Below are 57671 nucleotides of genomic sequence, written 5' to 3'. Positions count from 1 at the left end.
TACTTGGAATATCAATAAATTCTGCAACTGCTGTTCCAACAACGCTTAAGTTTCTGTTCTCAACAAACTTTTTTAATTGCTTTTCACATCTATTATGATCAGATATATCGTCTGTATCCATACGTGCTATTAATTCATTTTTGCATTCCTTTAAACCAATACTTAATGCTATTCCAAGTCCAACATTATGTTTTAGAGTAATAGTCTTAAAGATTTCAATTTCACCAAACTCATCTAAAACCTTTTCAAGTTCAATAGTTAATTCCCCATCTTTAACCATAATAATCTCGTTAGGCAGCACACTCTGTTGTAATATACTTAATATACTTTCTCTTAAATAATTAGGATTTTCTTTATGATAAACGGACATTAAAACGGAATAATTTACACCATTCATATTGATACCTCTGACTACAAATTTTCTATTGATTTAAAATTTCAACTCTATAAACACTTCATTTTATCGCCTGATTTTTTAAATTCAGTTCTGAAAATCTAATTGATTCCTTCAAGTCAGAAAAACAATATTTGTGATCAAAATGGCTAGAGTCATCTAAATCAAACACTAAATTTCCATAAACCTTTTTTATCACACCTATTTTCACTCCAAATTTAGAGAAAACAAAACCTAGAAATTTAGAAAAAATAACTTTTTTATTATTTTCACTTGAAATTAATTTTATTAAGTTATTTGTATTTATGTACTCTTTGTTTTGAGGAAAGAAAGTTCCATAAGCCTGATTGTCTATAACGAGTCGGATAAACTCAGATAAGTAATCTATAAATATCATAGATCTTTGGTTTTTTATTAAAGGGAAAAATTTAATTTTTAGTGATAATCTTCTTAATCTTTCGTAGTTCCCTGGTGAATTTGGTCCATACACCATAGGTGCTCTTATAATAGCAATTTTAAAATTTTCACTTATAATTTCAGTCAAACCTTTTTCGGCCTCAAATTTACTTTTACCATAGTATGAATTTGGATTACATATTGTATTTTTGTTTAATACAACTTCACTTTTTATCCCTCCATTAAATCCATACACTGAGAAAGAGCTCATAAAGATAAAATGACCTACTCCTGATTTCTTTGCTTTAGTTGCTAATTCAATTGTTAAATCTCTATTTACTTTATAGTATTGATCTTCCGAAGTTTTTTTTTCTCTTTTATGAACAAGTGCTGCAACATGGAAAATGACTTCATACTTAGTTAAATCAACCCCCCTCCATTCTTCACCTTTTAATGATAAAAATTCAATATTGTATTGACTAGGCCACTGATCTAACCATTTCATGAGACTGGTACCTACATAACTCCCCTTACCTGTGATAAGAATTCTTTTTTTCTCCATTTATAACGAGGCTCCTTTGGTGTTGGGGGGTGCTTCTGTGCTCACTGCGCCTTCTCTAACCCCATCTGACTTCAGCACACTGAGGATCGTCATACAGAATACTTTAAGATCTAATCCTAGAGAGATTCTCTGTGTGTACTCTCCATCAAGCTTAGCCTTCACTTCATTCGGCAGTTCATCCCGCCCATTAACCTGCGCCCACCCAGTAAGCCCCGGCTTAATGTCGTTCGCCCCATACTTATCTCTCTCTGCAATCAGATCATATTGATTCCACAGCGCAGGGCGCGGGCCTACTATGCTCATGTCGCCTTTGAGAATATTTATAATCTGAGGAAGCTCATCAAGACTTGTCTTCCTAAGGAATTTGCCTACTTTGGTAATGAAGAAATCAGGATCTTGCAGCAGATGTGTAGGCATATCGCTTGGTGTATCTGTGCGCATAGTTCTGAACTTGAGAATATAGAACTCTTTCTTGTTCCTGCCTAACCGCTTTTGCCGGAATAGAACAGGTCCTTTAGATGTGGACTTGATCACCACGGCAATAATCAAGAAAAAAGGCCATAACAGGAGCATTCCAATTAGAGCCAATATGAAATCTAAAGTTTGTTTGACGATCATATAAGGCTTCATACGCTCACCTTGTCCTTGAGATACTATGGTTTACAGCTACGGTTGAATAGAATGCAACCTACAACTGTAAACCATGTTTGTTCTGATTTTGATACCTTTTCAATACTACTATTTCCCCATACCCTCTGCTATAGCTCTTCCCTTATCCAGGTCAGCCTCAAAGGCTGCTCTATACTGAGCAATAATAGCCGTGCTATATCCGTTAGTGTTTAGTTTTTGTTCAGCGTCAGCAATTATACTGTTAAATGAGGCTTTAAAAGAGGCTAGTTGCTCTAACCCTTTGGCCTTGATACTTTGCTTGGTTGCAGCATCTGTAGCGCTCATATATTCAAAAGCAATGCCTAACAATGTTGATGTACTCTGCGACTGTAGCGCGCTCAGCTTCGCTTCAGTCTCACTAGTGATACTCTCATAAGAAACTTTACCGGACCCTGTTCCTGCCGATCCTGAACCGCCTGCTGCTCCACCTGGTTCAGCCACAGGGGTTGCTGCTGGTACCGGTGTCGGGCTTGCAGATGGACTAATTCCCTTGTCGGTTGGTTTCGCCGAAGCCGTACTTTCTTCATAGCTCTTAGAATTTGCAGTAATGGTCTTTGTTTTTGGATTCCAGCTAATGGAATTTCCTACAGATTCCGATAAGAATCTTAGGGGGACATAGATCGAGCCGTTCAGCAGATAGCTGGACTGGCCTTGGGGCAACGCCTTCGTACTCCCGTTAAATACATAGCTTGCCTTAACGTTGTTCAGCGTAATATTCTTGGCTGTAAAAGAAGGACTGGAAGTCGCATTCATCAGGTATTCCTTAATGACTACCATCTCTGAGCTGCTTGGCTCCGCTACGGTTACCTTCAGGTTCTTGGCATCCCAGCTTACGCTCTTCTGCAGGGCATACGACATGAAGCGCAAAGGGACATAAGTAGTGTTATTGTACATGAACACATGTTGTCCGGCTGGCGGCTGTAGGGCTACACCATCGAATAGCATGGTTACATCCACATTCTGTACTTTGATAGCATTGGACGCCTTGAGATGCGCTGTTGTTGCAGTGGCTACAGGAGTAGCTGCCGCTACGGTGGTAACCGGAGCCGATGCTGTCAGGGGCTCACAGCCCATTAAGGCTACGCTCAGAAGTGCTGCTGCTGGAATCTTGATCTTGAACATGCCTATTCACTTCCTTTTTCTTGGGCTTTGAGTTGCTCTTCTTCAGCTAAGATCTGATCCCGGGTCTTGCCTTGGCTAACGCCGTACTTCTTGGCAATCTGAGCTAATTCGTTATATTGCTCCTCTGAGACCTTGCCGAGGATGATGCTGCGGGCTTCCCGCTTCTCTTCATTGGTAAGTCCGCCTTGGGCTAACTCTTGCAATCTCTTGATATCTGAGACACTGAGCTGCTTAGCTACGATCGCTGCTACATTCGCTTTATCTGTGATCGTTACGTTCTCTTGAACTTCCTTGGCCTTGTCCGTTGAGATATGGGCTAATCCATCCACACCCGCAGGTGTTGGAGCAGGAGTGCTTGCAGGCTTGTCATTACTTACCGGCTTGTCCGTGCTGGCAGCTGCCGGCTCACCGGCATTACTGGAAGCAGGCGCACTAGCTGGTGCAGCGGTTGAAGAAGGATCAACGGAAGCTGCTGGCTCCGCAGACGGGTCGCTATCTGCTACCACAGGCTCAATCACTTGTCCTTGAGGGACACTGGGTGTATTGCCGGCTTCCACATCGAAGCCGCCTGCCATTGAGTTCATCAGCTTGTCGACAGCATAATTGGCTGCGAATACTCCGCCAACCCCTAACACCACGATGACTGACAGCGTCCAGATCAATACTTTTTTCCATCTTTTCACTTCAGGTACCTCCACATCTCTAATTAGCTAATGGCTGCCTGGATCACTGGCTGCATCGGTACGATCTGGTTAATCACTTCGCGGATGGCTTCTGCATCTTCGGTGATCACCCGTTCTAACCGTTTGAATTCCAGCTCCATCTGGCTCCGGGTGATGACATTAGGTCTGCCGATGAAGATCCGGTCATGCTGAGTGGAACCCAGGTTCTCCTCATCAGTCAGCAGTTCTTCATACAGCTTCTCGCCTTCACGGATGCCTGAGAAGGTGATGTCGATGTCCTTATAAGGCTCGTAACCGGACAGTGTGATTAAGTCCTCGGCCAGAGCCAGAATCTTAACCGGTGCTCCCATATCCAGGACAAACACTTCTCCGCCATTCGCGAAGGAGCCGGACTGGATCACCAGTTGAACGGCCTCGGGAATAGTCATGAAGTAACGGACCATCTCGGGATGAGTTACGGTGACAGGCCCACCGGCTGCAATCTGCTGCTTGAAGGCGGGAATGACGCTGCCCCGGCTGCCTAATACGTTACCGAAGCGTACCGCAGAGAACTTGGTAGGGCTTGCTACATTGAGACTCTGTACATACATCTCGGCAATCCGCTTCGTGGCCCCCATGACGCTGGTAGGATTCACGGCTTTGTCGGACGAGATCATCACGAAGCGCTCTGCCCCATACATGTCTGCACAGTCGGCTACATTGCGGGTCCCGAAGACATTATTCTTGATGGCTTCGGAGGGGTTGCGCTCCATCAGAGGAACGTGCTTATGTGCTGCCGCATGAAAGACCACCTGCGGCTTATAGCTCTGGAATACATCCATCAGCCTTGACCGGTCCTGAATATCAGCAATTACGGTCACGATCTCCAGATAAGGGAAGCTCTTACGCAGCTCCATCTCAATGGTATAGATACTGTTCTCGCCGTGTCCCAGAATTAGCAGCTTGTCCGGTGCAAAAGGGGATATCTGGCGGCATAGCTCTGATCCGATCGAACCGCCCGCGCCCGTTACCAGTACGGTCTTGTTATGAACATAGCCTAGAATGCTGTTCATATCTGCAACAATCGGCTCACGGCCCAGAAGATCCTCTACACTGACATCGCGGAGCTTCTTGACAGAGATCTTGCCTGCGATCAGGTCATTCAGTGCCGGAATAATCTTCAGCTTCGCACCTGTAGCCTTGGCCAGATTAATAATCTCGGATATTTCTGTTCTGGAGACCGAGGGCATCGCGATAATAATCTCGTGAATCTCCTTCTCCTTCACAATCCGCGGAATATCATAACGGTTACCCAGTACAGGTACACCCAGGATGGACAGGTGATATTTATCTGCACTGTCATCAATGAATCCAACCAGCCGGGTGCTCGCGAAGGAAGGTCCCGTCAGTTCTTTGGCAATCAGGATTCCGCAATCTCCGGCCCCGACAATAAGTGTATGAAGCTCAGTATTTTTATTATTGCTCCGGTCACTTCGGAAGACTCTCCAGAAGAAGCGGACGCCTCCCACCAGCAGCAGAACCGTCTCCATAGACCGGACTTCTATGCTGAATGGCACGCGCTCGGGCAGTATCAGATATGCGGCAGCGTAAGATAACACCGCTCCTACTACAATAGCTTTGAGAACCGATATAATCTCGTTAATACTGGCATATTGCCACATTCTGCGGTAGAGTCCGAAATAGACCAGGCTTCCCCCGATGGCCACCGTGGAGATTACGCCGAACACGATCATCTGTACCACATATTCCGGCGGAATCTCATTGTAGAACCGGAACAGGTAGGACGTCACGATGCTGAACCATATGATCGCAATATCGATCATGAATAACACCAACACTCTGGTTTTCGCTGTCATTTTCAGTGCCTCCAAAAATAACATTTTATCTATTAAACAATTCAATTGCCGTAGTAGTAATAATAGTAGCCTTCACTGGCCTTGCGCTTCACATTGTTAAGGACCACGCCCAGCATCTTGGCCCCGACCCGGTCCAGATTGGCCTTCGCCTTAGCTGCAATATCGCGCTTCACCTTACCGTAGCTGACCACCATAATTACGCCATCACTCTTGGAGGCAACAATCTGTGCATCTGTAACGGCCAATAGCGGCGGTGTATCAATCAGAATCACATCATATAATTGACGCAGCTCCTGCAGCACCGCACTCATCCGGTTGGAGGCCATCATCTCAGCAGGATTCGGAGGAATCGGGCCGGATGTCATCAGATACAGGTTGTTCACACCGGATTCCTGAATCACATCGGACAGATTCGCCTGCTGCGAGAGCAAGGAAGACAACCCATACCGGTTACTCAGTGTAAAAGTCTTATGCGCTGTAGGCTTACGCAAGTCACCGTCGATCAGCAGCACCTTCTTATCCGCTTGCGCGTACGCAGCGGCCAGGTTAGCAGTAACGGTTGATTTCCCTTCCTCCGGTCCGGAAGAAGTGACCATAATAATCTGGATCTGTTCATCTACAGAGGAGAAATCTATGTTCGTGCGCAGTGCCCGAAAGGCCTCGGATACCGGCGAACGCGGGTTGGTCACGGTGATCAGATGACGTTGTTTATTTGGCTGCTGTGACATGCTCGAGTTCCCCCGCCTTTCTGCTCTGTGTCTGAGCCTGCTGCCCGGTGGTCTTGGTTTCTTCCTGCCCCAGCCGCGTAATCATAGCTATAGTCGGAAGTCCAAGGTATTTCTTAATGTCATCTTCTGTCTTCAGCGTATCATCGAGATACTCCAGCAGAAAGGCAATCCCCAGACCAATCATCAGGGATACGATAAAAGCAATGGCGAGGTTCATGACCACATTCGGCTCTACCGGTCCGGGTGCAACTGGCGGATTAAGCTTGGCTTCGTTGAGGATGGACACATTCTGTACGTTGAACAAGGACGGAATCTCCTGCTTGAATACAAGTGATATGGCATTCACGATCTCTGCGGCTCTCTGGTATGAATTATCTCGAACGACAAGTGTCATCACCTGCGTGTTATTTACAGAACTCACGTTAACCTTCTTCAGCATTTCCTCTGCCGTAATCCCGAACTGCGGGTAGTTCTTAGCCACAACATCGAGGATCGCCGGAGTCTTGATAATTTCCTTGTACGTATTGATCAGCTGAATGTTGGTATTGATCTGATTCAGATCCAGCTGTGCTGCCGTAGCTTGGGTAGGCGTCTGATTAACGATGATCTTCGTTGAAGCTTCATAGACCGGATTCTTGATATATAAGCTGTAGATCCCGGCAAGAACACAAGCCACGATAACAATGCTGATAATCATCCACAGTCTCTTCCTGACAATCTGGAAATAATCGCGCAAATCCAATTCTTGTGCTGACAAGTGCATTTCCCTCCAAGCTGTAAATTCTTATACCCTATATCCTAAAAAAGTGCCTCCTCTCTATACGACGAGAGGAGGCTCTCCACAATACTATTTACTTACTTGAAGTTGATTGTACGGTAGATAATCACTGCAGCTTCAGCACGTGTAGCTGTGTTGTTAGGGTTAAACTTGCCGGCGTTGCCGATCACCAGGTTGTTGCTGGCAGCGAAGGCTACTCCGTCTTTCAGGGAAGCAGCGATCTTGCCTGCATCGGAGAATTTGCTGAGGGAGCTGACATTCGTTGCAGCTTCCGGCTTCTGCGACTTCACGGCACGGGCAATCATCGTTGCCATCTCAGCACGGGTAATCGTTGCATTAGGATCGAACTGGGCTGCACTGCGTCCAGTAATGATACCCTTCTCAGCAGCAACAGCTACGTAAGGAGCATACCAGGCAGTCGAGCTTACATCGCCGAAGCTCTGCTTCGCGGAGTTGTTCTCCAGGTTCAGTGCGCGGATCAGCATCTTGGCGAATTCTGCACGGGTCACATTGTTCTTCGGAGCAAAGTTGCCATTGCCTACGCCTTCAATAGCGCCCTTGGCTGCTACGACTGAGATCTGTCTTCCAGCCCAAGCCTGAACACTTGCAACATCCTTGAAGCTGACTTTGTTCTCCAGTACAGCGTAAGAAGAGAAGCCGTCACGCGGTTCAGTGATGTGATCACCATCTACAACCCCGCCCTGGAATTGCAGTGCGCCGTATACTACCTTCGCTACGGACAGCAGTTCACGGTCAAGGCCTTCTGTATTCTTAAGCGGCAGCTTGATAATGATTGGCTGCTGGAAGGTTGTTGTTGCAACGCCGCCCACAGTCAGTTCGAAATCATATACGCTGGATGCCAGCTTCAGGCTGGACACAGAGGTTACGGTTGTATCTGCTACGGTGGAAGCAGTCAGGGTAATAGCTTCACTGAACTGTCCTACCGGAATCGTTACGGTCAAGCCGTTGAAGGTAATGGCGATGTTGGCAATGCCTTTCGCCTTGGCTGCTTCGATGATTGCTTTGGACAATGGCACTTCTACCGTTGCCGCATTTACTGTACCCAGGTCCAGGGTAAGGGTAAGACCTGTCTTACCGGCATTGGCAGCAACCAGTGCATCGAAGGCTTTCAGTACGTCAGCATCTACGAGCTTCAGGGTTGCTTTGTCGCCCACAATCGTTACCAGCTTGGATACATCGTATACACCTGGTGTAGCTGTAGGGTTCGTAACCGGAGCAGTTACTGTGCCGTTGCCGCCACCGCCATTGCCAGTTCCAGGAGGGTTAGTAGTACCGCCACCGCTGAAGCCGTAAGCTTTGATATAAGCTGTAGCAAGGGCTTTCACTGCTGGTTTCGTTGCTGGAACTGCAACACTCAGGTTATTCAGGCTCTCCTTAACATCAGCAGGAGAGATGTTAAGGTTGTATACTACTTGGCTTACTGTAAGAGCTCCAGTACCTGTCTTGTGGTTAAGTACTGTAGTAATGGCATCATTAATCAATTTGTCCTGGCTTGCAGGATTAGCAACGATGTCCAACAGTTCCGAGCTAGTTTTGCTGCTGAGTAATGCGCGGAGCTGGGCTTCAACACCATCAGCGCCGAACAGGAAATCAATGAAATCATCCGTTGTAAGATTCTTTACGCCTGCCTTGTCTGCAATCTTCTTCAGCAGGTCCACATTCTTCACATCATAACGGATATTCTTGATTGCAGTGTAATCCTTGTCATACACATCATAGACTACACTGGATACGCTCTTGAATGCTTCATGGGCAGTTACCACGTCAGCTTCTTCCAGGAAGGTAAGCTTCTCAAGTACTGGCTTGAAGATTTCTCTGAATGCTGCAAGATCCACAGCGTTTGCTTGATTTTTGTAATTCAGAAGCAATAATCTGTCGGCTTCTGTCAGTTGACCATAAATCTTCTCAACCTTCGCCTTCACATCTGCCTGCGATACTGCTGCTGCGGAAGCTGTACTCACTCCAAAATGTTCAGCCAGCCCCTTGCTGCTGAACGGGAATCCGGCAACGGATGCCGCTGCCATGCTTACTGCTAGTGTAGATACTGCTAATTTTTTCTTCAAAGTCACTTGTCATCCACCTCTTGGTATGTATTTGTATTAATAATAGTGCAAGAATCCAGTAATACCCATTCTACCATTAATGACACAGAAGGTCACCCTTTGCGAGAAAAAAATCCGAACAATCTATGAAGTTTGCTGTTAGATTGAATAGAATTCACTCGATTAATCTCGTTATTTGCAAGGATGTCGCGCGCATTTTGTAGAAAAAAGTCGAATGATTCTTCTCCCAATTCCCGCCGCACCACTCCGTAAGCCTCGCTTAATCCAAAGGGACGGTGCACAGAATCATGCGCATCTGATGCAATAATATGCACGGCATGCTGGCGGCATAATTCGAGCGACAGCTTCTGCAGCTTACTCCCGAATACGCCGGCCATACTCTGTGCGGTAACCTGCCCCAGGGCACCAAGCTCTATTAACCGCAGCAGCTTGGACGGATCGGCAGCAACCTCCGCATTGCGCTCCGGGTGGGCGATAACCGGCACCATGCCCTGGATGACCAGCTCATGGCAGGTCTCTTCCATCGTGCGGGGCACCCGCGAAGAGGGCATCTCCAGCAAAATATACCGGGAACCGGCAAGCGTCAGCAGTTGTCCGCGCTCCAGATCATCGAGCAGTTCTCCGTAGATCCGGATCTCCTGCCCCGGCAGCACGACCAGCGGATTGCCTGCCTCCTGCAGCTTCGCGTTCAGCACCCGCACCGCCGCCTCAATCTCCGGAGCCGGATTCATATAGACTCCGTTCGCATGGTGGGGGGTAGCCACTACAGTTGTAATACCATCGTTATGGGCGTCAAGCGCCATGGCGAGAGCGGCGTCGTAATCAGCGGCTCCGTCATCCATGAAGGGTAGAATGTGGCTATGGATATCTATCATATGTTGTTTATCGGTCCTTTCGTAGAGGATATGTATAGTTTTCGCAAAAAAATACAACCATTTCACTAGGAAATGATTGCCAAATTTTAAAACAATATCATTTATGCTTCCAGTCGGAACAGCCGGACGGCCGCCTCTGCAAGTCTCTCATCGACTTCCTTAATTACTGCCTCTTGCTGACTACGGTTGCGCATATCGAGCAGTCTATTAATCTCTTGACGGAGCTGCTCAATCTCACATTCTACGCTCTGACGCTTGTAGACAGCCAGCATCTCTGCTACTGAATATTTATGCTGATAGATCAGCTTGGTGCCGCCCGGTCTCACTTCCGAGATCCGGCGCACCGAGCCGCCTTCATAGTAGTACATCATTGTAAGATCCTTATAAATCCGGTTTACGGTCCCCGTGCCCTTATACATGAAGAATAGTTTGCGGACTGCATTAATCAGATGAGGATTCACCACCCTGCAGGACAAGGAACCCATATAGATGCCGCCTTTGCGTTCAAAAGACAGATGGACCTCCTCGCCTCCGGCCTCCTCCAGCACAATCTCCTGTTCGCCCGCGCCCAGTACCTTCACACGGTGACTGATATAGCTGGTATCAGCGGTCAGCAGAAACTGGTTCAGCTGAAATTCGGTCATTTGCATCGTTGCATTCACATATTCCATTGCCAGACGCTGAGCCATAAACATCCCTCAATTCTTAATGACAAACCCTTAAGTCTCGGAAGGCGCTTCGTGCTGCGGTTCATCCCCGGAATCCTGATCATCCGGTTCTGCCGGAAGCTCTTCTTCGGTGGGTAGAGTATGTCTATCTATAAGTTCCCATAATTCGTCTTTGCCAAGTCCAATCTCTGATGAATACGCAATGAAGCTGTCTCCCGGCAGCACACCGAGCTCCTGCTTCATTACCTTGATATGCTTCGGCCAGCGGGTCTTCGGAATTTTGTCCGCTTTGGTAGCCACTACGCAGAGCGGCAGATCGTAGTGCTTCAGCCAGTCAAACATCATCTTGTCATTGGCTGTCGGCGGATGGCGCAGATCCACGACAAGCAGGACCATCTTCAGCGTCTCGCGCTCCGCCATGTACTTCTCGACCATTTTGCCCCAGGAGGCGCGCTGTGTCTTCGAGACCTTGGCGTAGCCATACCCCGGAAAGTCAACGAAATACATGCTCTCATTCACAAGATAATAGTTCATATGCTGCGTCTTGCCCGGCGTAGAACTGGTGCGGGCCAGATTCTTGCGGTTAATCATCCGGTTGATCAGAGAGGACTTCCCTACATTGGAGCGCCCTGCCAGAGCAATCTCCGGCAAGGCATCCACTGGGTATTGGTCAGGGCCTACGGCACTGATAATAAATTCGGCGTTGTTAACTTTCATAAGACTTCCTTTCTAATGCACACTACTGGGCGCTTCAATGCTTATTTCTGTATCTGAATCTGAGCCGGTGTTAACGTCTTCTGCATGGTCTACGAGCGCGTGCTTCAGCACCTGGTCCATATGGGATACCGGCACGAACTCGACATCATTACGGACACTCTCAGGAATATCCTTGAGGTCGCGTTCATTGTCCTTCGGCATAAGAATCTTCTTGTAGCCTGCACGGTGGGCGGCCAGGGACTTCTCCTTCAGGCCTCCGATCGGCAATACGCGTCCGCGCAGCGTGATCTCGCCGGTCATGGCTACATGCTTGGAGACATAACGCTTGGTGAGCGCGGAGATCAGCGCCGTGGCGATTGTAATCCCTGCGGACGGACCGTCCTTGGGAATCGCACCTTCGGGAATATGGATGTGAATATCGTTCTTCTCGTGAAAATCAGGGGCAAGCCCCAGCTCCTCCGCCTTAGAGCGGGTATAGCTGAAGGCGGCCTGCGCCGACTCCTTCATTACATCGCCGAGCTGTCCGGTCAGCGTCAGCTTCCCGGTGCCCTGGACCACCGTGACTTCAATCAGCAGCGTATCGCCGCCAACCTCTGTCCAGGCCAGCCCGGTAACGGTACCGATCTGATCCTCCAGCTCAGCCATTCCATAACGGAACTTGGAGGCTCCCAAGTAATCCTTGATCTCCTCCGGAAGAATGCTGACGCGTTCCTTCTCTTCCGAGACAATCTGCTTCGCCGCCTTGCGGCAGAGGGCAGCAATCTGCTGCTCCAGATTCCGCACCCCGGATTCGCGGGTGTACTCGCGGACAATCTTCAGCAGCGTATCGTCTCCGATGGACAGCTGCTCTTCCGCAAGGCCATGGCTCTTGCGCTGCTTCGGCAGCAGATAACGGCTGGCAATCTGCAGCTTCTCCAGCTCCGTATAGCCGGGAATGAACAGCATCTCCATCCGGTCCAGCAGCGGACGCGGAATGTTGTGCACAGCATTCGCGGTAGTGACGAACATGACGTTCGACAGGTCGAACGGCAGCTCTACGAAGTGATCGCTGAACGTATTGTTCTGTTCCGGGTCCAGCACCTCCAGCAGGGCCGCCGACGGATCGCCGCGGAAGTCCGCTGCCATCTTGTCGATCTCATCCAGCAGGAAGACAGGGTTAATGCTGCCTGCCGTCTTCATCCCCTGGATGATCCGGCCCGGCATTGCGCCGACATACGTACGGCGGTGACCCCGGATCTCGGCTTCATCCCGCACGCCGCCCAGCGAGATGCGGACGAACTTGCGGTTCAGGGAGCGGGCGATAGAGCGGGCGAGCGAGGTTTTGCCGACGCCCGGAGGACCTACCAGACACAGAATCGGCCCCTTCAGACCCTTGACCAGCTTCTGCACGGCCAGGTATTCCAGTACCCGTTCCTTCGGCTTCTCCAGACCGTAGTGGTCTGCGTCCAGCACTTCTTCCGCCTTACGGATATCCAGATCATCTTCCGTTGCTTCACTCCAGGGCAGGCCAAGCAGCCAATCCACGTAGTTGCGGATGACGCTGCCTTCGGCCGAGCTTGCCGGCATTTTCTCCAGACGGTCGATCTCCTTCAGGATCTTCTCCTGCACCCGTTCCGGCAGATTCTTCTCTTCCATCTGGGTGCGCAGCTCATCGGCTTCACCGGCCCGGCCTTCCTTCTCGCCAAGCTCCTTCTGGATCGCTTTCATCTGTTCACGCAGGTAATATTCCTTCTGGGTCTTCTCCATCTGCTTCTTCACACGCTGGCTGATCTTGCGTTCGAGCTCCAGCACTTCACGCTCATTGTTAAGGATATCGAGCAGCTTCTCCAGACGCTTGCTGACGTCAATGGTCTCCAGAATCTCCTGTTTGTCCTTGATCTTCAGCGCCAGATGACTGGTGATGACATCCGCCAGCCGCCCAGGCTCCTCGATATCGGAGACCGCAGCGAGTGTCTCTGGCGTTACTTTTTTGGACAAAGTGATGTAGTGTTCGAACTGGCTCAGTACGCTGCGCATCAGGGCATCGCTCTCCTGGTCCACATCCTCCTGCTCCGGCAGCTCACGCGCCATCACCTCGTAGTACTCCTCGTTGTCCGTATAATGAATGATCTCAGCCCGCTCTACGCCTTCCACCAGCACACGGATCGTACCATTGGGAAGCTTCAGCATCTGCCGCACATTCGCCACTGTACCCACGCGGAATATATCCTCTTGCCCCGGCTCCTCAATATTAACTTCAGATTGGGAGCAGAGGAGAATAAGATTATCTTCAACCATAGCTTTCTCTAGTGCCCGGACGGACTTCTCACGGCCTACATCCAGATGCAGAACCATACTGGGATATACAAGAAGACCTCTAAGCGGTAATAAAGGAAAACGACGACCTTTGGATTTATTTTGTATCATCGCTTTCGCACCTCCCATGGTTCATAAGTAGTGTCATATGCATTCATTCTAACAAAAGCCGCATGAAAACACCAACAACCCGTGTCCGCAATTGGCGTTATTGGCACGCTCACCCATCGGTATGTAGTATTCGCCGAACATTCGTGTCCTATGCCGCTGCTGCTCCCCCTCCTAATGCGCCAAAAAAAATCCCCCGGCAGCTGCCCGCCAGGGGATTCTACTATGTGTCTGTCTTACCCGGGCAGACTCTCGCCCGAAGCATCCGCCTTCAGAAGTGAAGGCGCCGAAGAGAAGGTCTCGCCGGATACGGCGGGCATTCTGATGTCTGCCGTATCCGTGCCGAACAGGTGGCGGAAGACTTCCTCCACCGTGTCCACGGGGATCACCCGCAGAGCGCCGAGATCGGCGAACAGCGACTGCCAGTTCTCCTTCGGAATCAGCACAGTCGTTGCTCCCGCCTGGAAGGCAGCCTCCACCTTGGCGACTACGCCGCCGACCGGCTTCACCCGGCCATGGATGCCGACCTCGCCGGTAATCGCCACCGTGTTGTCCACCGGCAGCTGCCGGATGGCAGAGACGATGGCTACCGCCATGGCCACCCCGGCGGACGGGCCGTCAATTGGCGTCCCGCCGGGGAAGTTAATGTGCAGGTCATACTTGTCCGGCTCCAGCTTCATGGAGCGCAGGACGGTCAGCACATTCTCAATCGAGCCCCGGGCCATGCTCTTGCGCCGCACAGTCCGCGAGCCTCCGCGTGTCTCCTCTTCATCGACTACCCCGGTGATATTCAGCCTGCCCAGCCCGTTAAGGGCTGGCGCGGCTGAGACCTCAATCTCCAGCAGTGTGCCCATGCCGGGCCCGTAGACGGCAAGGCCGTTGACCAGTCCGACCTGCGGGGCGGATGGTATCTTGCGCTCCGTCCGCAGCGGCAGCTGGCTGCTGCTGGCGACCCATTCCACTTCCGCAGCGCTCAGCGTATCCCGGCCTTCGGTCAGCGCAAGGCCCGCAGCCAGCTGAATCATATTCACCGCCTCGCGGCCGTTCGTAGCGTACTGCTGCACGACCTCGACCGCTTCCGGGCTTGGCTTCAGCCCGATCTTCTGGACGGCATCCCGTCCGATCACGGCAATCTCCTCCGGCAGCAGCGGACGGAAATAGATCTCCATGCAGCGCGAACGCAGCGCCGGCGAGATCTCGTCCGGCGACCTTGTCGTGGCTCCGACCAGCCGGAAATCGGCAGGCAGTCCATTCTGAAAGATATCATGGATATACGCAGGCGTATTGTTATCCTCAGAGTTGTAATAGGCGCTCTCCAGCAGCACCTTGCGGTCCTCCAGCACCTTCAGAAGCTTATTCATCTGAATCGGATGCAGCTCGCCGATCTCATCGAGGAACAGAATGCCGCCATGCGCCTTGGTTACTGCGCCCGGCTTCGGCTGCGGGACTCCAGCCACTCCCATGGCCCCCGCTCCCTGATAGATCGGATCATGCACAGAGCCGATCAGCGGATCGGCAATGCCGCGCTCGTCGAAGCGCGCCGTAGTGGCGTCGATCTCGGTGAATTTGGCATCGCGTTTGAATGGCGATAACGCATTCTTCTTCGCTTCTTCCATAACTACCCGCGCCGCTGCCGTCTTGCCTACACCCGGCGGCCCGTAGATAATAACATGCTGCGGATTGGCACTGCATAACGCGGCCTTCAAGGCGCGCAGTCCGTCCTTCTGTCCGACGATATCGTCAATGGAGGCGGGGCGTGTCTTTTCCGAGAGCGGCTTGGTCAGTGAGATCATCCGCATCTTCCGCAGCTTGTCCAGCTCCTTGCGCGATTCCCTGTCCACCGCTGTCTTGTTCGTCTTCTGTCCCCGCAGCAGATTCCAAAAATAAACGCCGATGACCAGCGCGAAAAAGAGCTGCACGACCATCAGCAATATACTTAGTTCCATAGGTCACCCTCCTGTATCCTTCCGTCTGCCTATTCTGTATTCAGCTTCTACTAGGTAGTATAGCCGTTTCAAACATTCGTAAACTCCCGCAGCAAAAAAACCGCAGCCCCGTCTCCTTCCTTGCCGATAGATTGCATAGGATCACCTCATACGGAAAGACTATACGGGATGATGGGAGGCGAATGAACATGACACAGCTGGAGAACGCAGGCTCGCCGCAGGAGAAACTGCCGGACTCTCTGTCCGCTTTTATAGAGGGAATACAAGTCCGTCTAGGCACAAGTACAGATATCATCTACCGATTCATTACACTCGGACCCTCGTCTGTAGTGGTTGTATATATTGAAGGAATGGCTGATCCGCAGGCTCTGATGAAGGCCATTCATGAAGACGCGGGCCAGTTCAATGAGTTCAGTGAACCGCAGCCGGAGCGCTGCTTGAAGCTGCTGCAAGACAGAACACTCTCCCTCGGCAAGGTTGGAGGGATTACTAATTATACAGAGGTAGAGACGGAGCTGCTGGCCGGTAACTCGGTCATCTATATCGATGGAAGCACGCATGCGTTATCTGCCGGTACAGAAGCGCTGAAGCAGCGTTCAGTGGAAGACGCGGTATCCCAATCTGTAGTAAGAGGGCCGCGTGAAGGCTTCACCGAATCCCTGCGGGAGAACACGGCGCTGATCCGCCGGCGTATCCAGAACCCCAAGCTGCGTATTGAACAGCGGAAGCTTGGAGAGCAGACCCAGACCAATGTCGCAGTGATGTATATTGAAGGCAATGCCGATCCCGAAGTGCTGCAGGAGCTGCGCAGGCGGCTGGATGCCGCTAAGCTCGACAGTGTGCTGGAGAGTAACTATATCGAGGAGATGATTCAGGACCAGCGCTACAGCCCCTTTCCGACTGTCTATAATACGGAGCGGCCGGATTCGGCCGCATCCGCACTGCTGGAAGGCCGGATCGCCATTCTGGTGGAGGGCACCCCGTTTATCCTGGTGGTTCCAGCGCTATTAGTGCAGTTCTTCCAGTCCAGTGAGGATTATTACCAGCGGAGTGATTTTGCCACTCTGGTCCGGATGCTCCGCTTCTTTTGCTTTGCCATCGCACTGTTGACTCCCTCCTTCTATATAGCGATCACTACCTTCCACCAGGAGATGATTCCGACCACCCTGCTGATCAGTCTGATCGGGCAGCGCGAGGGGATTCCTTTTCCGGCCTTCCTTGAAGCCTTCATCATGGAGATTACCTTCGAGATTCTGCGCGAGGCCGGCATCCGTCTGCCCAAGTCGATCGGCCAGTCGGTGTCCATCGTCGGAACGCTGGTGATTGGTCAAGCGGCGGTCGATGCAGGACTTGTCTCGGCGGCCATGGTTATTGTCGTATCCATTACAGCCATCGCCAATTTCACCTTGCCTGCCTTCAATGTGGGAATTTCCGTGCGGATGCTGCGGTTTGTCCTGATGGTTATTGCCGCTTCCTTCGGTCTATTCGGAATCATCATTGCCTTGATTATTCTGGGATTGCATCTGTGCAGCCTTGAATCTATGGGCATCCCTTACATGACCTCTTTTGCCCCCATGCGCCGGCAGAGCCAGAAAGATACGTTCATCCGCTTATCCCGGCGCACCATGAAGAAGTATTTTGGGCAGAATTAGCAGGGCGACATGAACTCTCTTCAACGAAAGGACTGCTGGCCATGTGGAGAAAATTCCTGTGTATCCTTCTGATCATCAGCCTTACCTTGCTCACCGGATGCTGGAGCCGCAAAGAGCTGAATGATCTGGCGCTCGTCATGGCGCTCGGCATTGATCTCGATCCGGGCGGCTATGCCGTCACTGTTCAGGTGATGAATCCCGGGGAGGCGGGCAACCAGAAGGGCGGCAGCTCCGGGGGGGTGCCTGTGGTGACTTATCAGGCCATTGGCAGAACTGTTCCCGATGCGTTGCAGCGTATGTTGAGCATGACTCCGCGTATGCTCTATCTGGCCCACATCCGCGTGTTAGTCATCGGAGAGGCCTTGGCCCGCAGGGGAGTCAGCGATGTGCTGGACTTCATCTCTCGCAACCATGAGCTGCGTACGGATTTCTTCCTGCTGGTGGCGAAGGAATCCAGGGCCTCCAAGATACTGGAAATCATCACCCCATTCGAGCATATTCCGGCGAACTCCCTGTATTCTTCGATTCTGGTCTCGCATAAAAAATGGGCAGCCACAGGGAAAGTGACTCTCCAGCAGTTCATTACCGAGCTGGAGCGCGGCGGCTCCAACCCGGTGATGTCCGGTGTGCAACTGAATGGAGACAGGCAGAATGGAGGGTCCGTGAATAATGTGGATACGATCAGCCCGAAGACCATGATCGAGCATGCGGGAATCGCAGTGTTCAAAAAAGACAAGCTGGTTGGCTGGCTGGACGAACCTGGCAGCAAAACGGTCAATTATGTCCTGGATGAAGTAGACTCCACAGTTAGCAATGAACACAGTCCCGGAGGCGGGCTTGCAGGCTTCATAATAACCCGTTCAGACAGCAATCTGGATGTCCGGCTAGATGCACAGGGCAAGCCTGAATTTACGGTAAGGCTAAATATTGAAGCCAATCTCACCACGATTCAAGGCAAGCTTAATCTGAATAATCCGGCCAGCATCGAAGATATTCAGAGGAATCTGGAGCAGGATTATGACCTCAGCCTCACGCAAAATATCCGGGAGGTCCAGCAGAAATACGGCGCTGACATCTTCGGGTTCGGCGAAGCCCTGCACCGGAAGTATCCCCGTCTGTGGCGAACGTACCGCGAGAATTGGGAGGACAGCTTCAGAACCGTCAAGGTAAAAGTACGCTCCAAGATAGTGATTCAGCGCATCGGTTCGATCATCCAACCCTTGAAACAGGAGATAGAGGAAAAATGACTTGGAATCTGATTCTGCTGTTCTTTCTGTTACTGGTATTGATCCTGAAGACACCTGCCGTAATTAGGCTACGGTCACTGCGGGATGCAGCCGCCTTCTATAGTCTCTGGAGTCTTACGGTTGCGGCAACCTTACTGGACATGGCAGACTTGCCTCAGTTCAGGCCGCTCGACTGGGTACGCAGTATCATGCAGCTTCTGTCCTGAAATAACTTTCATGAGCGAGGGAGTGAACCACCTGTGAAGAATCGTTCGGGTATTTCCTTACGGCAGTTCTATATCATGACCTTCGGACTCACCATCGGAACCTCCATTCTGATCATCCCAAGCGGATTAGCACATACTGCAAGAGAAGATGCCTGGGTCGCTGCTCTTTGCAGCCTCCTGATTAATCTGATTATGGTCATCCTGTATCTCGCGGTTGCCCGCCTGTATCCCGGCAGAGATCTCTATGAAATACTCGAAGCGGGTTTCGGCAAATGGGTTGGCAAAATTGTCTCGCTACTGTATCTGTTCTATTTCATGATTCTCACCGGTACGCTGCTGGGCGACCTCGGCTTCTTCATCACCAGTGAGATTCTGCCCGAAACACCAATTGAAGCGGTCCAGATTATCTTCCTGATCGCTGCCATAGTGAGTGTCAGTTCAGGGGTTGTTGTATTTGCCAGAGTATGCGAATTATTATTCCCCTGGGTGCTGTTCCTGTTCCTGATTCTGGTGCTGGCCCTGATTCCCAAAATCGAATGGAATCATATCAAGCCGGTCCTGGAAGGGGGGTTACCTCCTATCCTCCTTGGCGGCTATCAATCCGCTGTATTTCAGGAACTCATCGTGCTGATGACCTTCCTGCCACTCGTCAGGAAGCCAAAAAGCGGGGAGCGGGCCTTTCTGCTGGGCACGTTCACAGGCGGCATGGTCCTTAGCATCATCGTGCTGCTCAGCTTGCTCATTCTTGGGATTGAACAGACGGAGAACAGCACCTTCCCCGCCTATGCACTGGCCAAAACGATCAATATCGGAAATATTCTGCAGCGGGTCGAAGGCATTCTGATCACCATTTGGGTACTGACCTTTTTCATCAAAATCTCGTTGCTCTACTTCTCCATTCTGAAGGGGCTTCAATCCGTCTTCCATCTGCGGAAGCAGGACTATCTCATCTATCCTCTGGCTGTATTGTTCATCATCATCGCTTGGAATACTTATATCAATACCGTTTATGTTAATGAAATCATTGCAAAAGTATGGGGGAATTTCGCGTTCATCTTCTTGGTGATTCTTCCCTTACTGCTCTATATGCTAACTTTGTTGAAGAAAACTATACGTAAGATTCGCATGAAAAAGCGCCCCGGTGCAAACGTCTGATCGGACAGACTTCTGCAGCGGGGCACTTCAGGTACATGGACATAATTATAATTAGGACAGGGTTCGTAACGAACGGGGTGTTCTGTTAATTCCCGTTCTCCGAATTGCTGAGCGCAGCGGCTGGAGCCAGTCCGGCATGACTACGGCCGGGAATCTCGCCAGTCGCCTCAAAATGCTCCACAATAATGTCAATCTCCTTCTTCAGCTCGGAGACCAGCTCCGCCTCAGGCACCTTGCGGATCATCTTGCCGTAACGGAACAACAGCCCTTCTCCGCGCGCACCGGCGATGCCGATGTCCGCTTCTCTGGCTTCCCCCGGACCATTCACCGCGCAGCCGAGGACGGATACCTTAATCGGCACCTTCAGCTTGGAGATGTACTCCTCCACTTCGTTCGCAATCGAGAAGAGGTCAATATCCAGGCGTCCGCAGGTCGGGCAGGAGATCAGAGTTGCCGCATTCGAGATCAGACCGAAGGTCTTCAGCAGCTCACGGGCCACCTTCACTTCCTCTACCGGATCAGCACTCAGGGAGATCCGCACTGTACTGCCGATGCCCATGGAGAGCAGCGCGCCGATCCCGGCGGAGCTCTTCACTGTTCCGGCGAACAGAGTACCGGACTCGGTAATCCCCAGATGCAGCGGATAAGGAATGACCTCCGCTGCCTTGCGGTAGGCTTCGATGGCCATTGGCACATCGGACGCCTTCAGCGATACGATAATATCGTGGAAGTCCAGCTCCTCCAGAATGCCGATATGGTACAAGGCACTCTCAACCATCGCCTCCGGTGTAGGATAACCGTATTTCTCCAGCAGGTGATTCTCCAGTGAACCGGCGTTAACCCCGATACGGATCGGTATCCCCTTCTCCTTACAGGCCTTAACAACAGCTTCCACCTTATCACGGCGTCCGATATTGCCGGGATTGATCCGCACCTTGTCGATGCCGTTCTCAATCGCCAGCAGGGCCAGCTTGTAATTGAAATGAATATCCGCTACGAGCGGGATATGAATCTGCTTCTTGATTTCCTTAATCGCTGCTGCCGCTTCTTCATTGTTGACCGTTACGCGCACTAGCTGACAGCCGGCTTCCTCCAGCCGCAGAATCTCGGCCACGGTTGCCTCCACATCAGCGGTCTTGGTCGTACACATGCTTTGGATGGCAACCTCGTTGTTACCCCCGATAATCACTCCGCCAACATTGACGGGACGGGTCTGGTGTCTCAGGAACATGGTTTTCTCCCCCATAACGATCAAAGCTCCACCCTCCCCGCCCCCGCAGGTCATGCGGGGTGTGCGGGAGAAAGTGGAGACCCTGAGCTGTATTGTTAAGCCGTGTCAGGCCCGGTTATTTAAGCCTGGCTTACGCGCTTTCTTCTTTTTTCTTATCCTTCTTGAGACTAAGCTCCGGCAGGGACTTCTCCTTAACAACCTCCTCGGTAATGACACAATCCTTAATGTCATCCCGTGAAGGCACCTCGTACATCACATCAAGCATAATGCTCTCGATGATGGCACGCAGTCCGCGGGCACCGGTGTTGCGCTTGATCGCTTCCTTCGCAATCGCTTCAAGAGCAAGCGGTTCGAACTTCAGAGCTACATTATCCATCTCCAGCAGCTTCACATACTGCTTCACGAGCGCATTCTTAGGCTCGGAGAGAATACGTACCAGGGTGCTCTCATCAAGCGGCTCCAAGGTCGAGATCACCGGCAGACGGCCGACGAACTCTGGGATAAGACCGAACTTCAGCAGATCCTCAGGCAATACCATGGACAGGTATTCACCGGCCTTGAGGTCCTTCTGTCCTTCAACCGCAGCGTTGAAGCCGATGACTTTTTTGCCGATACGGCGCTTGATCATCTGCTCCAGGCCGTCGAAGGCACCGCCCACGATGAACAGAATGTTCGTAGTATCGATCTGAATGAATTCCTGATGCGGATGCTTGCGTCCGCCTTGCGGCGGAACTGAAGCGACTGTACCTTCCAGAATCTTCAGCAGCGCCTGCTGAACGCCTTCACCGGATACGTCACGGGTAATGGACGGGTTCTCGGATTTACGCGCTACCTTGTCAATTTCGTCTATATAGATAATGCCGCGTTCGGCTTTCTCCACATCATAATCAGCCGCTTGAATCAGCTTCAGGAGAATGTTCTCAACGTCTTCACCCACATAACCGGCTTCCGTAAGGGAAGTGGCATCTGCAATGGCAAAAGGCACGTTGATGATCTTCGCCATCGTCTGCGCCAGCAGGGTCTTACCGGAGCCTGTAGGTCCGAGCAGCAGAATGTTGCTCTTCGTCAGCTCCACATCTTCAATCTTGCTCTGGCTGTTCACACGCTTGTAGTGATTGTATACAGCAACGGAGAGCGATTTCTTCGCTTGCTCCTGGCCGATAACGTATTGATCCAAGATATCACGGATTTCCTTCGGTTTCGGAATATCCTTCATATCCAGCTCTTCTTCGTGGCCCAGCTCCTCTTCCACAATCTCCGTGCACAGCTCGATGCATTCGTCACATATATAAACGCCAGGTCCCGCTACGAGCTTACGAACCTGCTCTTGTGATTTCCCGCAAAAGGAACATTTCAATTGTCCTTTTTCATCGTTAAATTTAAACATCTTACCACCCCTTTAAGATATGATCGGTGAAGAGAGTACCTGGTCAATGAGCCCGTATTCCTTCGCTTCTTCCGCGCTCATGAAGTTATCGCGGTCTGTATCCCGTTCGATTTTGTCAAGGGGCTGACCTGTGCGCTCTACATAAATCTGATTCAGCTTCGCCTTGGTCTTGAGAATCCAGTCGGTATGAATCCAGATGTCGGACGCCTGCCCCTGAACGCCGCCAAGCGGCTGATGAATCATGACCTCGCTGTTGGTCAGCGCATATCTCTTGCCGGGCGCTCCGGCTGTCAGGAGCAATGATCCCATACTGGCTGCCATCCCTACGCAAATCGTTGAAACATCCGGTTTGATATATTGCATCGTATCATATATACCCATGCCGGCTGTGACAGAACCACCGGGCGAGTTGAGGTACAAGTGAATGTCTTTTTCGGGGTCATCTGCTGCCAGGAACAGCAACTGCGCAATAACCAGATTGGCGACATCATCGTCAATCGCACTGCTCAGGAAGATGATGCGATCCTTGAGCAATCTGGAATAGATATCGTATGAGCGTTCTCCCCGGCTTGTCGTTTCCACAACCATTGGTACCAGACTCATGCCACCAACCTCTTTTCTCTATACAGATTAGTCTTTCCGTTTCAGAAATATTTTAACACGTTCAAAGCGGGATGTCATTTATTCACTGTGCCCCTAAACCGCATTGCTCATGTGCATGCCATTATAACGCAATTCCACGGACAATGCCAATCGACGGATTCATGATATGTACTACCAAACGCCAGCCCCCCCGATAAAAATAAGGCACGTAACAAAAACTTACGTGCCTTATCAAATCTCTATGGAGGCTAATGGATAGCCGTTCTAGGTAAAGGATTGAAGCTTACTCAGCCTTTGCTTCTTCTGCTGCCGCTTCTTCTGCAGGTGCTGCCGGAGCTTCAACTTCCACGCTGTTGCTAACGAGGAATTCGATGGTCTTGCGCAGGGAGATCTCATCGTTCAGGCTGCTCAGGGAACCGTTGGCTGCCAGAATGCTGCGGATCTCTTCAGGAGTACGCTTGTAAGCTTCAGCCATAGTAGCCAGCTCTTGCGTAACTTCTTCTTCCGACACTTCGATCTTCTCTTCCTTGGCAATAACTTCCAGAACAAGGTTGTTACGAACGCGCTTCTCAGCATCGCCCTTCATTTGTCCCTGCAGGTCTTCACGAGTCTGGCCCGAGAAGCTGAGGAACATATCCATGTTCATGCCCTGCTGGCGGAGACGGGTATCGAAGTCACGAACCATGTTCTCCACTTCGCTGGCGATCATGGCTTCAGGAATTTCCACTTCAGCATTAGCTGCTGCTGCGTCGACTACCGCGGATTCACGAACGCTCTTCAGCTCTTCCTGCTTACGGGATTCGAGCTGTGCTTTCAGGTCTGCTTTGTATTCTTCCAGTGTGTCGAATTCACTAACATCCTTGGCGAATTCATCATCCAGCTCAGGAAGCTGTTTGCGCTTAATTTCGTGCAGCTTCACTTTGAATACAGCAGCTTTGCCTGCGAGTTCAGCAGCGTGGTAAGTCTCAGGGAAGGTTACTTCAACATCCTTGAAGTCTCCAGTGGACATGCCCACTACCTGCTCTTCGAATCCTGGAATGAAGGAATTGCTGCCCAGCTCCAGGGAATGACGCTCAGCCTGTCCGCCTTCGAATGGAACGCCGTCAACGGAACCGTCAAAATCAATTACTGTGATGTCGCCGTTCGCTGCTGCTCCTTCTTCAATGACAACAAGCTCAGCGTGACGCTCTTGCAGACGCTTCAGTTCAGCATCCAGCTCTTCGTCAGTAACTTCTGCCTTCTGTACTGGAACTTCCAGACCTTTGTACTCGCCCAGCTTCACTTCTGGCTTAACTGTGATCTTCGCTTTGAAGATGAACGGCTGGCCTTTGGCGAATTGCTCGATGTCCACTTCAGGACGGTCTACAGGGAAGATGTCAGTCTGTTCAACGGCTTCGCCGTAAGCTTCAGGAAGAAGAATGTCGATAGCATCCTGATACAGGCTTTCAACACCGAAACGGGATTCAAAAATCGGCCGCGGTACTTTACCTTTACGGAATCCAGGTACGTTTGCTTTCTTTACCACTTTATTAAAGGCTTTGTCGAGTGCTGCAGCTACGCGGTCTGCTTCTACTTCGACTTCAAGAACTCCGAGGTTCTTCTCTATCTTTTCCCAAGTTGCTTTCATAATATACTTTTCCCTCCAAAAATAGGTTACATGTTTACTTAAATAGTCCAACATTTCACGCACAGAATAACCACTATATTATATACAACATTACTTTATTTATCAAGTAGAGAACTCTTCACGAATCCCCTGAGCGAACGGTAGGCCCCCTCAAATTGGAAGCGCATGCTATCGGTGATGCCGTACATCCCCCGTGTTTCCTCTTCTTTGCGGTTCCCGTTCAGGCTCTCCGACACCATCTGGTGCAGGGCCCCCGCCCAAATATCCAGCTCCGAATACTCCCCGTCCAGCAGCTTGCGGTAATCCGCCGTCCCGTAGATGGACATGACGAACTGCCCCCACAGCTCCTGGGCAAAATAATACAGCGTCGGCTCATGCACCTCCGCCTGCTCTGCCACCCGTTCCAGCACCTGGCTGATCTGCGGCGGGAATTCGTCGTTCTGCAGCGGCACGGTCTCGATCTCCACCTCAGCAGCCTCATGGCCCCGGCTCAGTCTGATTGCCCCCTGAGCCCCTCTGCGCCGCAGCGTCTGCAGCGTGCGGAATTGCAGCAGCGGATGCACCTCCGCCTGCTGCAGCCAGCCGGTCAGCGCTTCATCCACCCCGCTCCCCTCCAGGTAGGAGAGCTGCTCCAGCGCCAGCACGGTCGCTTCAGACAGCGGTTCGTTCATCACCCGCTTCAGCAGCTTATCCGGGTACTCCGCATCCTCCTCCAGCTTGGATCTGGCCAGAATCCGGGCCATGTCCTCTTCCCCCAGATCCATATCCTCCGCATCTGGGGCATCGTCCCCGTCACCGCCCTGCGCCGCGTAGGGGAAGGCCGCCGCCAGCCATTCCAGCAGCGACCGCCATTCCTCGTAGTGCCGCTCTTCCTGTCCCTGGCACTGCAGCAAAAAACGCAACAGCTCCATCGCTTCCCCGTAACGTTCATTCTCCAGCATAACTGTGAGCTGAATCTGGTAGTAATCCAGGGTCTTGGGAAACAGCACGATGTTCTCTTTGGCGGGGGAATTGAATTGATTCATGAGGGCACCTCCTTTTCTCCGAACTGTAATCGCTTCTGAACCTTAATCAATTGTAGATTATAGCATATCCCTGCCCGGTTTCAAAAAAACAAGTTGAAAAAGTTAACTATGTATGATAACATAATTTTTGCTTGCTTTTCAGTCAGTCTTCATGTCCCGGTAGCTCAGTTGGATAGAGCATGCGCCTTCTAAGCGCACGGTCGGGGGTTCGAATCCCTTCCGGGACGTCATAGAAACAGCCTTCCTTCGGGAAGGCTGTTTTGTCGTCCGGGAGGATGAGAACCCAAGGCGCCAGCCGGGGACGTTGGAGCATACGCTTCGTTAGCACTACTTCGCAATCAGCCGAATTTTGGCTGTATCCCTTCCGGGACGTCATAGAAACAGCCTTCCTTCGGGAGGGCTGTTTTGTCGTCCGGGGGGGATGAGAACCCAGCGCGTCAGCGAGGGGACGTTGGAGCATACGCTTCGTTAGCACTACTTCGCAATCAGCCCGAATGGGCTGTATCCCTTCCGGGACGTCATAGAAACAGCCTTCCTTCGGGAGGGCTGTTTTGTCGTCCGGAGGGATGAGAACCCCCCCTTTTTTTGAGTAGGATCAGGGTGAGCACTTGGGTGAACGCTGCGCGAACGGACCGTTGTTACAATCGCTGTGTTTTCCAGATTTTTTTCATTCCCCTAAGCGGTGAAAATCCGGAAACCAAGGCGAACGCTATCGCTTTTCCACAATCGTTCCGTCCTCTCCGCTGTTTGAGCGGGAAATGAACTTCACAGACCCGCCCTCACTCTTTAGTAGTGGAGGAATGAGAACCATGCATGAACTTTGCGGACTGGAGCTCCCTTATTCCGGCGGATCACGCCTGTCCGCAGGGCTATGCGGACTCAGAGGCCGTTAAGTAACCCTTTTCTCCGCTTTTTCTGCTCGAATGCTCAGTTTAACGTCCTCTGAGTCAGTTTAAGACAGAAAAGTTGGTTTTTTCGGCGAATAGCGTACCCTCAGTCCGTGTACATCTGCTGGTGGCTACGTTCTATTTGTTCAACATGAACCGGCTCTAGTCCCACCCATTAAGCGTTAGCACCACAGCATTTCTTGAACTTCTTCCCGCTTCCGCAGGGGCAGGGGTCGTTACGGCCTACTTTTGCCGGGCTTATATAAGTTTTGTCAGTTCCGTTAATTCTGTTATAAGTCCCTATAGGGGCTTTGACTCTAGACATCCGGTCTACTTCTTTCCTGCGCTTGGCCATCCGCGCCTCTTCCGCATCAAGCTTCTTCTTCCACTGCGGCAGTGACGGGTGAGCCGTATCAGAAATTACACAGTAAGCATAGATGGACTCTGTGAGATTCAAGTACCCCTCGTCATAGCCTCCCTCCACCATCGCCTCAACTAGCGGAAGTCCTTTTACCGATCCCAATTGGCAAAGATCATCAGCCAGTTTAGTCGCATTGGTAATATCACGTTCTTCCGGCAATAAGGCGAGCAGCGCCTCCTCGGATTCCGGCAGCTTAATTCTTCCGAATACATCGGCGGCAAATATCCGGAAGAATTCCTGTGAAGCAGAGACATATTGCTCGGTTAACGTCTTGATCACCCCGGCTGTGCCTATTTGAGCCAGCGCGTCAACGGAAGTGGTAGGAAGCAAATCATCATTTGTACCCAAAAAACTGCACAGCACAGGGATAGCCGTCTCCAGCTTCATCTGACCTGCCAGTTGGATTAGATAGTGGACTTCGTAGCTCGGAGAATCCGGGTCGTTATCGCGCAGCTTTTCCAGCACAGTATCAGCGTCCAGACACTGTCTAAGCGCCAGCTCATTCACTAGCTCATCTCCATACACATTATCGAACTCATCCCAGTATTTCCCTAAACACTGCTCCAGAAATAAGCTGAATTCGTCCAACAGCTCCTGGTCTGTCATCTTTGAGAGGCGAATCTTCTGATCAACCTTAATTTTCCATTCCGGAATTTCCTGGACAGACTCCATGAACGGGTCCAATAGCCGAAGATCACAATTCCTCAAAATTCCCAGCACCAGAAATCTTGTATTATAGTGGGTGGAAGGAGATTGGTACCAAGCCAGCAGCTCACGGATCGTTTCCTCGGTCTGCGGGAACTTATAGGCATGAAACAGGTGAACCTCTTCGGTATCCTTGCATTGCTTCAGCTTTTGTAACACAAGCGGCATCAGCGTAGTATCGTGCTCATACAAGAAACTGTCGGCAAAATACCTCAAAGCAGTATTGCTCACAGCCGGCTCCGGATGGAGAATAAAGCTTTTTACTTGTTCGGTATTGAACATTAGCAGGTCCCCCTCTTATTATGTTTTCAAATGAAGCTCCCGCGCGTTCTCGCGAAGCAGCGACATGATAAAGCTGAATTGAGACAGATTGCCCTGAAGCACACGTTCCAAATATGGCACTCTTCCGAAGCGCCACTCTTCTACGAGCTTAGGAGTGATTTTCCCGATCCTCAAGAATACATCCAGGGGACTTACGAAACCCTTCTCCGAAACGATTTCATTGACCACATGGCGTACCTTCGTTCGCAGTTCAAGCCTATTCATGCAAGGACTCCTCCTGATGCCGGCAATCGGGACACTTCTCCGGAAAGTAAATGCCATCTGCCCGGTAGCAGCTAAAATCAAGGTGATCGAATACATACGGATAGCCGCATTCCGCACACTGCAGCAGCACTGGATCGCGCGAACGTACAATCAGTGATTGCGCACGTTCCCGCAGCAGCTCATGCCACTCCATCTCCACCAGCCGTTCGCGCTCATTCAGGTCTGCTATTACCTGCCTGATCTCAGCCTGTACCTTCCTGAACTCTATGGGCTGCCATTGCTGTAAAAAAGGGATGTATTTCCGGTCACCGGAACACAGGATTTTGAACAGGAACATCAGAATCATCCCCCGGTTCCGGTCCTTCAGATACTCCATACTGACCGGCGTGATCCCTTGGTCCAGCCAGTTCTCCCACTCCCGCAGCAGCTCCTCCGTCGCCCTCTCCCGCCGGACGGTCCAGCCGTAGACGGTGAACTCGATCATGGGAAGCTTCCCGGACAACTCGGTCTTCAGGTAACCGGCCTCAATGAGGACGTCCACCTTCTCCATGATCTGCTCCATCGTCAGTTCGCGGAAGAAGCCATAGGCAGGAGTGTGATCCAGGCCGAGTTCAAGCAGCTTCTTCTCCTTCGAGCCCTTCAGGATCTTGGCTAAAAGCGTACGCCCCCCGGCGGCGATAATCTCATCGGCTGCCTGCAGAATGGCTAGCAGCTCCGGCCTCGGCAGTGGTGTATTCAAGGGATACTCGGTCGTCTGCTTCCGGTTCGGCTTACGGCGACTCTTCTTCTGCGTACTCACAGCGTTCTGCCTCCTTGTCCTTATCATGGGCACAGGCTAGTCCAGCCTGCACGTATTTTATAGTCGAATTATACCATATCAGGGCCGGGAAACAGGAAATTTAGAGGTGAGTTTCAGCGCTTCCCGGAGCACTCAGAAGCTCCAACCCCTTCACAGCAAACAGGCTGCCCGCCATGAAACTTCCATAGCAGAGCAGCCTGTTCTTCCAGGATATAGCTCTATTCTCCCGCTTGCATCCCTCTCAACGCCCCCGGCGGCGGTTGCCCAGCCACAGCGGGAAGCGGAACATAAAGTTGATCAGCAGCACGACAAAGACCAGCACGGCGGCAGACTTGTCCGCGATTTGCCGCGCATCCTCGACGATGGCCTCAGACTGCACGTACCACAGATGCACAGCCAGCGTCTCGCCCGGTGAGAAGAGGTTGAAGTCCCACATCTCGCCGGAGGTGCTGAGCCCGGCGGTCAGGATAATGACCGCCGACTCCCCGAAGGCGCGGCCGGCCACCAGGCAGACGCCTGTGACGATGGCCGGAAGGGCTACTGGCACAACCACCTTGCGGATGACATGGAACTTCGTCATGCCGAGGGCGTAGCCGGCTTCTCGGATCTCGCCGGGAACCGCGCGCACCGCTTCCTCTGTGACGCGGGCCAGCATCGGCAGATTCAGCAGCGCCAGGCTGACTCCCCCACCGAGGATCGTTAAGCCAACACCGAAGTACTCGGCGAAGATCGCCAGGCCCAGGAGGCCGAACACGATGGACGGCACCGAGGACAGGGATTCCACGCAGATGCGCAGCGCACCCGTAAAGGCATTATCCGGCGCGTACTCCGCCATATAGATCCCTGCCCCGATCCCGATCGGAACGGAGATCAGGAGCGAGATGAACAGGATATAGAAGGAGTTGAACAGGACGGGACCAATCCCGCCGCCGGGATCGATCTCCTCCGGCTGCTTGAGCAGGAAGTCCAGTCTGAGCGAAGGCAAGCCTTTGCTTAGAATGGTGAACAGCAGCCAGAAGATCAGCAGCATGACCAGTACGCCCAGCGTATAGAAGCCGATGGTCGCCAGTTTATTGCGCCGCTGGGCTCTGGCTGTATGGCGTGTGCGCGTGAATCCGTTCATCAGGCGTCCCTCCGTTTGCGGCCCAGGAGCCGGATAATCAGAATCAGTACAAACGAGATCAGCAGCAGCAGGAAAGCCATCATATGCAGGGAGTAGTTCCAGGTGGAGTCGAACTCCACGTTGGAGATCTGCATCACGATATTACTGGTCAGCACCGAGGTGGGTGCGAACAGGCTTTTTGCCAGCTGCGGCGTATTGCCGATGACCATCACCACCGCCATGGTCTCCCCCACTGCACGGGTCATGCCAAGAATGACCGCCGAGATTATGCCCCGGCTGGCTGCGGGCAGAACGATGCGCATAATGACCTGAAGCCGGGTCGATCCGAGCGCATAGGCAGCGTCACGGTATTTGCGCGGAACCGCCACAATCGCATCATCGCTGATCCGGCAGATGGTCGGCAGCACCATCAATGCCAGCACGAGTGCGGCGGCAAGCAGTCCGTCCCCGAGACCTTCTCCGCTGACTCTGCGCAGGAAGGGCAGCAGCACGGTCAAGCCCAGATAGCCGTATACAATAGAAGGAATACCGACCAGCAGATCAAGCACCGGACGGATGAAGCTCTTCAGCCAATTCGGGGCAATCTCCGCACAGAGCACAGCCATCCCGACCGAGATGGGCACGGCAATGACCAGGGTCAGCGCGGTAAGCGACAATGTATTTACGATGAAGGCGGCGGCGCCGAAGGCCTCCTCTTCCGGCGTCCAGTTGAACGAGAAGAAGAAGTCCTGCGGGGAGATGCGGGTGAAGAGCAGCAGCGCCGTTTTGCCGATGAATACAATAACTAGTCCCAGCACAAGACAGAGCGCAAGGATGCTGAATAAAAAATAATAACGGGAGATGCTGTTGCCCAGCAGATGTCTGCGGTGCCGCTTGGTGTTACGTTTAACTTCCTCTAGGCTTGTCTGTGTCTTTGCTGTCAGGCCATGAACCGGTGCCCCCATACTTTCCCTCCTGTAAGAGGCCAACCCCGTATATCCCGGAGCTGGCCGCTGTTACCTATCCATCTATTGTGCTTGCTTGGTTCAAGAATCTTAGGATTGCATCGCAGAGATTGGAATGAACTTAAGCTTCTTAAGCGAGCCCTGCTGGAACTTCTTGCTCTGTACATATTCGATAAATTCTTTGGTCGCGCCGGTCGGCTGGCCCTTCGTCATGTAGTAGCCGTAAGCCCAGATCTTGTACGAGCCGTTGATTACGTTATCCGTGTTAGCTTCCACACCGTTGAACTTCACAGCCTTGATATCGCCGCCCGTTACATAGACAAGGTCGATGTAGCCGATAGCGTTAGGCGTTGTACCTACAGCAGTTTTCATGTCGCCGCTGGAGCCGGTTTCCTTGTAGTTCTTCTCTTTCTTCACGATATCTCCGCCGCCCAGCGCCTTGGCCTGATAGTTAACGCGGGTCCCGGAGCCGAAGGCACGGGTGATCACTACGATATTCGCGTCCGATCCGCCGACCTCTTTCCAGTTGGTGATTTTACCGGCGTAGATGCCTTTGAGCTGCTCTGTAGTCAGGTTGTCGACTCCGACATTCTTATTAACGATGGTTGCAAAAGGAATCACCGCGACCTTATTCGCTACCTGTCCGTCAAAAGCCTTGAAGCCCGGAACATCAATGCTGGCATCCCAGTCGCAGGCTCCGATATCGGCAATCCCCTTCTTCACGGCCTGCGGTCCAGTCACGGAGCCCTTACCGGAAGCGGCGATCTTCACTTTAGGGTGAAGCTTCTGGAATTCCTTAGCGGCCTGCAGCGTCAGTGGAAGCAGGGCCGTAGAACCGTTAACGGTGATTTTACCCTTGAGGCTGTCCGCTGCTGCGGCTGCCCCTGCAAAGGATGCGGTAACCGCGATCACCGCGGTAAGTGCTGTAACTGTGAATTTTTTGAACATCTTCATGTCTGAATTCTCCTCCCGGCGGTGTGCGCCGATAAATGTTGTAATTAATTAGCAGCTTCCGGTGAGACTGACAATTGCAGCGCTTTGCCGTTCTGAATGACCAGTACCTTGCCGTCGCTGATAATAGCCAGCTTGCTGCCGTCTGCCGATACCGCCACTTCCGATACATCTTCAGCTGTCCGGTACAGTTCAACCGGAGCTGCACTGCCTGCAATAGAGTAAATTACCGTGTTGCCGTCCGCTGTAGTCCCGGAGACAACGAGGCCCGTGCTAACCCCTATGGACCAGTTCGCTTCTGCACCGAGGGCGACATCTGTGCTTTTACCGTCTGCTGTGATCAGCTTCAGCGTGTTAGCGGCATTGCCGTCCGCATCCGCACTCAGGTAGGACACGCTGCCGTTCGCCAGAATCTCAGGATACAGCTTGTTGTCAGGCGTAGTAGTCAAGGCTGCCGGCTTAGCACCTTTGGTCGTAAGATCCAGCTTATAGAGCTGTTCTCCAGCCTTGCTGAAGTCTACGGTAAGTGAATCTTCTGTGCTGTCGGCATCATTCTTCGCGGTACCGGTGATGTTGACGATGTATACTGCACTTTTGCCGTCTGCCGATATGCGAAGCTCCGATTTGTTCTCCACTTTATCTTCAAGCAGAGCCTTGATCTCTCCGGTCTCTACTGAAATCTGTGCCAGCTTCTCCTGCTTGTCGCCCTGGACGAAATAGAGCGTCTTGCCGTCACTGGACCACACGATATCTGTCTTCACGCTGGTGTCCTTGCCGAGCGGACTGATTAAGCCGGTGGACAGGTTGATCAGCTTCAGCTGGCCGGTCTCATCGCTGAATGCGCCCCACTGCTGGTCGGCGGAGACTGCGAAATCCACCGCGCCTTCGCTGGAAGAGAACAGATCATAGTTGCCTGGAGTCTGGGTGAATTTATAGAGCAGGGTGGATTCAGCGTCGCTTCTATTCGCAATCAGGCTGCCGTCAGCGCTCCAGTGAAGGGTATCAAATGAACCGGCGGGCCGGGCAAAGCTCAGAATCGTGTGGGCATCGGCCGCAAGCTCACCGCCAAGCGCCGTAACCAGCTTCGTCAGCTCTACATACGTTTTTCCGTTACGTACAACCGGGGCCACTGTGAATTCCAGGGCTTCGCCATCCACCTGATAGCTTTTCACGCCAGGCTGGAGCTGCACACTATGTAGACCTTTGCTGTCATTCAGCTGGATTCCGCTGCTGCCGTGCACAAGTCCTGCTCCCAGCTCTGCGGCTACCTGGCTCAATGAATAGAGCTTGTATCCGCCGCTGTTAATTGTGCTGAGTGTAACCGGCGTACCGTTGATGCTCCAGGACATGCTGCCCTCTACGGCTGCTGTGTTCACAGCTGCGGCACTTACTTGGCTGCTTGTGGCCAGAACACTAACAGCTCCCCCTGTTACGAGAAGTGCAGAAGCCAGAGCCGCGCCGATCCATTTACTATTCTTCAATTAGATTCACCCTTTTCCTATAGGTAACTGCTAATGTTATTTTCGTCTACGAGTGTCAATTCTGTTGCGCAGGAATGTTATGGAAATATTAACTGTAAAAATAATTACAAGCCCAAACCAAAGAAGACCCGCCCGGGAACCCTCCCGGACCGGCCTATTGTAAATCCTGTGTTAATTCATAATCCACGTCACGATAATCTCGTTCCCGCCGCGCTCTGATTCCGAGGGACTGCCAATAATAGAATACGAATAAGAGCCGTTCACTTTGCCGTTAATCAGCAGGTTATGGCTGTCGACAATCTCTGTACCGAGTTCCAGCTCCTTCTCTCTTACATACTTCTGATATGTAGTTCCAAGAGCGGCCATACTCTCCTTCGTCTGATAGACCAGCATGGAGGATTTCTTCCCCTCTGACTGTTCACCTTGGGTAAAAGTAATGCCTGCCCCTTCGGGAATCGGCAGATCCTCCGGCAAATATTGCCTTGCCTCCGTCTTCTCGTCTGCCAAGGTATGAAACCGTCCGCCACTGCCGGACTTGTCCGCATCGCCGCAGCCGCTAAGTCCAGCCGCAGCCAGCAGAGCTGCCAGAGGAAGGAGCAGCTTATGTCCTGCCATAATTCCACCGCCTTTAGTGAATTGGGTTTCAGGATGCCGGTAACCATAGGATGTCCCTTTTATTACCCGGATCAAGAGCAGGAGTAACGGATAATCCTTACCATTTTATTTACTTTTAAGCAGGGAATCATTAGTATAATGAGTGAGCGCTCACTCATTATTATGGCGAATGGAGGAGATTGGTATGGATGAGGGAAAGCCTGTCATTGCGGTTACTCATGTGAACCGGGCTTTTGGTGATAAAACAGTGTTGAAGGATATTACGCTTCAGGTGAATCAGGCAGAGACCTTCGGAATTCTGGGGCCATCCGGCTCCGGCAAAACCACGCTGGTCAAGCTGCTTACGGGCATAGACGAGGTAACCTCCGGTGAGGTCACCGTGCTGGGGGTGCGGATGCCGAAGCTTGCCATGCTCCAGCAGATCGGATATATGGCCCAGTCGGATGCCTTGTATACGGAGCTTAGCGCCAAGGAGAATCTGGAGTTCTTCGCTGCTCTGTATGGCTTGAAGGGCGGCAACCGCACACGGCGGATCGGGGATGTGATGGAGCTGGTGAACCTGCAGGAGCATCTGCGGAAGCGGGTGGACCAATATTCCGGCGGCATGAAGCGCCGGCTGTCCCTGGCGATTGCCCTGCTGCACGAGCCGCCGCTGCTGCTGCTGGATGAACCGACGGTCGGCATCGATCCGGTGCTGCGCCAGTCTATCTGGAAGGAGCTGAAGGCGCTGAACCGCAAGGGAACGACGATTGTGCTGACCACACATGTGATGGATGAGGCGGAGAAATGTGACCGGCTGGCGATGATCCGGGACGGCGTGCTGCTGGCGGCTGATACCCCGGCCGGACTGCTTCAGGCCACCGGCACCGCCAGCATTGAGGAAGCCTTCCTCTGCTATGGAGGTGTACGCCGATGAGAATCCGGGCGATTACCCTGAGAATTCTGCAGCAGTTCATCCATGACCGGAGAACCATGGCGCTGATGTTCATCGCTCCCCTGCTGGTGCTTAGTCTGATGAGCCTGGTGTTCGGCAGCGATGCTTATGAGCCTAGGATCGGCGTCTCCGGCGGCGCGGCAGTGTTCAGTTCAGCGCTGGAAGCCGAGCAGGCTGAGGTTACCAGCTATGCTGATGAAGCATCCGGGCAGGCCGCCCTGAAGGCGGGAGCCATCGATGCTCTCCTTACAATGAAGGGAGACGCTCCTGCTATTGTCCTTGAGGGCAGCAATCCGGCGGCTAACCGCACTGTGATCATGGCGCTCCAGGAAGCTGCGCAGAGCCTCCGGCCGCAAGCTCCGGGCGGCGGGCAGCTCCAGCCGCAGATCAGCTATCTCTACGGCGCGGAGGATATGAAGACGATCGACCGCTTCGGCCCGATTATGATCGGGGTGTTCGTGTTCTTCTTTGTCTTCCTGATTGCCGGTGTCTCCTTCCTGCGCGAACGGACCACGGGCACACTGGAGCGTCTGCTCTCCACCCCGCTGAAGCGCTGGGAGATCGTCACCGGATATGTGTGCGGCTTCGGCATCTTCACCGTCTTCCAGGCCCTGCTGATCTCCTGGTTCTCCATCCAGGTGCTGGGGATTATGATGACGGGCAGCTTCGGCTACGTGCTGCTGATGACGCTGCTGCTGTCGATGTCGGCGCTGACGCTCGGCACCCTGCTCTCGGCATTCGCCGCCAATGAGCTGCAGATGATCCAGTTTATCCCCCTGGTCATTGTGCCGCAGATCTTCCTGAGCGGATTATTCCCGCTGGATACCCTGCCGCTCTGGCTCCAGCGCATTGGACTCGTCACTCCCATGTACTACGGCTCAGAGGCACTGATGGATATCATGGTACGCGGCAGAGGCTGGAGTGATATCGCCGGGGATGTGTTCATGCTGATCGGCTTCTCCCTCCTATTCATGCTGCTGAATGTACTGGCTCTGCGCAAGCACCGCAGAATGTAAAGGGTGAACAGGCTATGGTACACTAGGAGGAACTGCAAGAGTCTGGAGGTTCTATTGATGGAGAATAACCCTGCTGCCGGTCAGGGGCAGCTGGAGCAAGACCAGTGGGTCCAGGAGCTGCTGGACCTCAGCGAGAAGGAACAGGTCACGCCCAAGCAGCTGTCCATTCTGCGGGCGGCGATTGATGTTTTTGCAGAGAAGGGATTCTCGGCGGCCGCCACTAGTGAGATTGCCCAGAAGGCCGGCGTGGCCGAAGGCACGATCTTCCGTTATTACCGGACCAAAAAAGATCTGCTGCTCGCCATCGTTGTGCCCACCATGAGCCGGATGATCGCCCCGTTCGTGCTGCGCAACTTCAGCGGTGTGCTGGATGTGCCGTTCGAGAGCTACGAAGCCTTCCTTAAGGCCTTCATGGTGAACCGGCTGGAGTTCGTCCGCAGAAATCTCAAGATCGTCAAAATTCTCATTCAGGAGATCCCCTTCCAGCCTGCGCTGAAGGAGCAGCTGACCGAGAATATCTTCGAGCAGGTTCTGGCGCGTGTCACTGCAATTACCGAGCACTTCAAAGCGGAAGGTGAAGTGATTGATGCGCCCACTCCTGCGATTATCCGCTTTACCATCTCCGCGATTGCCGGATACCTGCTGACCCGGCTGGTGCTGATGCCGGAGCAGGACTGGAATGATGAGGCAGAGATTGAACAGACGATAAGCTTCATTCTGCACGGGATCGGCGGGAATGGATAATCTTTAAGTACGATATCCCCCGTGGGGGTGGCTTAGATAGAAGCAATAAAAGGAAGTGAGTATACGTGGGTTATCAGGTGCCGGAACGGGTAATCAAGCTGCTGTGCGGCAATGCTGCTTTTGACCAGGGAGCGGCTTATTATCATGCCCATAAGGTGGATCTTGTCTATACGGAGCATAACGAGGAAGACGAATATTCCAAATACCGCGCTGAGGTCCATGGGCTGGAGAGCCATGAGATCGCGCTGATTATCGACAGTGACGGGGATGTGCAGGGGGAATGCACCTGCCCGGCTTACTATCACGGCGGCCCCTTCTGCAAGCATATTGCGGCGGTGCTGGTGACGGTCCTCTACCGCAGCCGGGCGGCCGGAGCTGAACAGTCTGCAGATATGCTGGCAGATGCAGAGGAGACTTATCCCGCAAGGGACGGCAGTCTGCCGCTCGTGCAAGGCAGCTCCCCCCTCTCCGGGGCAGAGCACAAGGAGCGAAGCGCAGACCGGCAGCTGGTGAGCAGCATGCTCGGAATATTCACCGGAGGGCGGCAGCTGCCAAGCGGTGCCGGCACGTATATCGACCTGCGGACTCCGCTCCAGGTCGAGTTCATCTGCCGGCCCTTCAACATCGGCTACAGCAGCACGATGCTTGGAATCGAAGTGAAGCTGGGCCCCAAGCGCCTCTATATCGCGCAGAAGATCAGACCTTTTCTGGAGCAGGTTCGCCGGGGCGAGCCTTTTGAGTTCACAGCACACTTCAGCTATGATCCCGCCCTGCACAGCTTCTCCAAGGAAGATAATGAGGTCCTGCTGAAGCTGATTGAGATCATGCAGAATGAGAAGGTCTACAACAGCCTCAACAATCCGTATGCTGCCGGCTCCAGCCATCCGGGAAATGACCGGCTGCTGCCGGTGGCCCCTTTTTTCTGGAAGAGTCTGTACCCCCTGCTAGAAGCCGCGCCTGCCGTACGCCTTCAGCATGGACAGCTTCAACTTGACCGCTTGTCGGTCTCGGAGGAGCCGCTGCCGCTTAGCTTCCAATTCGACCAGGCACAGGAGGAGGGCTACCGGCTGGATGTCCGGGGGCTTGAGCAGCTTACGATTCTGGAGAGCTACGGGCTGGTCTTGACCGAAGGCAGGCTACTGAAGCTCCCGGCGCAGGAATGCGGGCGTCTCGCAGAGCTGAAGCGGATGCTCAGCAGCAGCCGGCGGGATAGCCTGGCGATTGCGCCTGAGCAGATGGAGCCCTTCATGGACAGGGTCATACCCGGCCTGAAGAAGCTGGGCAGAGTAAGCATTGCCGACGCCATCGCGGACCGGATCGTCCAGACCCGGCTACACGCCAGACTCTACCTGGACCGGGTAAGGGACCGGCTGCTGGCCGCGCTGGAATTCCAGTACGGCGGAATTGTCATCAATCCGCTGGAGGAGAAGGCGCATGAGCGGAGCAGCGAGGTCATTCTGATGCGGGACGGGGAAGCGGAGCGGCGGATTCTGGACCTGATGGCCCATGAGTCCTTCTCGCGGACGGAGAGCGGATATATCATGCGTGACGAGGACGGGGAATTCGACTTCCTGCACCATACCATCCCGCTGCTGGAGCCGCTGCTTCAGGTCTATGCGACCACTGCAGTCAAGGATCGAGTGCTTACGGAGCATGCAGCGCCCAAGGTCAGCCTGAGCTGGAACGAGAAGACCGACTGGCTGGACTTCAAGTTCGCCATGGAGGGCATCACGGAGAATGACATTACCGAAGTGCTGAAATCCCTCCAGGAAAAGCGTAAATATCACCGGCTCAAGGACGGAGCCCTGCTCCCGCTGGATACCGCTGAGTTCCAGGAAATTATCGCGCTGATGAACGAGCTGGGCGTGCGCAGCGTGGATATCCGAAGTACGGAGTTCTCCCTGCCGCTGGTCCGCGCCCTCCATCTCCATGCAGGCACCTTCCAGGGGCAGACTATCGAGACCGGACGCTCCTTCAGGCGGCTGCTTGCTAATATGGCGAGTCCCGAGAATCTGGACTTCCCAGTGCCGGAGAGTCTGGCTCCCGTGCTGCGGGATTACCAGCAGTACGGCTTCCAGTGGATGAGGACGCTGGCCCATTACCGCTTCGGCGGGATTCTGGCGGACGATATGGGCCTTGGCAAAACATTGCAGAGCATCACCTTCCTCCTCTCTGAGCTGGAGGACATCCGGAAGAGCGGCGTACCTGCGCTGGTGGTTGCCCCTGCTTCCCTGGTCTATAACTGGCTCAATGAGCTGAAGCGCTTCGCCCCGGAGATTAAGGCAGTCATTGCTGACGGCAACTCTAGTGAGCGCAGCCGGACCGTGCGGAACACGGCCGGGCATGATGTCATCATCACCTCGTACCCGCTGCTGCGCAGAGATGTGGATGAGTATGCCAAGCAGTCGTTCCATACGCTCATTCTGGATGAAGCGCAGATGATTAAGAATCACGAGACTCAGACTTCGCAAGCGGTCAGATTGCTTCAGGCCCGCTACCGCTTTGCGCTGACCGGTACGCCTGTGGAGAATGCACTGGAGGACCTGTGGTCGATCTTCAGTGTCGTTTTCCCTGGACTGTTCCCCGGAAAGAAGGCGTTCCATGACCTTCCCCGGGAGACGGTCGCCAGGCGCGCCCGCCCCTTCCTGCTGCGCCGCCTGAAGAGCGATGTGCTGAAGGAGCTGCCGGACAAAATCGAGTCCCTCCAGGCCTCCGAGCTGCTGCCGGAGCAGAAACGGCTCTATGTCGCCTACCTGGCCAGATTGCGCAAAGAAGCGCTTAAGCATCTGGACAGCGACAGCTTCGGGAACGGCCGGCTCAAGGTGCTGGCCGGACTGACCCGGCTGCGCCAGCTGTGCTGCCATCCGGCCCTGTTCGTGGACGGATATACCGGAGGCTCCGGCAAATTCGAGCAGCTGCTGGAGATTATCGACGAATGCCGCAGCTCCGGCAAGCGGATGCTGATCTTCTCGCAGTTCACGCAAATGCTCGGCATGATCAGTCGTGAAATGGCGCTGCTGGGGATTACGCATTTCTATCTCGACGGACAGACCCCGGCCTCCCAGCGGGTTGAGCTGTGCAGCCGCTTCAATGAAGGCGAGCGCGACCTGTTCCTGATCTCGCTGAAGGCGGGCGGTACCGGCCTCAACCTGACCGGCGCCGATACGGTCATTCTCTATGACCTGTGGTGGAACCCTGCGGTCGAACAGCAGGCCGCCGACCGCGCCCACCGGATCGGGCAGAAAAAGATCGTCCAGGTCATCCGCCTGGTAGCCCAGGGTACGGTGGAGGATAAAATGTACGAGCTGCAGCAGAAAAAGAAAAACCTGATTGACGAGGTGATCCAGCCGGGGCAGGAGGCGTTGTCGAGCCTGAGCGAGCATGATATACGTGAAATCCTCTCGATCTGAGTTGAACAACCTGTTGTAGCCCGTTCTGCTCTATTCGCAATATAAACAGGGACCTTCTGAGCGAGTAGCTCTGAAAGGTCCCTGTTTCATTTTACAACTGGCAAGTCCAGAATAATACCCTAACCCTCTATACGTCTGAGCTTAATTTCTCATGCGTCACTACACGGTGTGCATTCACCAGCTGGCCGGTTGATGTCTTGCCCCACACGGATATTCCGAGCTCATCTTCGTCTACTTCTCCAGTGATGAACACAAATTCATAAGCATTCAGATCGGCAAAATAATCCCGGGTTACCACTTGATTCGGAGCAACCTCAATCACCTCACTGACATACAGCGTTCTGGTAGCGCCCAGCACATATCCCTGAATACTAATAGAGGCGCTGCCTGGGGCATTCCGCTTCACTATTCTTACCGTCACCGTCTGCGTAGGTCTGACTCCCGAAACGGCATTGTTCTCTATCGGTCCTGTTGACAAAATCGCCATCCTGTCTCGTCCTCCCTTGAAGTTCTAGTGTCAAAGTACGATATATTCATATTCGGACTTTCCTGTAACGGTGTGGACACAGGCCTGAGCCTATTCACCAATGACCGCAGGCACGCATATTCTTGAATAAGGAAAGACCGCCCATGGGCCGCGCTTTCTGCATACGAACGCCGAACGGAAGAAGGGAGTCCCATGCCCCCTCCTGGAAAAGGAAAGAAGCCCGCCGCCAAAAAAACACCGTCCAGCTCCAAAACCCAGACACCTAAGGGGCTTGAATTTGCTGTAGCTGCACTTCTGTTGACCGGCAAGCTGAAAGTAGACTCCATCCAGATGTACACGGACGCATCCATGTTCGTCAGTCTGGTGGGCAAATATAAAACCTTAAGTGATTTGAGCAATGACAATGTCGATAAGCTGGTCAGCTTCCTCGATGACAACAGCAGCCTTACGCTGAACGAGATCATGACCGCTTTGAAAAAGAAAGCCGAAAACACCTGAACACATTCGCAAGTGAAAGTGAGGGACGGGGCTATGGACAGTTTTGACGGAGAAGGATTTGCCGGCGGACTCCTGCTGGTCATTGTAATAGTGCTGCTGATTTATGGATCAACGGACATCAAGAATCTGACAGGAGCGCCCAATGACGAGTAATTCTTAACCGGAGGACTCCTGCTGCACGGTAATCTGCTCTTGCTTTCTTTCAGAATTTCGCTATACTGATACAAATCCATATTCAATCGATGACCGGGAGAGTAATGGTCTTATATCTAGTCCCCAGCGAGCCGGGTTAGTGGAAGCCGGTACAGATTAGAACCATGAAGCGCACCCGTGAGATGGACTTCTGAACCCTGAGAGTAGGAAGCCCCGGCTGAGGACCGTTAACCTGTAAGGTGGCTGAACTGTGAGGTTTAGCAACGAGAGTGGTACCGCGAGCGCACAAGCCTCGTCTCTTAGGAGATGAAGGCTTTTTTGTCGTTATATTATTCAGGAGGTTGTTATTCATGCCAATGCTAAGTGAGCTAATCCAAGAGAGCTTGAAGCAGTCTGTTCACAAAATCGCGCTAACCCTGGGCGTGCCCGTCATCGCTGAAGTACATGTTGCCCTGGAGCAGCCGGCGAGTGCCGACCACGGGGATTATTCCAGCAATATCGCCATGCAGCTCGCCCGCCCCCTGCGCAAAGCTCCCCTGGCTATCGCCGGGCTGATCGTTGCCGAGCTTGAAGCTTCGGGCTCTGTTCACGGACTGGTGCTGAGAACCGAGGTCGCCGGACCGGGGTTTATTAATATGTATCTGGATTGGCAGGCCTGGGCACGGTCGAAGGGGAGTTTCACGCTGCCCCAGCATGCAGGAGGGTCGAAAGTGATTGTAGAGCATACCTCGGTCAATCCGAATAAAAGTATGCATATAGGCCACCTGAGAAACTCTTGTATCGGGGACGCACTGGTGAGAGTACTGCGGGCGACCGGCCATACCGTTGAGGTGCACAACTACGTGGATGATCTCGGCAATCAGCTGGCAGACACCGTAGCCGGTCTGCTGAGTGTTCCGCTGGCGGGAGAGCATATGCGGTTCGGAGATTACTGCTGGGACATCTATGCCGAGATTAACAAAACGTACGCTCAGCAGCCGAAGATGGTGCAGAAGCGGACCGAAATTCTTCATGCGCTGGAGGAAGGCCACGGCAACACCGCCTGGATTGGCAACCTCGTCGCCGGGCAGATCTTGAAAGAGCATGTGGAGGAGATGCGGGGGTTCGGTATTGACTACGATCTGCTGGTGTGGGAGAGCAGCATTCTGAAGGAGGGCTTCTGGGCTTCGGCGTTCGAGCTGCTGCCGCAGACGGAGATCTTCGTGCAGGAGACGGAAGGCAAGCTGGCAGGCTGCTGGATTCTGAAGCAACCCGCTGAAGACGCTACACCAGACACGCTGGAGGAGCATCAGAAGGATAAGGTGCTGGTTCGCTCGAACGGAATTCTGACCTATACCGCCAAGGACATCGCCTATCATCTGTGGAAGTTCGGACTGCTGGAGAAGGACTTTAGCTACAGCGAATTTCAGAGCGGACTGTGGACGACCGGCTTGAGCGGACAGGCTCTGCCTTTTGGACGGGCGGACCAGGTCGTGAACGTCATTGATTACCGGCAGGAATATCCGCAGCAGATGGTCAAGCAGGCGCTCAAGGCATTGGGATTCAGTGCGCAGGCAGACGCGCTGCATCATGTCAGCTATGGGGTGGTCTCGCTGAGTCCCGCTTCTGCGGCCGGGCTGGGCATTGATACCTCCAGCGGCAAAAGCTCCTACGCCATGTCCGGGCGCCAGGGAATCGGCATTAAGGTAACGGAGCTGGTCCGGCTCATGGAAGACATGATTGAATCCACCCGTTCGGACAAAAACGGCTTGTCCAGCCGGCTCATCGCCACCGCTGCCATCCGTTACTACCTGCTGCGCTTCAATCTGGGCACCGAGATTGTGTTCGACTTCAAGCAGGCAATGGAAATCTCCGGCAACACCGGCGTCTACCTGATGTACGCCTATGCCAGGGCGCAACGCGTGCTTAGTAAGGCCGCTGCGGCAGGTGGCGGGAGCGGTGTCAGCGAGTCCGGTGTTAGCGAGTCCGGTGTGGGCGAGTTCAATGTGGGCGAGTCTGGCGTTGGCGAGTACGGCGTGGGCGAGTCTGGCGTTGGCGAGTACGGTGTGGGCGAGTACGGCGTGGGCGGGGTACCGCTGTTCCCGGCGCAGCTCGAAGCGGCTGAGCTTGCCCTGCTGAGACAGCTCAGCATGTGGCAAGACACACTCTACACAGCAAGCCGGGAGCTTACGCCGAATACGATCTGTAACTATGCCTATTCCCTGGCGTCGTTGTTCAGTAACTTCTACTCCGCTTGTCCAATTCTCAAAGGCGGGGAAGCCAACATCACCTTCCGCCTGTGGCTGACCCGGAGCTTCACCGATACGCTGGGCGAAGCGCTCGACGTACTCGGTCTGCCTAAGCCGGAGCGGATGTAGACACATTGAGTCTTCATCCTCTTAAGAACCAATTACTCTAGCGGATGAATGAGCAGAACCTATGCGGGTCCGTGCAGCTTGCACAGCTACTCTCCCTTCTCCATCCGCCCACTCCTGGGGGCATCCTCTGAATTCAAGAGAATTCAAGTGTACTTATACACTAGGGGCATTAATGCCCCTCATTTCCGCTCGACGCTGACTTCCGGCACATTCTGGGGCACTAATGCCCCTCATTTCCGCTCAACGCCGACTTCCTGCACATTCTGGGGCACTAATGCCCCTCATTTCCGTTCGACGCTGACTTCCTGCACATTCTGGGGCACTAATGCCCCTCATTTCCCGCTCGACGCTGACTTCCGGCACATTCTGGGGCACTTGTGCCCCTCATTTCCGCTCGACGCCGACTTCCTGCACATTCTGGGGCACTAATGCCCCTCATTTGCTCATTTTCCTCACTATTGGTGAATTCAGGAGCACTTATGTACCTCATTCGCTCATTTGGGCCGCATTCAGTAAATTTAGAGTCAATTGGTCCGTTCTAAATTGAGCGTATTAAGATCGCTCCTTGGGAATGGATGGTTTTTGAGCTTTTTTGGATTGTTATGTATTTTGCACCCCGCTTAAACAGTGGAGCGGACGGAACGATTGTGTAAAAGCGATAGCGGTCGCCTTTGTGTCCGGATTTTCACCGCTAAGGGGAATACATAAAATCTGGACACAACAGCGATTGGAACAACGGTCCGTTTGCGGAGCGTCCACCCAAGTGCCCACGTTGATCCTACTCAAAATAAAAAGGGGGTTCTCATCCCCGGACGTCAAAACAGCCCTCCCGAAGGAAGGCTGCTGTTTTGACGTCCCGGAAGGGATACAGCCCATTCGGGCTGATTGCGAAGTAATCCTAACGAAGCTTATGCTCCAACGTCCCCGGCTGGCGCCTTGGGTTCTCATCCCGGGGCGTCAAAACAGCCCTCCCGAAGGAAGGCTGCTGTTTTGACGTCCCGGAAGGGATACAGCCCATTCGGGCTGATTGCGAAGTAATCCTAACGAAGCTTATGCTCCAACGTCCCCGGCTGGCGCCAAGGCTTCTCATCCCCAGACGTCAAAACAGCCCTCCCGAAGGAAGGCTGTTGTTTTGACGTCCCGGAAGGGATTCGAACCCCCGACCGTGCGCTTAGAAGGCGCATGCTCTATCCAACTGAGCTACCGGGACATGTAGGATAACGTTGTATCACTTGAAGCTTTTGAAGAGATATGTATTAACGCAACGTTATTCATTATACCTGATTCACCAGAATTAGCAAGACCAAACTCTTCCAGTTAAGAAGCTTCCCGCAACCGCCGTCACGGAAAGCCTCCTGCTCTATGGTCAATCAGGGAAGCTGCCGGAAGTGCTCGCCCAGTTGCCGCTTCAGATCGCCGAAGATCAGCAGCTCGCGCTGGAACTTGGAGCGTTCATCCTCCGGAGTCATCACCGTACTGCCGGTGAAGCCGCTGACCGTAACGTCCTTGAAGGCATCATGCAGATTATTGTCGAACCAGTCGGTGGCCGTATCCGCATCATTCGTCAGAATCCGGACAATTTCATAGCCCTCCTCGCGCTGATCCTCAACAATATACACCAGCAGTGCGGAATCGCCCACAGCTCCAGGCAATACGCCAACCTCTGCGCAAGGCGCGCCGTCATAGTCAGTCATTCTGCGGATTTTGGCGTCTTTAATGTAATACACTTGTCATCATCCCTCCTGGCAAATTTCCCTCTCCCCTAGTGTTCGGATAAGGACATACATTTTATCCCTTCAATCGGCATATATCTGTATTACTTGGCAAAAAAGAAAGGACAGACAACAATCGCACAAAAGAGAGGATGAATCAGACATGTGCGGAATAACCGGATTTGTCCAGTGGCGCGGTGATCTTACCGGGCACTCGCAGCTGCTCGTCAGAATGACCGAAACGTTAGCCAACCGCGGACCGGATGCAGCCGGAACCTGGATTTCAGGGCCTATTGCCTTCGGACACCGCCGACTCAGCGTCATCGATCCCGAGAACGGTGCACAGCCGATGATTGCCCGCCATGAGGATAAGTTATACGCTATAGTATATAACGGCGAGCTATATAATGCCCCTGAGCTGAAAAAAGAGTTGAAGCAGCGCGGGCATCATTTTCTCACGGAATGCGATACCGAGGTTCTGCTGCATGCCTACATCGAATGGGGGCCGGATTGCACGGAGAAGCTCAATGGCATCTTCGCCTTTGCCGTCTGGGACAGCTTACGTGATCAGGTATTCCTGGCCCGTGACCGCCTGGGCGTGAAGCCTCTGTTCTACAGCCAAGTCGATGATGTCTTCGTCTTCGGGTCCGAGCCCAAAGCGCTGCTGCAGCATCCCCTCGTCCAGCCGAAGGTCGGACCGGAGGGCCTCGCCGAGATTTTCATTATCGGTCCGGCACGGACTCCGGGACAAGGGGTATACAAAGATATATTCGAGCTTCGCCCTGGGTCTGCCATGATTTACAGCCGCAGCGGAATCCGCAGCTATGCTTACTGGAAGCTGGAGAGTGTCCAGCATACCGATAACGTGGATGAGACGGCAGCACGGGTGCGCGAATTGCTTCAGGATACGCTGGAGCGCCAGCTGGTCTCGGATGTTCCGGTCTGCTCACTGCTCTCCGGCGGACTGGATTCCAGCGCCCTGACTGCGCTTGCCGTGGATTATTACAAGCGGACCGGCCAGGGCCGGGTCGATACCTTCTCGGTCGATTATGTAGACAACGATAAGCATTTCAAAAGCCATAGCTTCCAGCCCGGAGCCGACGGTCCCTGGATTCAGCGGATGGTCGACGAGCTGGACACGAATCATCACTTTATCGCTTTTGACACCCCGGAGTTGGTAGCCGCACTCGATAACGCTCTGTACTCCCGCGATTTGCCGGGGATGACCGACGTGGATTCCTCACTCTATTTGTTCTGCCAGGAGATCAAAAAGAAGGCCACAGTAGCCATCTCAGGCGAAGCAGCAGACGAAATTTTCGGCGGCTATCCCTGGTTCCACCGCGAGGAGATGTTATCTTCCGGTACCTTCCCCTGGTCAGTGGCCCCCAATATGCGTGCCGGATTATTATCGCCGGAAATCCGGGAGTGGATACGTCCGCTGGAATATTTAGGAGACCGGTATAGCGATGCGGTGGCTGAGGTACCGAAGCTTGACGGTGAGACCGGCAAACAGGCACAGATGCGGGTGATGTCCTATCTCAACATAACCCGCTTCATGCCGACCCTGCTGGACCGTAAGGACCGGATGAGCATGGGCGTGGGACTGGAGGTACGCGTTCCGTATTGTGACCACCGGCTGGTGCAATATGTTTTTAACATTCCATGGGAGATTAAGATGGTAGGCAACCGGGAAAAAGGCATCCTGCGCAAGGCGCTGGAGGGTGTACTGCCGGACGATGTGCTCTACCGCAAAAAAAGCCCGTACCCCAAAACGCATAACCCTGCCTATCTGAACAAGGTGCGCTCACAGGTACTAAGCATTCTGGACGATCCTTCCTCCCCCATTCTTCCGCTCATTGATCCGGCCAAAATCAGAGAAATCGCCGCATCGCCAGAGTCCTCCACCAATCTGCCGTGGTTCGGCCAGCTGATGTCCGGCCCGCAATTATTCGCTTATCTGGCCCAGGTCAACCTGTGGCTGAAGACATACAATGTGTCGATCGGCTGATGCCGCTTCAAACCAAAAACAGCGGCTCTCATCAAAGAGAGCCGCTGTTTTTATTTTACATTTTAGCAAGCCGGTCCGCCTTATTTTTCAGCGCAAATCATGAACACCGGCGTTGACCGGTACAAGACTTGCTGTTGCTCATCCAACACCTGTCCGTTCAGATTCTCTTCCGTATAGACAGCGGAGAAGCCCACCTCTGTGAGTGCCCGCACATCCCACTCCGGCCGCCACTCTCTTGTCAGCGGTAAGGCCAGGCTCAGACGGTCAGTCTCTTCGATGTTCGTATGATGCGGAAGCTCACCATAGCCCTTATCGATATAGGCCTGCTGATCCTCTGCGTGCTTCCGCGCCATCTCTTCATCCCATAGATGACGGTTCCAGTTGGCATCGAAGACCAGCAGCCGTCCCCCGGGCTTGAGTACTCTTGCCCACTCCTTGTAGGCTGACTGCGGATCGGCAAGACTCCAAGTGACATTGCGGCACACGATGAGATCAAAGCTCTCCGCAGCAAAATCCAGCTTATGCGAGTCCATCTTGCGGAACGTTACATCGACTCCTTCCCGGCTGGAGTGCAGACGCGCCTCTTCCAGCATATTGTCTGTACAATCTATGGCCGTAACCAAATGTCCGGCACTTGAGAGAATGACGGAGAAGAAGCCGGGACCACAGCCAATATCCAGAACATGCAGGCTGTCCTTCTGTGGAGCATGATCAAGGATAAGCTTCAGCCAGGCCTCCCGCTGGAAGCCGTTCAGTTCCTTCTGGATTCCTTCACTATACAGCTCTGCTTCACCTTCCCAATAATGTTCTACCTCTTGTTGAATACTCAATATCATTCACTCCTTCTTGGCAAGTACTGTATCTTATCATTTACTGTCCACATCCAGCTGGTTCCAAAAGACAGGTGTGAACGTGGTGTACCCCGGCTTGAATCCGGTCACTCTATGATTTACAGCCAATATGTCATCAGGGAAATAAATCGCTGCAAACATCGCCTCCTGATACATTCTGAGGAATATGGAATCATAGGCACTCTGACGTTCCTGAAGATCCATGGCTCCGATTGCGTTATCAATCTGTGCTTCCAGCTCCGCATCAGACCATACCACAGCAGGTGCTTCAGTGGTTCGGTGGAACAGGGACAACAGGAACGAATGCGGATTATAAGCATCATCATAGGTCCGGTACAGGATGAGATCGTAAGCTTTGCTTGTCCATAAGGCATCATAATAAGCATTCGGCTCAAGCACCTGAAGCTTGACGTCAATGCCAATCTCCTTGAGTTCGGATTGAATCAGCTCACTAATGGTCTTCCATTCCGGATATTCCGCCTGCTGCAGCACGAAATTGAACTCAAGCGGGTTTCCGTCCTTCTCGGCAATTCCATCTCCATCCGAATCCTTATAGCCGGCAGTGGCCAGCAGTTGCTTCGCTTCTTCAGGATCGAAGCCGTACCATGTGTTATTGGACTCTGTGACATAGGGAACGGTCAGCGGGAACAAGCCCTTGGCCTCCTGTCCAATACCATTCATAAGATCGTTCACAATGCTTTTTTTGTTCATCGCCAAATTAATCGCTTTGCGGACATTCAGGTCTTGCAGAGCAGATGTATTATAGTTAAAAATCATGAAATGCGAGCTTGTTCCTGGTGATTTTTGCAGAGTTAGTGAGGAATCCGCTTCGATCACGGGTACACTTTCGACTGGAAGCTTCCCCATTTGTCCCCCGGCAATATCCACATCCCCGCTTTGCAGCGCCAGTACTCTGGACTGTGGATCAGGAATGACCTTCATAATAATTTTGGACAGCTTCGGCAGGTCTCCCCAATAATTAGGATTGCTGACCAGTACGGCTTCCTGATCCGTCTTATAGCTCTCTGCCATCCAAGGACCGGTTCCAATCGCCCGGACGAATGTACCGTTAATATCACCTGCTGGCTCCACTGCGGTAGGGCTGATAATCCGTACCGGTCTTGCAAAGGATAGCTCGGTCAGGAAAGGATAATAGGCTTTGTTGAATGTCATAGTAATCGTATGCTTGTCTGCGACCTCAAGAGATTCCATGGCGGTAGCTACATTCAGCGAATTGGCCGGATCTTTAACCCACCGTTCGAAGGAGAACTTGACTGCATCCGCATTAAATTCCGTACCGTCCGAGAATTTGACCCCCTGACGAAGATGGAAGGTATAGACCTTCCCATCCTCAGAGATGTCCCATGACTCCGCAAGCGAAGGCAGGATTTCGCCCTTCTCGCCGTACTCAACTAATCCGTCGTATATCATCGCATGTACATTCATCGAACCCTCATAGGCCCCGGCATCCAGCCGGTCAAGACCGGCATCAGCCGCTATGGCAACAGTAATCGCCTTGTCCCCGGAGTCAGAGGTTTGGGCTGCTTTATCAGAATGACTACAACCTGATATCCCCATTATTATTACAAGAAGCAGGATGAATAGTGATGTTGTTAATACAGTTTTTGACTTTGAGCTGGCTCTCATTCTCTGTACTCCTTTTCTCTATCTTTTCTCCTTAAGCGGGGGTCTTGCACAGGTATCGAGGATAGCAATTTCCGTGTATAAGGGTGGTCTGCCTGCTGCATGAGCCCCTCACCTGATTGCTTCTCCACAATCTCCCCTTGAACCATCACAGCTACACTGTCGCAAAAACGGTTCACGACCGACAAGTCATGTGTAATGAACACGTAGGATAATCCCAGCTCCCGCTTCAATGCCTGCAACAGATCCATCATTTGCTTGCGCAGGGTAACATCGAGACTGGAGAACGGTTCATCACAGATGATCAGCTCCGGGCGCAGTGCAATAGCTCTGGCAATTCCTACCCTTTGCTGCTGGCCGCCGCTGAGTTCATGCGGATAGCTATGAATGTGCTTCTGCTCAAGTCCAACAAGCTCAAGCGTGTCAGCTACCAGAATTCTCCGCGCGCCGGCTTTCCTCTCCCCGTAGTTCCGCAGAGGCTCTCCGATAATTTGCTCTACTGTGAACAGTGGATTAAAGGAAGCCAGACTGTTCTGGAACACCATCTGCATCCTGCTGCGGATCTGACGCATCTCGCTGAAGCTCCAGTCAGTATAGTCCATATTTCGGTATAGCACTCTTCCAGAGGACGGTTTCTCCAGTCCCAGCAAGAGTCTGGCTAAGGTACTCTTCCCGCAGCCGCTTTCACCCACCAGTCCCAGGGTTTCTCCGCTCTCCAGACTGAAGGACACATCATTCACAGCTTGTACACTCCTGGCTTCAGATGTGAACCACCCCCTTTTCATTCCATACTTCTTATTCAGGCTTACCGCCTCCAGCAGCTTCATGGATCACCACCTCCCCCGTAGAACATATAATTCTATAGTTGTTATCTGCAATCCATTAAGTATTTAGTGTAGGGATGCACTGGACGTGAAAAGATGTCAAAGACGTTGCCTGATTCCACAATCCTTCCGGATTTCATCACATATACATAATCTGCAAGCTCGGCGACAACGCCGAGATCATGCGTAATGAGCAGGATGCCCATATGATTCGCCCGTCTGATCCGGTCCAGCTCCGTAAGTATCTGTGCCTGGATGGTTACATCCAGAGCCGTTGTAGGTTCATCTGCAATAAGTAAGCTTGCCCCGGAAGCCAGCGCGATAGCGATCATCACCCGTTGGCACATCCCGCCGCTAATTTGAAAAGGATATTTACTAAATAGCTGCGCCGGATCGTTAAGGCCCGCTTGCTGCATCTGCTTCATAGCCAGTTGCTTTGCTTCTTGCCCAGTGACTTGCCGGTGCAGGGCGATCGTCTCCATGATCTGCCTTCCAACCGGAAGCACCGGATTCAGCGCGTTCATGGGATCTTGAAAAATAACCGCCATTTCAGTTCCCCGGAGCTTCCTCAGCTGGCGGGTGGAGCACTCCCGGAGATTGTGGCCGTGAAGCCAGATGTCTCCGCTATCAATGCAGCCTGGAGGATCTAGCAGTCCCAGAATAGACATCGCCGTAACACTTTTCCCGCTGCCGCTCTCGCCAACCAGAGCAACAATCTGCCCGGACCTCACTTCGAGACTGACATCCTCTACAGCCCTGACTTGCTGACTTCCGGTATGGAAGCTGGCCGATAAGTGACTAACCTTCAGCAGGGTGGATTCATTGTTCATTTACCGGACACTCACCTCCCGGGTATCGTAATCACGCGCTGAGCGGCGCAAGCCTTCCCCCAACAGATTGAAGCCCAGAACTGCCAGCAGGATTACCATTCCAGGAAAGAGCATGAGCCGCGGCTCAGTCTGAATATAGGCACGGCTGTCGTTCAGCATCATTCCCCATTCCGGTGTAGGGGGCTGCGCCCCCAGACCAAGGAAGGACAGCCCCGCAATCGAGAGCATAATCGTCCCCACCTCCATAGAAGCCAGAACGAGAATAGGACGGGCTGCAACCGGCAGGATATGCCTGAGCACAATTTGCAAATGGGAAGTGCCCGACGCTGCGGCGGCTGCGATATATCCGCCTTCCTTGATCTGAAGCACCAGGCTGCGGATCACTCTGGCATATCCCGTCCACCAGACGGCTGCAAAGGCGATTAACAGATTCTTCATACTGGCGCCCAACATGGCTGTAATTGCGAGCGATAGAATTAAGCTGGGAAAAGCAAGTAAGATGTCGATGATCCGCATAATCAATTGATCAATTTTGCCGCCAGCGTAACCAGCCAGTAAACCAACGGGGATGCTAATAGCAAAAACTACAGTCAAAACGGCAAATGAATAGTAAAGCGTAGTTCTTGTCCCATAGATTAAACGGGATAGCACACAGCGCCCCAGATGATCCGTACCCAGAGGATAATCCCAGGAAGGCATACTCAGCTTATGCTCCATGTGAATCTGCAGCGGGTCAGAAGGGGAGAGCCAGGGGGCAAAGAGTCCAGCACCAATGAACACAAGGATAATGCCCGCCCCCAGCTTCACTCCGTTATTCTTCAATAAGCTAATCCGAAACATAACACCTTGCTCCTTTTACAGCGTCACCGCAGCCTGATTCGCGGGTCCAGCATCAGATGCAGTGAATCTACTGCCAGGTTAATCAGAACAACGACGACAGCCATCCATAATACATAACCCTGAATGACAATATAGTCTTTTGCAAAAATCGCCTCAATCACATACTTTCCAATCCCCGGCCAGGAAAATATAGTCTCTACGACCACAGAGCCGCCGAGAAGCCCTGCTATGTTAACCCCAAGTAAGGTAAGACTCGGAAGCAGTGCATTACGAAGCGCATGTCTGGTGATGACTCTCCATTCCTGCAGCCCCTTGGCCCTCGCCGCCTTGATGTAGAGCGTAGCCAGAACGTCCAGCAGACTGGAACGAATCAAACGGATGTACACCCCCGCCATGCCAAACCCAAGTGTAAAAGCAGGCAGAATGACACTGGAGACCCCATCCATTCCTGTTACAGGTAATAGCTTCAGCTTCACTGAACCATAATAAATCAGGAGCAGACCCAGCCAGTAGCCTGGCATTGATACGCTAAACAGAGCACATACTCTTCCCAGCCGGTCAAACCATTTTCCCGGATACAGTGCAGAGCCTACCCCCATAGGCAGAGCTATAAGAATAGCTGCCAATAAGGAACAGCCGCTCAACAGCGCAGTAGCCGGGAAACGATTCATCAGCTCTGTGAATACCGGACGATTGCTGCTGTAGGATATGCCCAAATCGAGGTGGAGCACACGGTACAACCAATGAACATATTGCATATATACAGGTCCATCCAGACCCAGTGCAATTCTTGCCGCCTCAATGGCTTCATATGTAGGCTTAATACCATCAGCACGCAGCATAATCTCTGCAGGATCACCTGAGGTTAGGTGCATCAGCGCAAAGGTTATGACTGAGATGCCTAGCAGAACAGGAATGAGCTGCAATAAGCGTTGCAACAAAGTTCGTATAATGGCATTCAACTCCATGTCTTTAATCGTAATAATTACGATTATAACATAAAAATTTTAAATGAATAGTCCTAAAAAAAAATGCTACACTGCCGCCAAATACAAAAAGCAGCCCCCCTTGAGGAGGCCGCTCTGTGCATCTACAGCTTATAATGCTCTATCTGTCAGCTTAGAAATTGAAATTATCAGGGTCCGGGCCGAAGCGGTGGTTCTGATTCAGCTCCTCGATAGCTTTAACATCCTCATCGCTGAGTGTGAAGTCGAAGAATCCGGCGTTCTCGATGATCCGCTCCTGATGGACCGACTTCGGAATAGTGATGACACCCTGCTGCAGATCCCAGCGCAGAACAATCTGTGCTACCGTCTTGCCGTAACGCTCTGCCAATTCCTTCAGCAGCGGCAGGTCCAGATTCCCCTGCATGAGCGGACTCCAGGCTTCCAGCTGGATATCATGCTCCCGTGCATACTTCAGCAATTCACGCTGGGTCAGCAGCGGATGGAATTCCACCTGGTCCACCACCGGCACCACGCCGCTGTCCTCGATGATATCCTCCAGATGATGCGGCTGGAAGTTGCTCACCCCGATGGATTTGACCAGTCCTTCCTTTTGCAGATGGATCAGCGCTTTCCAGGTTTCTTTATATTTACCGGCAACCGGCCAATGGATCAGATACAAATCTACCTGCTCCAGGCCCAGCTTCTTGCGGCTGACTTCAAAGGCCTTCAGTGTCGATTCATACCCCTGATCCGGGTTGCGGACCTTGGTGGTAATAAAGAGCTCTTCCCGGGGGACTCCGCATTCACGGATTGCCTGCCCTACACCCTCTTCATTGTTATAGCCGGCAGCCGTATCAATACTGCGGTACCCCGTCTCCACCGCAGACTTCACCGCACGGATAACCTCCTCACCATCCTTGGTCTGCCATACGCCAAGACCCAGCCACGGCATAGTTACTCCATCGTTCAAGGTAGGCCCGCCTGTAAATGGTGCGTTCTTTTCACTCATATGAATACCCTCCAAGCCTAATTTGAATTCAACAAGCTTCCTTAACCGTATTACCGCTCTCATAATCATCCAATTGCGAAATCTGTTCCCGTTATAGCGAATAGGTTGCCAAATCGTGAAGATTGTATGCCTCTTATGTACAAAAATGGAGCACAGCCCCTTCCCGGCCGTACTCCACTACAAACCTGCTTATTTCTTGTCGATCAGCTTGAAATCATCAAAATGGAACTCCGGCGATACGATGCAGGAGACGAGCGCCGGCTCTTCGCCGAGCGGGCGGGCGGCCTGCCATACGCCTGGAGGAATCACTACCTGCGGCTGCTGGCCCGCAGCGATATCCAGACCCAGGATAACCTCCGTTACGTTCTCCGGCTCTGCGCCATTGCCTCCCAGACTAAGCACGATCGGGCTGCCGGAATGATACAGCCAGATTTCGGAGGACAAAACAGTATGCCAATCCGAACTCTCGTCAGCATGAAGCAGGAAATAGATCGATGAAGCTGATGCGCGCGGGCCCGAGTATGCCTCGCCCAGCGTGTCCTGAGGAATCTCAAACGGAGAATTCCACAGTCTCTTGTACCATCCGCCTTCCACGTGGGGCTGTAGCCCCAAGGTTTCTACGAGCGGGGAAATTTCTTTTTGCGTCATGGGTTCTTCTCCTTCAAGTTTTGCACAGCGGCAAAACAGTCTTCATAAGCAAAGGCTTAAGAGGTACAAGCGTACCTGCTAAGCCTCGGCCTGATTGTGCTATTAACTGTAACGGATCCTGCAGCAATTGTAAATTATCTTCCGCTTATTTGCCTTCTTTGCTAGCCTTAAATACTTCGGCAATCGCTCCCAGGCTGCCCAGCGTCTCCACCGCACTGGTCGGCAGGAATATTTTGTTCGCTGGTCCCTTAGACATGTCAGTCAGAGCTTCAAAGGACTGATAGGCCAGTACTTTTTCATCCAGTCCTGCGCTGGCAATCATGGCAATCCGGGCCTTCTCGGCCATCGCCACTGCTTCGATCGCCTTGGCCTGACCGAGAGCTTCCAGCTCCTGTGCCTGACCGAGACCTTCCGCCTGACGGATGCGGGCTTCCTTATCCCCTTCCGCCTTCAGGATCTTACTCTGCTTATCCCCTTCAGCACGAAGGATCATATCCTGCTTGGCGGCTTCCGCCTCCAGGACAATCGCACGCTTGCTGCGTTCTGCCTTCATCTGTTTGTCCATGGCTTCCTGGATATCGAGCGGCGGCTTGATGTCGATAACTTCGACACGCTCAATGCGCACGCCCCACTTCTCTGTCGCTTCATCCAGCGCGAGACGGATGTCGGAGGAGATTTTTTCACGGCCGGACAAGGTTTCATCCAGCTCCAGCTTACCGATAATCTGACGCATGGTGGCTGTGGAGATATTCCGTACCCCATACACATAATCGGAGATTCCGTACGTTGCTTCTTCCGGACCCACTACCTGATAGAAGATAATCGTATCGATCTGCACCTGTACGTTATCCTTCGTGATTACCGTCTGCGGCGGTACATTCGCCTGTTGAATCCGCAAGTCATGATAGACCCGCACCTGATCAATAACCGGAATCAGAATGTTCAGACCTGGTGTGAGCAGGCGATGGAATTTACCCAGACGCTCTACAACTCCAACTCTTTGCTGCGGGACAATCTTGATCGTCATTGCGATAAATACTACGACGACAACAATAATAATTCCGATAATCACCAATTCCATTAGTACATATCCCCCCATCGTTCTACTTCAATAATGGTAGTGCTTCTTCTTACTACAATTACCTGCTGACCCTTGCCCAGTGCTACTGTAGAGGTCGCACTCCATGTATCGCCGCCAATCTTGACCTGCCCGTAACGGCCAGGCTCAATCGGTTCGGTCACCAGACCCTGTCTGCCGATAATCTCGGTCCCGGTATCCTTGAAGCCCCGCGCATTGCGCAGCCGCTCAGACAATGGCTTGGTGAAGAACGTCAGGGCCAGGGCTACCAGCGAACCCACTACAACCTGCAGCAGCCATGCATCCGGCAGCACAAGCGCAACCAGTCCGGCAGCCAAGGCTCCCAGGCTAAGCCATAACAAATAGAATGTAAACGTAAACATCTCTACAACAAACAAGACGCCAGCGGCAATCAACCATAATACCCACATACTCATTGGTGAACCCACCACCTTCCGCTATATACTACTATAACGAAATAATCGGCATCACGTTTCACAAAATTTTTTGGAGACCGGGACAGCCGCCTGTCTGTTCATTATATTTCAGCCTGTGGAAGCTTATGAACCTTAAGCGGGATACAGGTCGGCTAAATTGTATTTAAACATAAATATATCCCATCGAAGCGCAAAAAACTCATTACCCAAATTTCCGTACCCCGGAATCCTGCTTCCAAAACCTCCAAGGAACGGAATTAGTTATAAATACGGTGCCAGCCACCACGCCTGAACTGGAATGGAGAGGGGCGGATCAAGCAAGTGGATTTAATACATCTAAATAAGATATATTATGGCACCTACAGAAATTAGTTAGAGAAACAACACTTAATCGGCCCAGATTCCCTTGAATGGGGAGCGTTCGGCGGATTAACTGTACTTTTTCCAACTGTTCGCTCTAAGTAGCGCATTTCGGCACAATTAAGTGCCTCTTTTCCAACTCTGTCAGCTCGCACTCCCCATCTATAAGCAGGATCGTGTACGAAACAGCCTATTCTAAAAAGCACTTAAAAAAACGGGGCTGTCCCAAAAGCCATGAAATGGCTGCTTGGGACAGCTTTTTATTTTGGAGTAGGATCAACGTGAGCACTTGGGTGGACGCTTCGCGAACGGACCGTTGTTTGGGTCGCTGTGGTCTCCAGATTTTTTTCATTCCCCTTAGCGGTGAAAATCCGGAGACCAAGGCGACCGCTGCCGCT

52 protein-coding genes, 2 tRNA genes and 1 other annotated feature (1 of these 55 running past the window's edge) are annotated in these 57671 nt (G+C 52.6%); of the genes, 13 read left to right on the top strand and 41 right to left on the bottom strand.

Translation table 11 applies throughout. From position 1 onward, the window contains the following. The 14 genes from J2Z70_RS22485 to lonB all read right to left on the bottom strand — a co-directional run. Positions 1 to 397: the beginning of a glycosyltransferase gene (locus J2Z70_RS22485; protein ID WP_209876913.1), read on the bottom strand. The gene continues 443 nt to the left of window position 1, outside the view; 397 of the gene's 840 nt are visible here — the first part of the coding sequence; the start codon lies at positions 395 to 397; its stop codon lies off the left edge, out of view. Positions 398 to 455: 58 nt separating this feature from the next. Next, positions 456 to 1352, bottom strand: coding sequence for an NAD-dependent epimerase/dehydratase family protein (locus J2Z70_RS22480; protein WP_209876912.1), 897 nt, complete (start codon positions 1350 to 1352; stop codon positions 456 to 458). Further along, positions 1353 to 1970: a sugar transferase gene (locus J2Z70_RS22475; RefSeq protein ID WP_209876911.1), complete on the bottom strand. Its 618-nt coding sequence runs from the start codon at positions 1968 to 1970 to the stop codon at positions 1353 to 1355. It lies immediately after the preceding gene. A 120-nt stretch (positions 1971 to 2090) separates the two neighbouring features. Then, positions 2091 to 3143, bottom strand: a complete 1053-nt coding sequence (locus tag J2Z70_RS22470; protein ID WP_209876909.1) for a stalk domain-containing protein — start codon at positions 3141 to 3143, stop codon at positions 2091 to 2093. Positions 3144 to 3145: 2 nt separating this feature from the next. After that, positions 3146 to 3826 carry a hypothetical protein gene (locus tag J2Z70_RS22465; RefSeq protein ID WP_209876907.1) on the bottom strand — a complete coding sequence of 227 codons (681 nt, stop codon included), beginning with the start codon at positions 3824 to 3826 and terminating at the stop codon, positions 3146 to 3148. Positions 3827 to 3849: 23 nt separating this feature from the next. After that, positions 3850 to 5682, bottom strand: a complete 1833-nt coding sequence (locus tag J2Z70_RS22460; protein ID WP_209876905.1) for a polysaccharide biosynthesis protein — start codon at positions 5680 to 5682, stop codon at positions 3850 to 3852. Between the two features lie 41 nt (positions 5683 to 5723). Further along, positions 5724 to 6410, bottom strand: a complete 687-nt coding sequence (locus J2Z70_RS22455) for a CpsD/CapB family tyrosine-protein kinase (protein WP_209876903.1) — start codon at positions 6408 to 6410, stop codon at positions 5724 to 5726. Then, the gene (locus J2Z70_RS22450) at positions 6391 to 7173 is read right to left on the bottom strand and encodes a YveK family protein (protein WP_076159883.1); all 783 of its coding nucleotides are present in this window, start codon (positions 7171 to 7173) and stop codon (positions 6391 to 6393) included. Before J2Z70_RS22450 ends, J2Z70_RS22455 begins: the two co-directional genes overlap by 20 nt. A 92-nt stretch (positions 7174 to 7265) precedes the next feature. Further along, positions 7266 to 9278, bottom strand: coding sequence for an S-layer homology domain-containing protein (locus J2Z70_RS22445; protein ID WP_209876901.1), 2013 nt, complete (start codon positions 9276 to 9278; stop codon positions 7266 to 7268). Positions 9279 to 9364: 86 nt separating this feature from the next. Further along, entirely contained in the window at positions 9365 to 10147 is a 783-nt protein-coding gene (locus J2Z70_RS22440) for a tyrosine-protein phosphatase (protein ID WP_209876899.1), read from the bottom strand. A 101-nt stretch (positions 10148 to 10248) separates the two neighbouring features. Next, entirely contained in the window at positions 10249 to 10842 is a 594-nt protein-coding gene (locus J2Z70_RS22435; protein ID WP_245368449.1) for a non-ribosomal peptide synthetase module, read from the bottom strand. A 24-nt stretch (positions 10843 to 10866) separates the two neighbouring features. Continuing rightward, entirely contained in the window at positions 10867 to 11532 is a 666-nt protein-coding gene (gene yihA, locus J2Z70_RS22430) for a ribosome biogenesis GTP-binding protein YihA/YsxC (protein ID WP_036726020.1), read from the bottom strand. A 12-nt stretch (positions 11533 to 11544) separates the two neighbouring features. Beyond that, positions 11545 to 13938, bottom strand: a complete 2394-nt coding sequence (gene lon / locus J2Z70_RS22425; RefSeq protein WP_209876897.1) for an endopeptidase La — start codon at positions 13936 to 13938, stop codon at positions 11545 to 11547. A gap of 233 nt (positions 13939 to 14171) precedes the next feature. After that, the gene (lonB, locus tag J2Z70_RS22420; protein ID WP_209876895.1) at positions 14172 to 15881 is read right to left on the bottom strand and encodes an ATP-dependent protease LonB; all 1710 of its coding nucleotides are present in this window, start codon (positions 15879 to 15881) and stop codon (positions 14172 to 14174) included. Between the two features lie 182 nt (positions 15882 to 16063). Between lonB and J2Z70_RS22415 the strand changes: the two genes are divergently transcribed. The 4 genes from J2Z70_RS22415 to J2Z70_RS22400 are packed head-to-tail and all read left to right on the top strand — an operon-like array spanning position 16064 to position 20141. Then, positions 16064 to 17533 (top strand): spore germination protein, encoded by a 1470-nt coding sequence (locus J2Z70_RS22415; protein WP_425355123.1) that lies wholly within the window; start codon positions 16064 to 16066, stop codon positions 17531 to 17533. 41 nt (positions 17534 to 17574) lie between these two features. Next, positions 17575 to 18780: a Ger(x)C family spore germination protein gene (locus J2Z70_RS22410; protein ID WP_209876891.1), complete on the top strand. Its 1206-nt coding sequence runs from the start codon at positions 17575 to 17577 to the stop codon at positions 18778 to 18780. Beyond that, on the top strand, positions 18777 to 18986 hold the full coding sequence (locus J2Z70_RS22405; RefSeq protein ID WP_209876889.1) for a hypothetical protein: 210 nt from the start codon (positions 18777 to 18779) through the stop codon (positions 18984 to 18986). The genes J2Z70_RS22410 and J2Z70_RS22405 overlap by 4 nt, the downstream gene beginning before the upstream one ends. Positions 18987 to 19019: 33 nt before the next feature. Beyond that, positions 19020 to 20141 carry a GerAB/ArcD/ProY family transporter gene (locus tag J2Z70_RS22400; protein ID WP_342593045.1) on the top strand — a complete coding sequence of 374 codons (1122 nt, stop codon included), beginning with the start codon at positions 19020 to 19022 and terminating at the stop codon, positions 20139 to 20141. Between the two features lie 85 nt (positions 20142 to 20226). Here J2Z70_RS22400 and ispG read toward each other — a convergent pair whose 3' ends face one another. The 5 genes from ispG to J2Z70_RS22375 form a co-directional block, all read right to left on the bottom strand. Continuing rightward, on the bottom strand, positions 20227 to 21372 hold the full coding sequence (gene ispG / locus J2Z70_RS22395; RefSeq protein ID WP_209877026.1) for a flavodoxin-dependent (E)-4-hydroxy-3-methylbut-2-enyl-diphosphate synthase: 1146 nt from the start codon (positions 21370 to 21372) through the stop codon (positions 20227 to 20229). Between the two features lie 130 nt (positions 21373 to 21502). Further along, a complete protein-coding gene (clpX, locus tag J2Z70_RS22390) occupies positions 21503 to 22759 on the bottom strand; it encodes an ATP-dependent Clp protease ATP-binding subunit ClpX (RefSeq protein ID WP_209876883.1) in 1257 nt (418 codons plus the stop codon). A 12-nt stretch (positions 22760 to 22771) separates the two neighbouring features. Further along, a complete protein-coding gene (clpP, locus tag J2Z70_RS22385; protein WP_036726029.1) occupies positions 22772 to 23362 on the bottom strand; it encodes an ATP-dependent Clp endopeptidase proteolytic subunit ClpP in 591 nt (196 codons plus the stop codon). A 283-nt stretch (positions 23363 to 23645) separates the two neighbouring features. After that, on the bottom strand, positions 23646 to 24989 hold the full coding sequence (gene tig, locus J2Z70_RS22380; protein ID WP_036726030.1) for a trigger factor: 1344 nt from the start codon (positions 24987 to 24989) through the stop codon (positions 23646 to 23648). Between the two features lie 95 nt (positions 24990 to 25084). Beyond that, complete coding sequence (locus tag J2Z70_RS22375) at positions 25085 to 26014, bottom strand: hypothetical protein (protein ID WP_209876881.1); 930 nt, start codon at positions 26012 to 26014, stop codon at positions 25085 to 25087. 153 nt (positions 26015 to 26167) lie between these two features. Here J2Z70_RS22375 and J2Z70_RS22370 point away from each other — a divergent pair. After that, positions 26168 to 26241, top strand: a tRNA-Arg gene (locus J2Z70_RS22370). Between the two features lie 835 nt (positions 26242 to 27076). Here the strand turns inward: J2Z70_RS22370 and J2Z70_RS33400 are convergent. The 8 genes from J2Z70_RS33400 to J2Z70_RS22330 all read right to left on the bottom strand — a co-directional run bounded on the left by J2Z70_RS33400 (position 27077) and on the right by J2Z70_RS22330 (position 34486). Next, a complete protein-coding gene (locus J2Z70_RS33400) occupies positions 27077 to 28309 on the bottom strand; it encodes an SEC-C metal-binding domain-containing protein (protein ID WP_245368448.1) in 1233 nt (410 codons plus the stop codon). An 18-nt stretch (positions 28310 to 28327) separates the two neighbouring features. After that, on the bottom strand, positions 28328 to 28573 hold the full coding sequence (locus J2Z70_RS22360; RefSeq protein WP_209876879.1) for a hypothetical protein: 246 nt from the start codon (positions 28571 to 28573) through the stop codon (positions 28328 to 28330). Beyond that, the gene (locus tag J2Z70_RS22355) at positions 28566 to 29372 is read right to left on the bottom strand and encodes an RQC-minor-1 family DNA-binding protein (RefSeq protein WP_209876877.1); all 807 of its coding nucleotides are present in this window, start codon (positions 29370 to 29372) and stop codon (positions 28566 to 28568) included. The genes J2Z70_RS22360 and J2Z70_RS22355 overlap by 8 nt, the downstream gene beginning before the upstream one ends. A gap of 241 nt (positions 29373 to 29613) precedes the next feature. Then, positions 29614 to 30495 carry a phosphate ABC transporter permease PstA gene (gene pstA, locus J2Z70_RS22350; protein WP_076086486.1) on the bottom strand — a complete coding sequence of 294 codons (882 nt, stop codon included), beginning with the start codon at positions 30493 to 30495 and terminating at the stop codon, positions 29614 to 29616. Continuing rightward, positions 30495 to 31439: a phosphate ABC transporter permease subunit PstC gene (pstC, locus tag J2Z70_RS22345; protein WP_209876875.1), complete on the bottom strand. Its 945-nt coding sequence runs from the start codon at positions 31437 to 31439 to the stop codon at positions 30495 to 30497. Before pstC ends, pstA begins: the two co-directional genes overlap by 1 nt. A 90-nt stretch (positions 31440 to 31529) precedes the next feature. Next, complete coding sequence (locus tag J2Z70_RS22340) at positions 31530 to 32393, bottom strand: phosphate ABC transporter substrate-binding protein (protein ID WP_036726036.1); 864 nt, start codon at positions 32391 to 32393, stop codon at positions 31530 to 31532. A 44-nt stretch (positions 32394 to 32437) separates the two neighbouring features. Further along, positions 32438 to 33871 carry a stalk domain-containing protein gene (locus J2Z70_RS22335; RefSeq protein WP_209876873.1) on the bottom strand — a complete coding sequence of 478 codons (1434 nt, stop codon included), beginning with the start codon at positions 33869 to 33871 and terminating at the stop codon, positions 32438 to 32440. 171 nt (positions 33872 to 34042) lie between these two features. Beyond that, positions 34043 to 34486, bottom strand: coding sequence for a hypothetical protein (locus tag J2Z70_RS22330; RefSeq protein ID WP_209876871.1), 444 nt, complete (start codon positions 34484 to 34486; stop codon positions 34043 to 34045). A gap of 184 nt (positions 34487 to 34670) precedes the next feature. On the opposite strand from J2Z70_RS22330, the gene J2Z70_RS22325 reads away from it, so the two are divergent. The 4 genes from J2Z70_RS22325 (at position 34671) to J2Z70_RS22310 (ending at position 40590) form a co-directional block, all read left to right on the top strand. Then, positions 34671 to 35402, top strand: a complete 732-nt coding sequence (locus J2Z70_RS22325) for an ABC transporter ATP-binding protein (protein WP_036726041.1) — start codon at positions 34671 to 34673, stop codon at positions 35400 to 35402. After that, entirely contained in the window at positions 35399 to 36436 is a 1038-nt protein-coding gene (locus J2Z70_RS22320) for an ABC transporter permease (protein ID WP_209876869.1), read from the top strand. The genes J2Z70_RS22325 and J2Z70_RS22320 overlap by 4 nt, the downstream gene beginning before the upstream one ends. Before the next feature lie 57 nt (positions 36437 to 36493). Next, positions 36494 to 37180 (top strand): TetR/AcrR family transcriptional regulator, encoded by a 687-nt coding sequence (locus J2Z70_RS22315; protein ID WP_209876867.1) that lies wholly within the window; start codon positions 36494 to 36496, stop codon positions 37178 to 37180. Between the two features lie 65 nt (positions 37181 to 37245). Next, positions 37246 to 40590, top strand: coding sequence for a DEAD/DEAH box helicase (locus tag J2Z70_RS22310; RefSeq protein WP_209876865.1), 3345 nt, complete (start codon positions 37246 to 37248; stop codon positions 40588 to 40590). Positions 40591 to 40717: 127 nt separating this feature from the next. Here J2Z70_RS22310 and J2Z70_RS22305 read toward each other — a convergent pair whose 3' ends face one another. Beyond that, positions 40718 to 41077: a hypothetical protein gene (locus J2Z70_RS22305; RefSeq protein ID WP_209876863.1), complete on the bottom strand. Its 360-nt coding sequence runs from the start codon at positions 41075 to 41077 to the stop codon at positions 40718 to 40720. A 192-nt stretch (positions 41078 to 41269) separates the two neighbouring features. On the opposite strand from J2Z70_RS22305, the gene J2Z70_RS22300 reads away from it, so the two are divergent. The 3 genes from J2Z70_RS22300 (at position 41270) to J2Z70_RS22290 (ending at position 44085) form a co-directional block, all read left to right on the top strand. Next, positions 41270 to 41575 carry a hypothetical protein gene (locus tag J2Z70_RS22300; protein WP_209876861.1) on the top strand — a complete coding sequence of 102 codons (306 nt, stop codon included), beginning with the start codon at positions 41270 to 41272 and terminating at the stop codon, positions 41573 to 41575. Positions 41576 to 41587: 12 nt separating this feature from the next. Continuing rightward, positions 41588 to 41728: a hypothetical protein gene (locus tag J2Z70_RS22295; RefSeq protein WP_209877049.1), complete on the top strand. Its 141-nt coding sequence runs from the start codon at positions 41588 to 41590 to the stop codon at positions 41726 to 41728. A gap of 80 nt (positions 41729 to 41808) precedes the next feature. Further along, positions 41809 to 42031 (top strand) — a binding site (T-box leader). 53 nt (positions 42032 to 42084) lie between these two features. Further along, positions 42085 to 44085 (top strand): arginine--tRNA ligase, encoded by a 2001-nt coding sequence (locus J2Z70_RS22290; protein WP_209877024.1) that lies wholly within the window; start codon positions 42085 to 42087, stop codon positions 44083 to 44085. 1136 nt (positions 44086 to 45221) lie between these two features. Here the strand turns inward: J2Z70_RS22290 and J2Z70_RS22285 are convergent. Continuing rightward, positions 45222 to 45295, bottom strand: a tRNA-Arg gene (locus tag J2Z70_RS22285). A gap of 160 nt (positions 45296 to 45455) precedes the next feature. Further along, positions 45456 to 45812: a hypothetical protein gene (locus J2Z70_RS22280; protein WP_036726047.1), complete on the bottom strand. Its 357-nt coding sequence runs from the start codon at positions 45810 to 45812 to the stop codon at positions 45456 to 45458. A 148-nt stretch (positions 45813 to 45960) separates the two neighbouring features. On the opposite strand from J2Z70_RS22280, the gene asnB reads away from it, so the two are divergent. After that, a complete protein-coding gene (asnB, locus tag J2Z70_RS22275; RefSeq protein WP_209876859.1) occupies positions 45961 to 47805 on the top strand; it encodes an asparagine synthase (glutamine-hydrolyzing) in 1845 nt (614 codons plus the stop codon). An 80-nt stretch (positions 47806 to 47885) separates the two neighbouring features. On the opposite strand, the gene J2Z70_RS22270 is transcribed toward asnB, so the two are convergent. From J2Z70_RS22270 to J2Z70_RS22220, 11 genes are all read right to left on the bottom strand, one after another. Then, on the bottom strand, positions 47886 to 48641 hold the full coding sequence (locus J2Z70_RS22270) for a class I SAM-dependent methyltransferase (RefSeq protein WP_245368446.1): 756 nt from the start codon (positions 48639 to 48641) through the stop codon (positions 47886 to 47888). Between the two features lie 30 nt (positions 48642 to 48671). Continuing rightward, positions 48672 to 50234 (bottom strand): nickel ABC transporter substrate-binding protein, encoded by a 1563-nt coding sequence (locus J2Z70_RS22265; protein ID WP_245368445.1) that lies wholly within the window; start codon positions 50232 to 50234, stop codon positions 48672 to 48674. Positions 50235 to 50299: 65 nt separating this feature from the next. After that, complete coding sequence (locus J2Z70_RS22260) at positions 50300 to 51127, bottom strand: ATP-binding cassette domain-containing protein (RefSeq protein ID WP_209876853.1); 828 nt, start codon at positions 51125 to 51127, stop codon at positions 50300 to 50302. Between the two features lie 41 nt (positions 51128 to 51168). After that, positions 51169 to 51954, bottom strand: a complete 786-nt coding sequence (locus J2Z70_RS22255; protein ID WP_209876851.1) for an ABC transporter ATP-binding protein — start codon at positions 51952 to 51954, stop codon at positions 51169 to 51171. Beyond that, positions 51955 to 52794, bottom strand: coding sequence for a nickel transporter permease (gene nikC / locus J2Z70_RS22250; protein ID WP_209876848.1), 840 nt, complete (start codon positions 52792 to 52794; stop codon positions 51955 to 51957). 23 nt (positions 52795 to 52817) lie between these two features. After that, complete coding sequence (nikB, locus tag J2Z70_RS22245; protein ID WP_235191898.1) at positions 52818 to 53732, bottom strand: nickel ABC transporter permease; 915 nt, start codon at positions 53730 to 53732, stop codon at positions 52818 to 52820. Between the two features lie 181 nt (positions 53733 to 53913). After that, complete coding sequence (locus tag J2Z70_RS22240) at positions 53914 to 54750, bottom strand: aldo/keto reductase (RefSeq protein WP_209876846.1); 837 nt, start codon at positions 54748 to 54750, stop codon at positions 53914 to 53916. Between the two features lie 189 nt (positions 54751 to 54939). Further along, positions 54940 to 55398, bottom strand: coding sequence for a cupin domain-containing protein (locus tag J2Z70_RS22235; protein WP_076083140.1), 459 nt, complete (start codon positions 55396 to 55398; stop codon positions 54940 to 54942). 145 nt (positions 55399 to 55543) lie between these two features. Continuing rightward, a complete protein-coding gene (locus J2Z70_RS22230) occupies positions 55544 to 56479 on the bottom strand; it encodes an SPFH domain-containing protein (protein ID WP_081751185.1) in 936 nt (311 codons plus the stop codon). After that, positions 56479 to 56913, bottom strand: a complete 435-nt coding sequence (locus J2Z70_RS22225; RefSeq protein ID WP_209876844.1) for an NfeD family protein — start codon at positions 56911 to 56913, stop codon at positions 56479 to 56481. Before J2Z70_RS22225 ends, J2Z70_RS22230 begins: the two co-directional genes overlap by 1 nt. Positions 56914 to 57463: 550 nt before the next feature. Then, on the bottom strand, positions 57464 to 57671 hold a 208-nt coding region (locus J2Z70_RS22220; protein WP_209876842.1), incomplete at its 5' end, for a hypothetical protein.

It is taken from the genome of Paenibacillus silagei (assembly GCF_017874735.1).
Classification (GTDB): domain Bacteria; phylum Bacillota; class Bacilli; order Paenibacillales; family Paenibacillaceae; genus Paenibacillus_AQ; species Paenibacillus_AQ silagei.
Note: the sequence above shows the minus strand (reverse complement) of the source record. Positions and strands in the feature narration are given on the sequence as shown.

Bases quoted from the DNA above. Each gene is read 5' to 3' on its own strand.
- J2Z70_RS22480 (WP_209876912.1), bottom strand. From the start codon at position 1,352: ATGGAGAAAAAAAGAATTCTTATCACAGGTAAGGGGAGTTATGTAGGT.
- J2Z70_RS22475 (WP_209876911.1), bottom strand. From the start codon at position 1,970: ATGATCGTCAAACAAACTTTAGATTTCATATTGGCTCTAATTGGAATG.
- J2Z70_RS22470 (WP_209876909.1), bottom strand. From the start codon at position 3,143: ATGTTCAAGATCAAGATTCCAGCAGCAGCACTTCTGAGCGTAGCCTTA.
- J2Z70_RS22460 (WP_209876905.1), bottom strand. From the start codon at position 5,682: ATGACAGCGAAAACCAGAGTGTTGGTGTTATTCATGATCGATATTGCG.
- J2Z70_RS22455 (WP_209876903.1), bottom strand. From the start codon at position 6,410: ATGTCACAGCAGCCAAATAAACAACGTCATCTGATCACCGTGACCAAC.
- J2Z70_RS22450 (WP_076159883.1), bottom strand. From the start codon at position 7,173: ATGCACTTGTCAGCACAAGAATTGGATTTGCGCGATTATTTCCAGATT.
- J2Z70_RS22440 (WP_209876899.1), bottom strand. From the start codon at position 10,147: ATGATAGATATCCATAGCCACATTCTACCCTTCATGGATGACGGAGCC.
- J2Z70_RS22435 (WP_245368449.1), bottom strand. From the start codon at position 10,842: ATGTTTATGGCTCAGCGTCTGGCAATGGAATATGTGAATGCAACGATG.
- yihA (WP_036726020.1), bottom strand. From the start codon at position 11,532: ATGAAAGTTAACAACGCCGAATTTATTATCAGTGCCGTAGGCCCTGAC.
- lon (WP_209876897.1), bottom strand. From the start codon at position 13,938: ATGATACAAAATAAATCCAAAGGTCGTCGTTTTCCTTTATTACCGCTT.
- lonB (WP_209876895.1), bottom strand. From the start codon at position 15,881: ATGGAACTAAGTATATTGCTGATGGTCGTGCAGCTCTTTTTCGCGCTG.
- J2Z70_RS22415 (WP_425355123.1), top strand. From the start codon at position 16,064: ATGAACATGACACAGCTGGAGAACGCAGGCTCGCCGCAGGAGAAACTG.
- J2Z70_RS22410 (WP_209876891.1), top strand. From the start codon at position 17,575: ATGTGGAGAAAATTCCTGTGTATCCTTCTGATCATCAGCCTTACCTTG.
- J2Z70_RS22405 (WP_209876889.1), top strand. From the start codon at position 18,777: ATGACTTGGAATCTGATTCTGCTGTTCTTTCTGTTACTGGTATTGATC.
- ispG (WP_209877026.1), bottom strand. From the start codon at position 21,372: ATGTTCCTGAGACACCAGACCCGTCCCGTCAATGTTGGCGGAGTGATT.
- clpX (WP_209876883.1), bottom strand. From the start codon at position 22,759: ATGTTTAAATTTAACGATGAAAAAGGACAATTGAAATGTTCCTTTTGC.
- clpP (WP_036726029.1), bottom strand. From the start codon at position 23,362: ATGAGTCTGGTACCAATGGTTGTGGAAACGACAAGCCGGGGAGAACGC.
- tig (WP_036726030.1), bottom strand. From the start codon at position 24,989: ATGAAAGCAACTTGGGAAAAGATAGAGAAGAACCTCGGAGTTCTTGAA.
- J2Z70_RS22375 (WP_209876881.1), bottom strand. From the start codon at position 26,014: ATGAATCAATTCAATTCCCCCGCCAAAGAGAACATCGTGCTGTTTCCC.
- J2Z70_RS33400 (WP_245368448.1), bottom strand. From the start codon at position 28,309: ATGTTCAATACCGAACAAGTAAAAAGCTTTATTCTCCATCCGGAGCCG.
- J2Z70_RS22360 (WP_209876879.1), bottom strand. From the start codon at position 28,573: ATGAATAGGCTTGAACTGCGAACGAAGGTACGCCATGTGGTCAATGAA.
- pstA (WP_076086486.1), bottom strand. From the start codon at position 30,495: ATGAACGGATTCACGCGCACACGCCATACAGCCAGAGCCCAGCGGCGC.
- pstC (WP_209876875.1), bottom strand. From the start codon at position 31,439: ATGGGGGCACCGGTTCATGGCCTGACAGCAAAGACACAGACAAGCCTA.
- J2Z70_RS22340 (WP_036726036.1), bottom strand. From the start codon at position 32,393: ATGAAGATGTTCAAAAAATTCACAGTTACAGCACTTACCGCGGTGATC.
- J2Z70_RS22330 (WP_209876871.1), bottom strand. From the start codon at position 34,486: ATGGCAGGACATAAGCTGCTCCTTCCTCTGGCAGCTCTGCTGGCTGCG.
- J2Z70_RS22325 (WP_036726041.1), top strand. From the start codon at position 34,671: ATGGATGAGGGAAAGCCTGTCATTGCGGTTACTCATGTGAACCGGGCT.
- J2Z70_RS22320 (WP_209876869.1), top strand. From the start codon at position 35,399: ATGAGAATCCGGGCGATTACCCTGAGAATTCTGCAGCAGTTCATCCAT.
- J2Z70_RS22315 (WP_209876867.1), top strand. From the start codon at position 36,494: ATGGAGAATAACCCTGCTGCCGGTCAGGGGCAGCTGGAGCAAGACCAG.
- J2Z70_RS22305 (WP_209876863.1), bottom strand. From the start codon at position 41,077: ATGGCGATTTTGTCAACAGGACCGATAGAGAACAATGCCGTTTCGGGA.
- J2Z70_RS22300 (WP_209876861.1), top strand. From the start codon at position 41,270: ATGCCCCCTCCTGGAAAAGGAAAGAAGCCCGCCGCCAAAAAAACACCG.
- J2Z70_RS22290 (WP_209877024.1), top strand. From the start codon at position 42,085: ATGCTAAGTGAGCTAATCCAAGAGAGCTTGAAGCAGTCTGTTCACAAA.
- asnB (WP_209876859.1), top strand. From the start codon at position 45,961: ATGTGCGGAATAACCGGATTTGTCCAGTGGCGCGGTGATCTTACCGGG.
- J2Z70_RS22270 (WP_245368446.1), bottom strand. From the start codon at position 48,641: ATGATATTGAGTATTCAACAAGAGGTAGAACATTATTGGGAAGGTGAA.
- J2Z70_RS22265 (WP_245368445.1), bottom strand. From the start codon at position 50,234: ATGGGGATATCAGGTTGTAGTCATTCTGATAAAGCAGCCCAAACCTCT.
- J2Z70_RS22260 (WP_209876853.1), bottom strand. From the start codon at position 51,127: ATGAAGCTGCTGGAGGCGGTAAGCCTGAATAAGAAGTATGGAATGAAA.
- J2Z70_RS22255 (WP_209876851.1), bottom strand. From the start codon at position 51,954: ATGAACAATGAATCCACCCTGCTGAAGGTTAGTCACTTATCGGCCAGC.
- nikC (WP_209876848.1), bottom strand. From the start codon at position 52,794: ATGTTTCGGATTAGCTTATTGAAGAATAACGGAGTGAAGCTGGGGGCG.
- J2Z70_RS22240 (WP_209876846.1), bottom strand. From the start codon at position 54,750: ATGAGTGAAAAGAACGCACCATTTACAGGCGGGCCTACCTTGAACGAT.
- J2Z70_RS22235 (WP_076083140.1), bottom strand. From the start codon at position 55,398: ATGACGCAAAAAGAAATTTCCCCGCTCGTAGAAACCTTGGGGCTACAG.
- J2Z70_RS22230 (WP_081751185.1), bottom strand. From the start codon at position 56,479: ATGGAATTGGTGATTATCGGAATTATTATTGTTGTCGTCGTAGTATTT.
- J2Z70_RS22225 (WP_209876844.1), bottom strand. From the start codon at position 56,913: ATGAGTATGTGGGTATTATGGTTGATTGCCGCTGGCGTCTTGTTTGTT.